The organism is Planobispora longispora, from assembly GCF_016863135.1.
In the GTDB taxonomy this organism is placed as follows: Bacteria; Actinomycetota; Actinomycetes; order Streptosporangiales; family Streptosporangiaceae; genus Planobispora; species Planobispora longispora.
In genome coordinates this window covers 112850-167687 of sequence record NZ_BOOH01000014.1, presented here as the reverse complement: position 1 = coordinate 167687, position 54838 = coordinate 112850, and the positions used below count along the sequence as shown (strand labels likewise).

Genomic DNA, 54838 nt, shown 5'->3' with positions numbered 1-54838 from the left:
CGCCGGGCAGCCCGGTCACCCCGCGGGCGGCGCCCTCCACCACCATCAGAATCCGCGGGAACCAGCAGGCCAGGGCGGGGAAACCCGTGGGGACGGCACGCAGCCCGGCGCCGATGAGGGCGCTGATCTCGGCGATCAGTTTGGCGGTGGCCCCGGCGCGGTCCTTCCACCAGCCGTGCTCGGCCCGGGCGCCGATGATGTTGGCCGCGTCCAGGACGATCACCAGGGGGCGCAGCGCCTGGCTGATCGCCGGCCAGGTCTCGGCGAAGCCGGGATGGAGCTTCCTGGCGCCGACCTCGGGCAGGGGCAGCCAGCGCAGGTCGGCGCTCTCGCGGTTGGCGGGGATCGCGTGCAGCAGTCCCTCAGCCTCGGCGATCACGGTCTCGAAGGACCAGCCGCCGTGGTCGTCCAGGTAGACGCCCTGCACCCGGAGGCCGTCCCCGAGCAGCGAGGCCTCCTCCCGCGCCTCGCGGAGCGCGCTGGTGATGGAGTCCTCGTGGCTGTCCCGGGCGCCGCCGGGCAGTCCCCAGGTGCCGCCGTGGTGGCTCCAGAAGGAACGTTTCTGCATCAGGATGTGCGGCACGCCCGCGGCGTCGTGGTGCACGGCGAGCAGCCCGGAGGCGCCGTGCACCCCCCAGTGCCGGTGCCCTCGCTCGCAGTGGGCCCAACCGTCCCCATCACCGGCCGCCATAGACCAATGATGCACCACCAGGGGGCGCGCTCCAGGAACAGCCCCGCGCCGCCACGTCGTAACGCGCCCGCGGTGCCGTCCGTAACACCGCGTTCTCCGCCCCAAGGCCCCGAGGCCCTGAGGCCCTGAGGCCCCGAGGCCATGGGGCCACGGGGCCACGGGGCCACGACGCTCCGACACCGCGACGCCGAGAGGCCCCGCGGGTCGAGCGGGTGCTCGAACCACGGGGCCGGGAGCGGGCGCGGGTCGGTGGGTCAGCTCCGGCGCAGACCCATGTACTGGAACTCGGCGAAGGCGAAGACCAGCAGCGCCTGGGCGACGACGAAGGCGACGCCCAGGGGGTTGGGGTCGACCCAGCCGGTGAACAGCAGGCCGATGCTGTCGACGGCCCAGAGCACGTTGACGGCGATCAGCGCCTGGACGGCGCGCTTGGGGGGAGCCGGGCGGGTGGCCAGGTAGGCGACGAACGCGGTGAACGGCAGCAGGGCGATCCCGGCCCAGCGGAGCAGCGGCTCGGGGAGGTCGAGCAGGCCGGCGAGCGGGGTCGCGGCGACGGCCAGGATGACCGCGAACCCTCCGGTGAGGACGGCGTCGGTCTGGAGCACGCGGGTCAGCAGGGGGGTGCGGCGGGCGGTGGCGGTGGTGGTGGCAGTCATCGATATCTCCCTTGTGAGCGAGTCTGAGAGTGCGTCGGCTTCCGACGTCCTCAGCACACCGCCTCACCCGCTGCCAACTGCAGACATGGCACTGCCATTCACTGCCAGTCTCACTGCCGGTTCTCCGTACGGAGATCGTCGGCGACGAGTTTGGCCGCCGCGTTCTGCCAGTTGTAGAGCGTACGTTCGGGAACCTCGCGGAGGATCCAGTCGAACGCCTGGCGCTCCTCGGGGGTGAGCCCGTTGCGCGTCGCCCCGCGCCGGTAGGGCCGGAGCCCCCGGACGTACGGGAAGTAGAGGACGTTGTAGAACCGCCACTCCTCGCTGGTGCCGAACTCGCCGTCGCGGGGCTTGAGCCGCTGGATGCTCTCCAGCAGCAGGTTCCTCAGCTCGGCCGCCCGCTCCAGGGGGCTGTCGCCGGTGACCCGCTTCTCGATCACCGGGAGGTTGGCGAGCGGGCTGCTGGCGAGCTTGCCCAGATCGCCGTAGCCGGCCAGGGCGCGGCGCGTCAGGCGGGCGAACTCGGCCTCGTCCATCGGGGGCGGTCCCGGCTCGCGGCGGGGCAGCGCCTCGGAGGAGTCGCGCAGCTCGGCCCGCTCGCGGCGGATCTCCGGATCCCCGGGGAAGGCGATCCGGTCCAGAGCCCGGTGCACCGGACCGGCCAGCGTCTGTACGGCGATCGCCACCGCGATCACCCCGAACAGCAGCACGGCGAGGGCGGGGGAGGGCCCGGCGAGCACGATGGCCAGGGCCACCTGCCCGCCCGACGCCAGCATCACGACCACCGCTCCCAGCAGGGAGCGCAGCATGTCGCGCCAGAGCGCCTCGCCGGCCTCGAACGCGCTGGACATCGCGATGGCCACGCCCAGCAGGGCCATGTCCAGGTCCACCGCCAGCACGGCGAGCAGGTTGTCCGGGCCGAGGAGGGGGAACAGCAGCAGCGCCGCGCCGAGCCCGAAGAACAGCGTGGCGACCGTCGCGAGGCCGCCGACCCGCGGAGGTCTGGCCCGCACCAGCAACACCAGCACCCCGGCCAGCGGGCCCAGGAGCAACACCGCGGTGACCGCCCGCGCCGCGAGGCCCACCTCGGACCCCCAGCCGGAGGCCGCCAGCCACCCGAGCCCCGCGAGTGTGACCGGGACGAGCCCTCTCGACCACACCCGGTCCAGCCGCTCGCCGCCGGGGACCAGTGTCAGCACCGCTCCGGTCCACAGGAGCGCGGGCAGGTAGACGAGCACCGTCTCCACCGCGGCCAGGGCCTCGGCCCCGGAGCCCGCCGCGGCGGTGCGCATCTGCCCGATCGCCACCGCGAGACCGTAGGCCAGCAGTCCCAGCCCGGCGCGCCGCGGCCCGCGCTCCCGGGGGTCCCTCACGATCACGTACAGCCCGAGCCACCAGGTGAGCCCGGACGCCGCGGCGACGGTGAAAAGCATCGGCAACCCCTTCCCGTCGCGAGCGTACCGATCGCCGGTCGTTATTTCACTCGCCATGCCGTACGATGTACGGTACATTGTACGGAAGTTCGATGGAGGGAGCCGCAATGCAGCAGGACAACGAGTGGAACGAGCCGTTCACGCCGAGCGCCGAGGATCTCGCCGGTGTCGACGCCTGGTTCGCCGAGTACGACGCGCTGGCCGCCAGGGGCGCCGTCGAGGAGATCGCCGATCTGGCGGTCTTCCCGCTCAACCTCGCCACCGACGTGCCCGGCGGATTCGGCGCCGTCGCCCAGTGGGACCGTGCGGAGTTCGTGCGGGTGATGACCGAGGTCATGGGCGGCGGCACGGCCGGCATGGAGATGAAGTCCGTCCGGACTCCGCGCTTTCTGACCCCCAACCTCGTGCTCGTCGAGACGGAGGCCACGGTCACCGCGGAGGGGCGGCGGCAGTCGATGCGCTATGCCGACCTGCTCGTGCGCACCGAGGGCGGATGGGCGTTCCAGACCATGGTCCAGGGCGGCTGGGGTCACGGCTGGCCGCCCGCCACCCGCGGATAGCGTGACCGTCCGCCCGTCCGCCCGTCCGCCCGTCCGCCCGGGGCTCCGGGTCCTGGGTCGCGAGCGTGGCCACGACGCCCGGCCGTCTGCCCGGGGCTCCGGGCGACGGCGGAGGCAGAGGAATCCGCGCGAACGGACCGGTCACGAACGCGGACGACCCGCGCCCTTCCGAGGGGCGCGGGTCGTCCGCGTTCGCGGGGCGGTCGCCCCGGGGCCCGGCATCAGCGGACCAGCGAGCGGATCAGGCCGCGGGTCTGCTCCCGGCGGTCCCAGGCGACCAGGGCGAACACCGCTGCGAAGCCGACCGGGAGCAGCGCCCAGGCCGGCTCCAGCACCAGGATCTGGGTCAGGGCGGCTCCGGCCATCAGGCCGATGAGCCCGGTCGCGGCGGCGCCGGCCAGCCGGGGGACCAGCAGGCCGATCCCGCCGGCCAGCTCGACCACGCCGGTCAGGTAGCGGAACCACTGGCCCCAGCCGATCAGCTCGAAGGTCGTCACCGCGTCGACCTGTCCGACGAACTTGGGCAGCGCCGAGGCGACGATCAGGAACGTCGCGATGAGGATCTGGAAGACCCACAGGACCTTGCGCAGAACACGGCGGCGGGCGGAGATCTCGGTGGCGGCAGCGGCAGCGGTGCGGGCGGTGAAGGTGTGCGTGGCGGCCATGGTGGCTGTCCTTCCGGGTGTCGGGCGTCTTCCTCTTTGACCACGCGTCGTACGGCCGGACGCGGAATCGACACGGTCCCGGATTTTTTCTTCAAGATTTTTTCCACGCCCTCATGAGGCCGGTCAACAGCGGTCCCGGAAGGCATGGCGTAATCTGCAATATCTGTGTCATTGACGCCATCTCCCCTCGCTGACCAGGATGAATGTCATGCGCAGAGTGGTGGCGGTGACCTTCGACGGGTTCCAGCTCCTCGATCTGGCCGGCCCGGCGGACGTGTTCGCGGCGGCGAGCCTGCTCGTCCCGGAGCCCGGCTACCGGGTGGAGGTCGCCTCGGTCCGCACCGGCCCCGTGGCCGCTCACGGCGGGGTCACGGTCACGGCGGGAACCGCTCTGCGCGACGTCGAAGAGCCGGTCGACACGCTGCTGGTGGTGGGAGGCCTGAGCGCCCCGGACCACGTGGGCGACCGGGACCTGGTCGAGCAGATCGGACGGCTGGCGCGCACGGCCCGCCGGATCGCGTCGGTCTGCACCGGCGCCTACCTCCTGGCCGAGGCCGGGCTGCTGGCCGGTCGGCGGGCGACCACCCACTGGCTGGCGGCCGCGGAGCTGAGCCGCCGTTATCCGGACGCGGAGGTGGACGCCGACCCGATCTACATCCGGGACGGCGACGTCTGGACCTCGGCCGGGGTGACCGCCGGGATCGACCTCGCACTCGCGCTGGTCGCCGAGGACCACGGGCACGCCCTGGCCCGGAAGGTGGCCCGCGGGCTCGTGATGTACCTGCACCGGCCGGGCGGGCAGGGCCAGTTCAGCACGCCGATGCGCGCCGCGGCGCCACGGGACGAGCCGCTGCGCGAGCTGCAGGCGTTCATCGACGCCAATCCCGCCGACGACCTGAGCGTGCCCACCCTGGCCCGGCGCACCGGGATGAGCGAGCGCCACTTCTCGCGGGTCTTCACCGAGCAGACCGGGGTGTCTCCCGGCCGGTACGTCGAGCGCAGCCGCGCCGACACCGCGCGCCGGCTGCTGGAGACCACGGCGCACCCGCTCGACCGCGTCGCGCGGGAGTCCGGGCTCGGCACGCCGGAGACCCTCTACCGCGTCTTCCGCTGGCACTGGCGGATCGCGCCCGGCGACTACCGCCGCCGGTTCCAGGCGAAGGAGAACTGACCATGCACGTCGCCATCCCCCTCTACCCCCGGTTCACCGCCCTCGACGCGGTCGGCCCCTACACGGTCCTCGCCTTCACCCCCGGCTGGTCGGTCACGTTCGTCGCCGCCGCACCCGGCCCGGTCACCGACGACCGGGGCAGTCTCGCGATGACCGCCACCGCCTCCTTCGAAGACGTCCCCCGGCCGGACGTGATCCTGGTGCCCGGCGGCCCGGGCACCCCCGCCGCCATGGCCGACGAGGCCCTGCTCTCCTGGATCCGCGCCGCGCACGAGCACACGAGGTGGACCACCTCGGTCTGCAGCGGTTCCTTCGTCCTCGGCGCGGCCGGCGTGCTGACCGGCCGGAAGGCCACGAGCCACTGGGGCTGGGCCGATCAGCTCCCCGCCGTCGGCGCCCTGCACGTCAAGGAACGCGTGGTGGTCGACGGCAAGATCGTGACAGCCGCGGGTGTCTCCGCGGGCATCGACATGGCGCTGACCCTCCTCGCGGAGGCGACGGACGAGGAGACGGCGCGGATCGTGCAGCTCGCGATCGAGTACGACCCGCTGCCGCCGTTCGGCGGGGCCGACCCGCACACCGCCCCCGCCGCCCGGCGCGAGGCCGCACTGGGCCTGGTCTCCTGAGGCTCCCCGTCCCCCGGCGACCGTGGAGGCGTGAACCGTCAGGGAATGAGAGGACGGATCAGGTCCGGGAGTCCGCGCACGAGCCGTAGGCCGGGCCGAACACGACCAGCAGCGCCAGATCCTCGGTGACGTCCGTGAAGCGGTGCTCCTCGCCCGCCGGAACGAAGATCACCGAGCCGGGCCCGACCGCCGCCTCACCGCCCGGTGTCACGATCCGGGCCCGGCCCGCGGTCACCACATAGATCTCGTCCTCGGTGTGCGGGCTCTGGTTGTCGATCCCGCCCGCCGGGATGCAGTACGTCCCGACGGACAGGTCGGGCACCTTGAGGTGCTCGACCCAGTCGTTGGCGGCCCCGGCGGCCGGCTGCGCCCACTCGCCCGCACCCTTGATGATCTCCATGAGGGCTACCTTAGCGACGGGCGGCGCCGTGCTCCCCGCCCTCCGTCTCGGCGGCGGGCGATCCCGGGCCCCGTTCCCCCGCACCCGCCGGTCCGAAGTTCAGCCGCCGCCCTTGCTGAAGTGCTGGTAGTCCTTGATGCCGGACCAGTAGCCGCCCCACTCCCAGCCGAGCCGGGCGAAGGCCTTGACCACCCGGTCACCGGGGTTGATCACGCCGGGGGCGTCCAGCGGGCGCTTGACGAACTTGCGGGCGTTGCGGTGCGCCACCGAGCCGCCGGAGGAGACGTAGGGATTCTCCCGGGGATTGATGTCGATGGCCCGGCCGTAGGCGTGCTTGGACCAGCTGCTCGACCCGGTCGCCGGGCGGCAGTTGAAGGCCGAGGTGTTGTCGGCGTCGATGGAGTCGAAGTCGTCGCCCTTGTAGACGTCGACGAGCTCCATCCGGTAGATCGGCCAGCGCCAGCCGTACAGGCGCTGGAAGACCTTGACGACGTCGTCGGCGACGTCCTCGTGCACGACCATCTCGCCGATGTGCGGCCTGTCGTCGAAGCCCCAGTAGGTCATCGTGATCAGCCGCAGGTCGCGGACCGGGACCGGGCAGCCCGAACGCCAGGAATGCTCCAGCCGCTCCCGGGCGATCCGCGAGATCTTCGCGGAGAACTCCGGAGGCCCGGCGGGGGGCGGCGTCGGGGTCGGCTCCGGAGGCGGTGACGGGGAGAAGGGTTCGGGGGACGGCGGGGGCGAGGACGGTGTGGTGGGAGAGCCTGGGGAAGGGGACGCCGAGGGCGACGGGGAGGACGGGACGGCGGACGTCCGGGACGGTGAGAACGCGCTGGGCCGTACGGAACTCCGGGCCGGCTCCTCCGTGGGCGCGGCGATGGGATCGGACGCGCCGCAGGAGGCCACCGCGAGGCAGGCCGTCACCGCCAGGGCGGCGCGGCCGCGTGTCCCGAACGCAGAACCTCTCACCCGTCACCCCTCACATCGGAGGAATTACCCAGCACCAGCGTAGTCTTCCCGATACGAGAAGTGACGGGAGTCCGGGTTTCCACCGTGTGGGCCCTTCCTCCCCGGCACGGACGAGCCTTTCTTCCATGTGGACAGACACCCTCCCGTGCGGATAGACCCTCCCGTCGCCCTCCTGTGCGGACGCATCGTGACGGAACTCGCGTCGAGGGCTGAGACGCCCGGACGCGCGTGGGCGTGGCGGGAGCCGTCCGGTGAGCCGATCGTTGACTCTGGAACTACTTCCGGCCCTCTACCGTGAACCGCGAGGCCGGGCGTCGCGGTCGGGCGGTGAGCCGCGCCTGCGCGCCGTCTCCTCGTCCGTCCCCAGGGCTCTTCCCGTCCGGAGCGGGTGAGTCCCGCCCGTCGCAAGCAGGAGATCGGCTCATGACCACGCCGGAAGATCCGAGTCCCGTGCCGGAAGGCCCGAACCCTGAGAGCCGCTCCCAGGAGGCGGTTCAGGACGGGCCCGCGGGCGGCGCCCCTGACGGCGGCCCCGGCCCGGCCTCCGGGCCGCCGGAGTCGCCGGAGCCGCCCTCCGGCGTGACGGGTGCGAGCGTGGCGATGGCCTTCGTCGGGATGCTCCTTTACGTCGCGATCAATCTCCTGGTCGCGGTCGTCGTGCTCGACTCCGTGTCGAAGACCGGCATCGCCGTGGGCGCGGCGCTCCTGCTGCTGGTCGCTTTCGGCGGCGGGGGTTTTCTCGTCAGGAACGGCACGCCCGCGGCCAAGGGGATGGGTGTCGGGATGATGATCGGCTGGGGCGTGGTCACGGTTCTCTCGTACGGAGTCGGCACCGGCGTCTATCCGGGCCTGTACTAATCCTCCCGGCCCGTTCCGGTGCATCGGCTGACCGGCCTTTGGCGGAGCTTTTCTCCGGAAGCTCTCGTCATTGTGTTCGATGCCGCGCTACAGTCTTAGGCATCGGATCGAACACCGGTTCGGGCGCCTGCGGGTGCTGTCCGCCCAGGTGAGGGGTGTGCCATGGCGATGCTCGCACCGTCCCCCGCCTCCTCCCCGCCCGCATCGCGCGTTCCCGTGCGGCGGCGTGCGACACGCCGTAGTCCTTTCTACGGAAATCTAAGACGCCCGCTATATCCCGTCATACAGTCCGAGTCTGTGGACCCCGTGCGCAACCCCTATGCCCCCGGCGCGGGGCAGCGCCCTCCGGAGCTCGCCGGGCGCGACCGCGAGCTGCAGCAGTTCGAGGTCGTCCTGGAGCGGGTGGCCCGGGGCCGCCCCGAGCGCAGCATGGTCGTCACCGGCCTGCGCGGCGTCGGGAAGACCGTCCTGCTCAACACCTTCAAGTCGATGGCCATGCAGCGGCTGTGGGGCACCGGGAAGATCGAGGCCCGGCCCGACCGGTCGATCCGCCGGCCGGTGGCCGCCGCCCTGCACATGGCGATCCGCGAGCTGGCCCCCCGGCACCGCGCGCCCGAGCGCATCGAGGAGTTCCTCGGGGTGCTGAAGGCGTTCGCGATGCGCGACACGTCCGCGGCCAAGGGCACCTCGCACTGGTCTCCCGGGATCGACGTGCCGGCCGCGCGCGGCCGGGCCGACTCCGGCGACCTGGAGATCGATCTCACCGAGCTGTTCGTCGACGCCGCCGCCGTCGCCACCGATCTCGGCGTCGGGATCGCCCTGTTCATCGACGAGATGCAGGACGTGCAGGTCCAGGACGTCTCGGCGCTCTGCGCGGCCTGCCACGAGCTCTCCCAGAACGGCGGCCCGCTGATCGTGGTCGGCGCGGGCCTGCCGCACCTGCCCAGCGTGCTGTCGGCCAGCAAGAGCTACTCCGAGCGGCTGTTCCGCTACGCCAGGATCGACCGGCTCGACCGGGAGGCGGCGGACCTGGCGCTCATCGCCCCGGCGGCGGAGGAGGGCGTGGAGTTCACCCCGGAGGCCCTCGACGCGCTCTACGAGGCGGCCGACGGCTACCCCTACTTCGTCCAGGCCTACGGCAAGGTCGCCTGGGACCTCGCGCCGCGCACCCCCATCACCGCCGAGGACGTCCGGGTCGCCGCCCCGGAGGCCGAGGAGGAGCTCGCGGTCGGTTTCTTCGGCAGCCGTTACGAGCGGGCCACCCCGGCCGAGCGCGACTACATGCACGCGATCGCCTCGATCGGCGACGAGCCGGTGGTCACCGCCGAGGTGGCCGAGCTGCTCGGCCGCAAGCCGTCCAGCCTCTCGCCGGCCCGCGACAGTCTCATCAAGAAGGGGCTGATCTACAGTGCCGAGCGCGGCCTGATCGCGTTCACGGTCCCGCACTTCGGAAAGTTTCTGCGTTCCCAGCCCATTTGAACAAATGTTCGATATACTGATGAGTGGGCCTGGCGACGGCCCTAGCCCTCTATACGGCTCTCTAGTGGGGAAGCTAGAGAGCCGTATAGAGCTGCATCGTGCTGGGTCCGTGCCTGCCTGTCCGTGACGGCGACGAGTTCGCGTCCCTCCACGTCGACCGTACGGCCGGCCGCATCCACCACGGCCGCACGCACCGCCGGGCGCCGCCCGCTCAGCCGGATCGCGAAGACCACGTCCACCGGCTCGCCGGGATAGCCCCGCCCGCTGTGGAGCCCCGGAAGCACCCCGGGATAGACGAAGAACCGCCAGCACAGCTCCCGCCAGCTGTCGATCGGCTCCGTGCCGGCCAGCAGTCCGGCGTGCGACCGCCAGACCGCGCTCGACCGGAGCCGGGCCTCGGCCTTCGCGGGGTCCGCGGGGCGGTGCTCGCACGGGGCGCGATACCGGAGCCGGGCGGCGATCTCCTCGAGCTCCGGTGAGAGCGCGGCGACGATCAGCAGCCCGGCGACGACGGCGAGGGCCTTGATCCAGGAGATCCCGGCCAGCACCGTCCACCCCGGGACCGGACCGGCCCAGACCGTGCCCGCGGCCATGGCCGTCAGCACCATCGTGCGGGCCAGCGAACGGGCGCCCACCGGGACCGCGCTGACGTCGCCGAAGCAGCCGCAGCCCGCGTCCGGACGGCGGCGCCGCAGTTCCCACAGGACGTAGGTGGAGATCGTGAAGAAGGCGATCGCGCCCCACCGGAAGAACGGGTGCCCGGTGGCCATCAGACCACCCAGCAGAACCGTCTCCGCGGCCGCGCACCCGAGCATCGCAGGCGCGTGCCACCGCTCGGCCAGCAGGACGGCAGGTCCGAGCCCGCTCATCCCCCCGGGCTGCGTCCCCTTCGAGACGGTCCGCACCTTGGCCGTGGCCCCCAGCACCAGCAGCACGCTCAGCACGGGAAGCTGGGCTGCGGCGACCGTCGTGGCGAGTTGCGCCATCTCCGTCACCTCCGCGGCCCGGGCCGAGCCCGCCGCCGCCATGGCCGCCGTACTCGCCATGTCCGTCACCTGAGTCACCTGCGTCATGGGTGTCACTCCAATCCAACCCGGGCGTTGAAGCACCCCTTGGTCAGGTCCCCACCGAGTTCCACGAAGGAGGACGGCGCCAGCTCCACGATCCGGCCGCGCGGAGAGGTGCCGCACTCCAGGCACCGGTCGCAGAACCGACCGGCGAGGCAACCGCACGCCACGATCGGCACGATCGAGGTGCGTCCGGCGCACACGTTGCGTATGTCGAGCGTCGAGCCCAGGGAGAGGTAGGGCAGCCCGACGCAGGAGACCCCGGTCTCGGCGCAGTCCGCGTCGGAGGACTCCAGCATCGGATAGGCCGCTCCCCGCTCCTCCCAGTCGAAGGCGTCCGACCAGGTCGCCGTGCCCGAGACCCGCGGCTGCGCGCCGCCGTACGCCGGGGGCGGCGTGGGCACGGCCTGCCAGCGGTAGGGCGGTTGCGAGGTGGCGGGCAGCCGGGCGTGGGCGACGCCGTCCTCGCGGACCCCGATCGCGTCGAACAGGTAGCCGGGCTCGAACTTCGGGTGGCGGACCCTCAACCGCCCCGAGGCGCGATAGGGGATGACGACGGTGCGCCGTCCCCTGTGGGGGCCGCAGTGGAGCTCCAGGGTGATGTCACCGGGGCCGCGGCCGATCTCCTCGATCACGCCTGTGATCCGGGTGATGTCCGCCCAGATCCGCTCGGCGACCTTGCCCTCCCTCAGCGCCTTGACGATCACCTGGGCGCCCACCGGCAGATCGGCCGGGGGGAGGGCGTCGCCGCGCCACGCGGTGGCCCACGGCGCGATGACGAGGCGCTCGTGCCTGCCGTCCGGTGTCTCGATGGTGACCAGATGCGGGCTGATGTCCAGGATCTCGCCGGTGACGGCGTGCAGCAGCTCCCCCTCGTCGGAGACCGGTCCGGGGTCGTCGAGACTCCGGCCGAGCGCGGCCGCGGCCAGTACGCGGCGACGGTCAACGCTCCGGTAGGGCATCGTCGTTCTCCCTGTTCTCGGCGGATCGGCCCGGTTCCCGTCCTCCGCCCCGGTCGGGTTCCGGGGCTCGGGTTCCGGTGTCCGGGTCCCGGGGCTCGGGTTCCGGGTGCTGAAGGGTGTCCGGGTGCTCCGGGCTTTTCTGTGCTGCGGTCAGCGTCACATGCTTCGCGCGGTCCTGCGGTCCACCCCCGCCAATAATTCCGGCAGCCGCCCTACCGGGTAGCAAAATTCACATCCCCGGTAGAACGCCTTATCGCCTATCTCTGGCCAAACCCTTCTCTAACGCCCCTCGGATGCTCCGCCACCCACCTGAAGCGATCTTTGCACTCGGCAGGATGAAACCTGGATCCAGGTTCATCCGGATCTGAGCCTCCGGCTGCGATTCTGACCACGAGACGCCCCTTGACCACAGGCTTGGTGATCGCGGTGACCGGCGGGATCCACGACGAGTTCCGTGAGTACGTCGTTGCTCGCGGCCCGGCGCTGCTACGCGCCGCACGCCAGGTCGCCGGCGACCCCCACGACGCCGAGGACCTGCTCCAGGCGGCGCTGGTCAAGACCTACCTCGCCTGGGAGCGCATCGAGGACAGGGCGGCGCTGGACGGGTACGTGCGCCGGGCGATGGTCAACATCAACATCTCCTGGTGGCGCCGGCGCAAGCTGGAGGAGTATCCCTCCGAGGAGCTTCCCGAACCGGTCCAGGCGCACCTCAGGGACGGCCTGCCCGGCGTCCACGGGCACCTGCCCGAGCGGGTGGAGCAGGCGCTCGAGCTCCTGCCGACGAGGATGCGGGCCGCCATCGTGCTGCGGTACTACGAGGACATGACCGAGCCGGAGATCGCCAAGGCCCTGGGCATCAGCGTCGGCACGGTCAAGAGCACGGTCTCGCGCGGGATGGCCAAGCTGCGCGGGGCTCTGGTGATCCCGGAGGTCCCGCGGCTCGAACCGCAGCACTGAGGCCCGGGGCCGTCGGCTTCAGGGCATGGAGCGGGGTCGGCCGGCTGGTTCGGGCTCGTGTCCGCGCTCGGGCTCGTGTCCGGGCTCGGGTTCGGTTTCGGAGCAGGTGGACGCGGGCTGGGCTCCGGCTGTGGCGCACGGCCGTACGGCGTCGCGGATGATCCTGAGCGCGTCGAGAAAGGCCGACAGCTGCTCGGGGGTGAGCCGCCCGGTGAGCCAGGTCTCGATGTCGACCAGGTGCTGCGGCAGCACGGTGGCGAGCCGGTCGGTGCCGGCCGTGGTGATCGCGGCGTAGGAGGCGCGGCGGTCGGTGGCGCACGCCTGCCGTACGACGAGACCCTCGCGCTCCAGGCGGTCCACGACGCGGGTCACCCCGCTGGTGGACAGGCTGGTCTGAGCGGCCAGGTCACTCATGCGCAACCGCTGCCCGGGCGAGCGCGCCAGCCGGATCAGCGTCTCGAAGTCGATCTCGGAGAGCCCCGCTTCGGCGAGGGAGGGCAGCGTCTTCGCGGAAAGGCCGGTTGCGACCTCGGCGAGGAGGCCCATCGCGGTCAGCCGCGGGTCGTCGAAGGGGATCACAGTCACACTGTATCCGACGATAGTTGACGTGCGGAATATTCCTCAGGTAGAAATGTGTTGTCGCAAACGTCCTCACGGCAAACGTCTCTTCAGGAGTCTCCATGACCACCCGTACCTGGGAAAACCTCCAGATCCCCACCGCCGGCACCTTCGCTCTCGACGTCGCCCACACCCGCATCGGCTTCGTCGTCAAGCACATGATGGTGAGCAAGGTCCGCGGCAACTTCGCCGACTTCGCCGGCACCGTCACGATCGCCGAGAACCCCCTGGAGTCCTCCGCCGAACTGACGATCAAGACCGCGAGCATCAACACCGGCGTCGCCGACCGCGACGGTCACCTCCGCAGCGACGACTTCCTCGCCGTCGAGAAGTTCCCCGAGCTGACCTTCCGCAGCACCCGCGTCGTCGGCCACTCGGGTGACGAGTTCACCCTCGTCGGCGACCTCACCGTCCGCGACGTCACCAAGGAAGTCGAGCTCACCGTCGAGTACGGCGGCGCCGGCACCAACCCCTGGGGCCAGGAGGTGTGGGGCTTCTCCATCACCACCGAGATCGACCGCGAGGAGTTCGGCCTCACCTGGAACCAGGCCCTGGAGACCGGCGGCGTCCTCGTCGGCAAGAAGGTCAAGATCGAGATCGAGGGCGAGGCCAACCGCGCCTGACCTCCGGTCCACAGCGCTCCCGGCTCCCCTCCCGTTCGGAGGGGAGCCCAGCTGTGTCCGATCTCTGAGAAGCATCATCTCGTATATCGAGAATCCACAGGCTGTTATCTTTGTCACCTGCGGGTTCGTTGATCTGTCCACAGATGTGGAGGAAGTTATCCACAGCGGTGGACAACCCGCCGACGGCCACCTGAGCGACGCGCCCGGCAATCACTTTGCCGCCTCGCCCGATGGCCGGTACTCTGTGCTGAGCCACACGGCTACCAGGAGGCTTCGCCTAGTCAGGTCTATGGCGCCGCACTGCTAATGCGGTTTGGTGGCAACACCATCCGGGGTTCAAATCCCCGAGCCTCCGCAGAACAGAGGCCCTCTCCCAGATCCGGGAGGGGGCCTTTTTCGATCTCTGAGGGCGGCTGATCTCCGTACGGGTCAGGGGTGATCGGTGGGCCGGGACTTCGTTCCTCGACTCCGGTCCACCGACGATCGGGACGGCGTGGGCGGCAAGTTTTCCGTGCCATTCGCGTGCCGGTACGGACGAGGAACGAGAGGGGATCACGGGAAGTCATGGATACGGCGGAATCGCTTCTGGGCTGGACCGCAGCAGGTCAGTGAGTCGGATGTCCGAGTCTTCCGAACTGGTGATCGCATTCCGGCCGCGCAGCCGCCGCACTGCTGAAGATCAGCACTTTGGCGGATCTCCGCCGACTGCGTGGAGCGCGTCGACGTATCCGTCACCGACATCGATGCGGGTGATGTCCGCCGTCGTCTCGCTTGTGGAGCAGGCGTGCGCCCAGTCCGCCGCCGGCCCGATCTCCTGGAGACGCAATCGTTTCCTCCGGGTGATCCCATGAGCGCGACCGATGTGGCAGACATCGGGATCGACTTTCTCGACGTAGACGGCCATGAGCGGAAACGCCCTGGTCAGGGTCTCAATCAGGCCCGCGGTGGAATCAAGGTCGACTCCGGCCAGGGGCTGGACGTGCTCCCCGCGCAGGGTGAGGGCACGATGGGTCATGGTCGAGCCCTTCCAGCCCGAGCTCGTCGCGCACTTGATGTCGCGGAGACGTACGGCCGAGTAGCCGTCGAGATGGAGCGCGTCGGAGATGCTGTGCAGCAGTACCCACTTGCGGCCGATGCCGACCACGTAGGCGTCGAGTCGATCCGCACCGTCGATTTCGCGACTGACTCTCACCGGTTTGCCGGAACGTCTCGCTCTTTTCAAGTCCTTGAGGATCGGCCCTTTAGTCATGATCCGGATCGTCCCACCACGTGTATCCGGCACTCATCTGGTTTTCGGGTCGTTCCGGCCCTGGAGTGATCATGGGGCCGAAGGGGGGACGGCGGTCCGCTACGGGCTACAGTTCGCGGCTGGTGAAGAGCTCCAAGTGGTAGCACTGCGGGCAGCGACGGGCGTCCACCACCCACTTGGGACGGCCCATCAGCTTGGCTCCGCCGAGTAGCCCCAGTTCCAGTTCGCCTTCCACCCAGATGCCGAAGCCGGGCTGTTGACGGTCGGCGAGGAAGCCCGGCTCCAGGCCCTGGTGGCCGCAGTGGGTGCACTTTCCATCAGACATTGGGTGATCATACGGACAAGCGGGTCCCCGGGCCATGGGGGACCGGGGAGAGGGACGACCGGTTCAGCACCTCACGCCGGTGAAGAGGCGGTTCCGTATCAGCGCGGGGTGAGGACGCAGAACTCGTTGCCCTCCGGGTCGGCGAGGACCGTCCACGGCACATCGTCACCCTGGCCGACGTCGGCGTCGGTGGCGCCCAGAGCCCGCAGCCGGGCCACCTCCGCCTCCTTGTCGTCGCCGGGGTACGGCCGGAGGTCGAGGTGGATGCGGTTCTTCACGGTCTTCGCACCGGGTGTGCGGAGGAACTCCAGGTACGGCCCCACCCCCTTGGCGGAGCGCAGCGTCGCGTGATCGTCGTCCACCGCGTGCAGGGTCCAGTCCATCGCCTCACCCCAGAACCGGGCCATGACCCGCGGATCCACGCAGTCGACCACCACCACGGCGATCGGCCCGGTGTCCCGGTAGATCTCCCGGGGCTCCAGCACGCAGAACTCGTTGCCCTCCGGGTCGGCCAGGACCGTCCACGGCACATCGCCCTGGCCCACGTCGGCGGGCGTCGCGCCGAGATCCTTCAGGCGCGCGACCAGCTCCGCCTGATGGGCCGCAGAAGTGGTGGCGAGGTCGAGGTGCAGGCGGTTCTTCACCGTTTTGGGTTCCGGAACGGCGACGACGTCGATGCAGACGGCGACGGGGTCCGGATAGACGAAGCCCTCGGGCTCGAGGTTGGTCACGCCGGGTCCTTCGCTGGACATGCCCCAGCCGAGCGCCTCGGCCCAGAAGCGACCCACTGCGGAGTCGTCCTGAGCATCCATCGCAATCTGCACAAGTCGCGTCGCCATGCCGCCAACCCTATCCCCGCGCGGAACGGGGACCGTCTGCCCTCGCTCCGCGCTCCCCGTTGACCTGCGGATCGACGACGGCGGGCCGGCGGCGGCATCGTTTCCTCGCGCGGTCGCGGGTCGGCGTCGAGCGGATCGGGGGCGGCGCCCACCGGAGCACACTCGATCTCACTGCGCCGTCGTCTCAGCGGCCCGGCCCGGACGCTGATACGCCTACGACGCCTTGCCGGTCTCGGCGGGCTCCGTAGGGCCGGGCTCCTCGTCTTCCCCGCCCTCGAGGACCTGCTTTCGCCGCCGGCGCTCAGTGATGACCGAGGAAAGGCAGTGGGCCGAACCGATTCCGATCGTGAGCGCGAAGACGTTCGACCAATCGAAGTCCGTGTCCAGAGGCCAGAGATCGTTGTTGTGGAGCCACAGCACGAGGACGCTCACCGGAAAGACTCCGGCGGCGCCCCGCAGAAAGCCCTGAAGGCCGAGCCGTCGTAAGGAAGTCTGCTCTCCTGCCATGCGGGCCTCCTATGATCATCGCAGGAACATCATCCTACGATGAGGCGTTGCGCCGTCCTTTCCCCTGCTGGTGCCGGGCCCGTTTCCGGGTCACCGGCCGGCCTGTTCCGCGGCTGACGCGGGCGGGCCGCCCGTGAGCCAGCGGCCCACCACGGTCAGGGCCAGGGGAAGCGGCACCGTACCCGCGCCCAGCCCCACCTCCACCAGCAGGTCGAACACCTCCCCGCGCCGGGCGGCGACGTCGATGGCGGCGTCGATGAAGCGGGGGAACTGCGCGGCCCGGGCCAGCACGTCGGTGGTGCGCAGGTGCGCCCCCAGAGTGCTTCTCAGCGCGCGGCGGTAGGCGCCGAGCGGGGCGTCGGCCGCCCGTACGGCCGCCTCACCGGCCAGGCGGCCGGACAGCAGGGCGTAGTAGATGCCCTCGCCGGTGAGCGGGTTGATGAGCCCGGCGGCGTCTCCGGCGAGCAGCACCCGGCCCGCGCCGGGCTTGGGCCGGCCCGGCGACAGCGGCAGGTGGTGGGCCTTCAGGCGGCGGGCTGGCAGGTGCGGCAACAACTCGGCGAGCCGGCCGTGCAGGACCTGGCGGCCGGGCAGCCCGGTGGCGCGCAGGCGGGGCAGCAGCATGCCGAAGCCGACGTTGGCCGTGCCGTCCCCGATCGGGAAGGACCAGGCGTAGGCGGGCCAGCCCTCCTGCTGCATGGCGATGAACTGCACGTCGTCGTCGGCGGGCACGTCGGCGTAGCCGCGCACGGCGATCGCGGTATGCCGCTCCGGGGCGGCCGGGAAGCCCGCCAGGCGCCGCACCGTCGAGTTGGCCCCGTCGGCGGCGACGAGGGTGCGGGCGGCGAGGCGGTCGTCGACGACGACGTGGTCCCTGTACGCCGCGATCGTGCGGACGCGGTGGCGCCGGACCTCCACTCCGCGGGCGCGGGCGGCGTCGACGAGACGGGCGTCGAAGACCTCGCGGGGAACGACGTAGTTGGGCCGGGCGACGCCGGCCAGGACCCGGACGCCACCCGGGGAGATCACCGACAGGCGGTTCGTGGGCCGGTAGTCGGCGATGAGATCGGGCACGTCGAGCAGGGCGAGCTCGTCGCGGCCGTGGGCGGCGATGCCGTCCCCGCAGGCCTTGTCACGGGGGAAGTCCGCCTTGTCCAGCAGCAGCACGCGTGCCCGGGGACGCAGCTGCTTGGCCCGCAGGGCCGCCGCCGAGCCCGCCGGGCCGCCCCCGACGACCACCAGATCCCATATGTCGCGCACGCCGTTGAATCTGCCACGGCGTGTCCCGGCGAAACCGCCGTGTCGGTGCCGGGAACGCCCGGCAGGCCGCGGCCTCCGTGTGCCGCCGCCCCGGGGCCGTACCGCTGCGGATCACTTCGCCCCGGCGGGAACCCGTTCGGCGCCGAGAGGCTCCTCGGACTTCTTGTTCCGGGTCAGGTAGACGTAGGCCAGCGCACCGAGGAACAGGATGATCGAGGTCCACTGGTTGAGCCGCATGCCGAGGATCTCGTTGGCCGGATCGACGCGCAGGCCCTCGATCCAGAACCGGCCCGCGGTGTAGCCCGCCACGTACAGGGCGAAGAGCCGGCCGTGCCGGAGCAGGAACCGCCGGCCGATCCAGATCAGCGCCAGCCCCAGGGCCAGGTTCCACAGCGATTCGTACAGGAACGTGGGGTGGTAGGTGGTCACACCCGGCACCGTCCCCGGACGGCCCGCCTCGATCTCCAACCCCCAGGGCAGGTCGGTCGGGCCGCCGAACAGCTCCTGGTTGAAGTAGTTGCACCACCGGCCGACGGCCTGACCGATGGCGACGGCCGGGGCCACGGCGTCGGCGACCGCGCTCAGGGCGATGCCCCGGCGGCGGCTGGCGATCCACACGCCCACCGCGCCCAGGGCGATGGCGCCCCAGACGCCCAGACCGCGCCAGCCCGGCCCGGAGTCGCTCCAGATCAGGATCGCGTCGATCGGCCGGTGCGGGGCGTCGGGCCCGAAGTACAGCTGCCAGTCGGTGATGACGTGGTACAGCCGCGCGCCCACGATGCCGAACGGGATCCCCCAGGTCACCAGGTCCAGCATGGTGCCCGGCGCTCCGCCGCGGGCCCGCCAGCGGCGCTCGGCGATGACGACGGCGACGACGATGCCGAGCAGGATGCAGACCGTGTAACCACGGATGGGTACCGGCCCCAGATACCAGACTTCCACGGGAGGACTGGGGATTGCGGCAAGCGACATGGTGGGCAAACTAGTCCGCCCCATTACGAATGCACATTCCACCAAAGTTCATATTTTCGGGCCGTACGGCTTGATGCCGGGCTTGTCACACCGGCGCGGCGCTGTTCACATCGGGGTGACGCTGTTCACACCGGCGCGACGCTGTTCACATCGGGGCGACGCTATACCGGGAGAGCCGACCCGTCACGGACCCTCACCGCCGAGCCGCCGAGCCGCCGATGTCCTGGACGTGACGGATCAGGCTCAGGTCGGCGTCACGGGACCGGCCTGATCACCGCCGGTTCGTCGCGTCAGGCCGGGAACGTCGGGTTCGGGAGCGTCGGGGCCGCTCGGAGACGTCAGCCGGCGTTTCGGCCGTGCGCCGCGGACTCGATGGCCTGCTTCATCTCCACCGCGCCGCGTTCGACGCGGATCCGGATCTCGGCGGCGAGCGCGTGCGGCAGGACGTCGGTGGTCCAGATCAGCCGGCCCGCCCGGTCGCCCTCGGCACGGACCTCGAACGAGGCGTGGTGGTGCCCGAGCGGCGGCCGCGCGCCCTCGACGACGGAGTAGGCCAGGCGGCGGGCGTCGTCGTCGATCGAGACGATCAGCTCACGGACCACGTGGCCGTCGGGGAAGGTCAGGAACCGCTGGTCGCCCTCGATCCGGGTGGCGGCGACGCGGCCGGGCAGCAGGCGCTCGTGTACGGCGCCGACGTCGCGCACCACGTCCCAGATGTGCTCGGGGGAGGCGTCGATCACGATCTCGTGGCGGATGGAGGCCATGGCGCCGGGGAGGCTCCTCTCGGGGCGGGGCGGGGCGGGGCGGGGCGGGGCGGGGCGGGGCGGGGCGCGGCAGGACAGGGCGCGGCAGGACAGAGGGCAGGACATGATCAATCTAGCTGAAGTGTCGCGGAACGGATTCTCGCGCGCCTCCCGTCCTGGCGGTCCGGGGTTTCATCATCTTCGTCCTGATTTCGTCCGGCGGAACAGAATAAAGTTCGATACAGTCCCGGTATGGCTCAAGGGGCGGACATCCTTGATGATCTCGTCGCCGAATACCGGCGGCTCGACGCCGTACTGGCGACCCTGACCCCGGAGATGTGGGCGCGGCCGTCCGCCGCGGCCGGATGGAGCGTCTCCGACGTGGTCCTGCACCTGGCCCAGACCGAGGAACTCGCCCTCGCGTCCGCCGTCGGGGACCGTGACGCCTTCGTCCGGCGGGGCGGCGACGGTTCGGTGGACGAGCTCGCGGACGGATGGGTCGCCGCCGAGCGCGGCGCGCCGCCCGGCCAGGTGCTCGACCGCTGGCGGAAGGCCACGGCGGCGACACCCGCGGCCCTGGCCGGCTGCGCGCCCGGCGCCCGGCTGCCGTGGGTCGCCGTCCCGCTGTCCCCGCGCACGCTCGCCACGACCCGGCTCGCCGAGCACTGGGCCCACGCCCTCGACATCGTCGGCCCGCTCGGCGTCGACTACCCCGACACCGCGCGGTTGCGGCACATCGCCCGGCTGGCGCACCGCACCCTGCCCTACGCGTTCGCGGTGGCCGGTGAGCAGGGCGGTCCGGTCCGGTGCGAGCTCGCCGGCCCCGACGGCGACCTGTGGCGCTTCGGCGACCCGGACGCCCCCTCGGTGATCAGCGGGTCCGCGTCCGAGTTCTGCCGGGTCGGCGCACGCAGGCTGGCGCCGGAGGACACCGGCCTCAAGGCCGAGGGTCCCCATGGGGCCGCCGCCCTGCGGGTCCTGCGCAACTACGCGGCCTGAAGGGGCTGCGCGACTCCGGTTCACCGGTACTGCGATCAGCCCGTGGAGGCGAGGCAGAGAGCGACGCCCCGGGCCTGGGGGTGATCGTCGTCCCAGTGGCCGGCCGTCGTCTCCTCCGCCTGGCAGAGCCCCTGGCTGCTTCCCGGGGATTCGAGCCTCTCGCGTGTCACGCCTTCGACCCTTCCGGTGACCTTCCACCGAGCCGCCGCGTCGGTGCAATCGACGATCTCGTAATCCGTGCCTATGTCACCCATGAGGCAGTCACCGATCGCGACCTTCGAAAAAGCGTCGGGTCGCGGGCTCTGGAGCCGCCGGTCCTCCTCGCGCGCCTGCTTCTCGGCCGCCGCGGTGTCGGGCCGGGCCAGGCAGTAGGCCTCCACCTTGGCATTGTCGCTCTCACTGGTGGAGTAGGAGGTGGTCGTCTCGCCTTCCGCGCAGATATCGCCGCCGTCGGCCATCTTGGCGTCGAAGGTCGCCCGCGTCATGGTGTCGAAGGAGCGAGTGATCTTCCATACCGCATTCGCGTCCGTACAGGCGGTGATCTCGTAACTGCCCGGCTTTCCGTCCTTCAGGCAGTCACCGGCTCTAGCGTCCGAGGGGATTCCGTGGTCGTCCAAGATCTCCTCTGGGGAAGAACCGGCGAGACGCCCCGTGGCGAGATCAAATATCAGCAGCCAGCCCGCCATGAGGGTGACGGCCAGGGTGACCGTACCGCCCGCGATGAGAACCACCAGACGAGCGCGACTTCTCCGCGGCGGCGCAGGGAGGGATGGGCCGGTGCGCATGGGGTGGAACTCGTCCTGTCCGCCGCCGGGCCGCCCAGAGACGGGATGCTCGAAGCCGTTGTCCGGGGACGGCCGGCCTTCCGGGAATTCGGACGATGGTGTCACCCGGCGGCTCCTCCGTCGATCAAGCTTGCCGATCAAGCATCTCGATCGTCGCAACGTCCGGCGCCCGGCCGGAGTTCCGGCCGGGTGGGGCCTCCAGGGACCTCGGCGGGTCAGCCGTCGAGGACGGTCAGGTCGAGACGGCGGAGGCGGTCGGGGTCGGCGAGGACGTCGATGGCGACGATCCGTCCGTCGCTGATCGTGAAGCCCATGACCGCCATCGGCTGCCCGTCGGCGATGGTGACGAGCCCGGCGGCCCCGTTGACCAGCGCCTGCCGGGCGAAGCGGCCGAGCCGGCGGAAGGTGAGCGCCTGCCGGGCCACGGCCGCCGCGCCGCGGATCGTCCTCAGCCCGCCCGCGGGTACGGCGCCGTTGTCGGCCCGCAGGACGACCTCGGGGTCGAGGACGGTGACCAGCGCGTCGAAGTCGCCGCCGCGCGCGGCGGTGAGGAAGGCGGCGACGACCTCACGCTGGCGGGTCAGGTCGGGGTCGGAGACCGGAGCCGATCCCTGCACTCTCCGGCGCGCCCGACTGGCCAGCTGCCGGGTCGCGGCGGGGGTACGCCCCACGATCGGAGCGATCTCCTCGAAGGGCAGGGCGAACATGTCGTGCAGCACGAACGCCAGCCGTTCGGCGGGGGCCAGCGTTTCGAGGACCACGAGCAGCGCGATACCGACCGCGTCCGCCACCAGCACCTCGTGCTCGGGATCGGCCCCGGAGTCGCGGCTCACGATCGGGTCGGGCAGATGCGCGCCCGTGGGCTCGTCCAGCGGAGCCTCACGTCGCGAGGCGCGTGAACGGAGCATGTCCAGGCACACCCGCCCGACGACCGTGGTCAGCCAGCCGGCCAGGTTCTCCACGGCCCCGGTGTCGGATCGGCTGAGCCGGAGCCACACCTCCTGAACGGCGTCGTCGGCCTCGCTCAGGGAGCCGAGCATCCGGTAGGCCACCGCCCGCAGGTGGGGCCGGTGGGCCTCGAACCGTTCGGCCAGAAGGTCGTCTCCGCGCATCTGTCACATCCTCTCCCCGCACTCCGTCAGAACGATGACGAACCGGACCCGGCAGATGTGACGGGACGGCCATGACGTGCAGGAAGGAAACGGCGAATGAGACTCACGATCTTCGCGGCGACCGGCGGCATCGGCAGGCGACTCCTCGATCAGGCCGTCGCCGCGGGCCACGATGTCACGGCGGCCGTACGGAATCCGCGGAAACTGCCGTCCACGCGGGCCCGCGTCGTCCCCGCCGACCTGGGGACCGCGGACCCGGAGGCGCTGCGGGCCGCGCTCGAAGGGGCCGACGCGGTCCTGTCCGGCCTCGGCCCGCGGGCGAGGTCCGAGGCAGGAGTCGCCGAGCGTGGCACCCGGGCCATCGTCTCGGCGATGCAGGCGAACGAGGTGCGCCGCATCGTCGTGGTCAGCGCCGCGCCGATCGGTACGGTGCCCTCACCCGGCCGCCCGCGACCTCCCAGGAACGACCCGGGCGACGGGTTCTTCATGAGGAATCTGGCCTCTCCGCTGATCAAAGCGGTACTGCGCGAGCACTACGCCGATCTCGCACTGATGGAGGACGTCCTCCGTGACAGCGGGCTGGACTGGACCGTCGTACGGCCGCCGCGGCTCACCGACGGACCGCTCACCGGCGCCTACCGGACGGCCTACGGACGGAACCTGCGCCGCGGCCTGCTCATCTCCCGCGCCGACGTGGCCCACTGCATGCTCCATGCCCTCGACCGGCCCGAGACGATCAAGCAGTTCATCGGCATCGCGAATTAGCGCCGCCCCGTCCCTCTCCGCCCCCGTCCCTCTCCGCATCCGACCGGCTTCTCCGCATCGACCGGCTTCTCCGCATCGACGGGCTTCTCCGCGCCGACCGGCCTCTTCACATCGACCGGCCATGTCACGGACACTCCTCGTGACGCGACCGGCCACCAGAGAGAGGCCACAGAGGAGGCCACAGAGGAGGCCACGGTGACCGTGGCCGAACCCGGGTGGACCATGTTCCTGGTCTCGCACTTCCACTACGACCCGGTCTGGTGGAACACCCAGGCCGCCTACACCTCCCCGTGGGAGCTGCTGTCCGGCGACGCCACCACCCGGCCGCTCTGGGAGCGCAACGGCTTCGCCCTCGTGGACGCCCATCTCGACCTGGCGCTGCGCGACCCGGTGTACCGGTTCGTGCTGGCCGAGCTCGACTACCTCAAGCCCTACTTCGACCTGCACCCCGAGCGCCGCGCCGACCTGCGGCTGCTGCTGGAGCGCGGCCAGGTGGAGCTGGTCGGCGGCACCTACAACGAGCCCAGCACCAACCTCACCGGCGTCGAGACCACGATCCGCAACATCGTGTACGGCGTCGGCTACCAGCGCGACATCCTCGGCGGCGACCCGCGGACCGCCTGGCAGCTCGACGTGTTCGGGCACGATCCGCAGTTCCCCGGCCACCTGGCGGCGGCCGGGCTGACCGGCAGCGCCTGGGCCCGCGGCCCGTTCCACCAGTGGGGCCCGATCCAGAAGAACTTCCGCGAGGCCAAGAACGACGCCACCGTCATGCAGTTCCCCAGTGAGTTCGAGTGGGTCTCCCCCTCGGGGCATGGCGTGCTCACCCACTTCATGCCGCACCACTACTCCGCCGGCTGGTGGATGGACTCCTCACCCGATCTGGCCGCCGCCGAGCGGGCGGTCTACGCGCTCTACCGGAAGCTCAAGCCGGTCGCGGCGACGCGGAACCTGCTGCTCCCGGTCGGCACCGACTACGCCCCGCCGAACACGTGGGTGACCGGGATCCACCGGTCGTGGAACGCCAGGTACGTCTGGCCCCGGTTCGTCTGCGGCACGCCGCGCGACTTCTTCGACGCGGTACGGGCCGAGCTCGCCGCCGCCGGACGGCGGCCCAGCCCGCAGACCCGGGACATGAATCCCGTCTACACCGGCAAGGACGTCTCCTACATCGACACCAAGCAGGCGCAGAGGGCCGTGGAGGTCGCCGCCGTCGACGCGGAGAAGCTCGCCGCCCTCGCCGTCCTCGAAGGGCTGGGCGGCTATCCCGACGCCGCGCTGGACAAGGTGTGGCGGCATCTCGCCTACGGCGCCCACCACGACGCGATCACCGGCTCGGAGTCCGATCAGGTCTACATCGACCTGCTGTCCGGCTGGCGCGAGGCCCACGACCTGGCGGCGGGGGTACGGGACACCGCGCTCGACGCGCTCGTCTCACACGTCGACACCACCGGCGAGGGGACCGCGGTCATCGTCGCCAACACGCTCTCCTTCGACCGGTCGGCGCCGGTGGCCGTACGGCTCCCCGAGGGCCTGGACGCCGTTCGGGTGATCGACGACACCGGCGCCGCGGTGCCGTACGTCGTGGACCGGGGCACCCTGCGCTTCCTCGCCGGCGGCGTGCCCGCGATGGGCTGGCGCACGTGGCGGCTGCTGCCCGGCCCGGCCGCGGACGTGTCCACGTGGACTCCGGTCGACGGCGTCACGATCGAGAACGCCCGCTACCGCGTCACCGCCGCCCCGGCCCGCGGCGGCGCGCTGCCCGACGTCGACGCCGCCGAGGCCCCTGGACCCTCGACAACCCCGCCAACACCTGGTTCGGTCTCGGATCGACCGCCCGGGCGGTGCTCACCGGCCCGGACGGGCGGCCGCTGGGGGAACGGGCGCTGGGCGTCGCCGAGGTGATCGTGCCCGTCCTGGAGCAGGCGGCCGGCGTCCGGGAGCTGGTCGTCGCGCTGGCCAGGGCCGGCGTCACCGCGACGACCGCGAGCGCGGGGTGGTCCCGGTACGGCTGGCTCGACGTGGACTCGAACCTGCCCGACTTCCGCGTCCTGATCGGCGGGCCCGAGGACAACGAGGCCACCCGGGAGCTGCTGGAGCGCGCCGGCGCCGAGTACGCCGGCACGCTGGCCCGGCACGGGCGGGTCTGGGTGCCCGCGGAGAAACCGCTGCACGAGGTCTGGCAGCCCAACGCCGACCTGCGCGACCTGCGGGTGCTGCCCGCGCTGATCGTCACCGACCCGGCGGCGCTCACCGCCGATCTCGCCGACGCCCGCGTCGACGCCGTCTGCCCCGGCGCCCTCCCGGCCTCCGAGCTGCTCACCGACCACACCGTCGCGCTGGTCACCCACGGGCTGCCGGGCTTCGCCGTGGATCCGGCCGGAGCCCTGCACCTGTCACTCATGCGGTCCTGCACCGGGTGGCCGTCGGGAGTGTGGATCGACCCGCCCCGGCGCGCCCTGCCCGACGGCGCGTCGTTCCAGCTCCAGCACTGGACCCACGAGTTCCGCTACGCCCTGGTCTCCGGTGACGGAGACTGGCGCGCGCTCACCCTTCCCGCGCGGGGGCAGGAGTTCAACCACCCGCTGTACGCGCGGCTCGCCGGCCCGCACCCCGGGCCGCTCCCGCCGGTCCACTCCTACCTGCGCGTCGAGCCCGCCCGCGAGGTGCTGCTGGGCACGCTCAAGGCGAGCGGCAACACGATCGCGCACGGTTCGATTTCGGCGCCGGACCCGGCGGCCGGGGTGACGCTGCGGCTGATGGAGGCCACCGGGTACGGCCGCGGCGCGACCCTGGGCGGGGCGCTGTCGTTCACCGCGCTCTACCAGGCTGACCTGTTGGAACGGAGAGGCGAGCGGCTGCCGGACACCGTCGGGCTGGCCGGATCGGAGATCGCCACCGTGATCGGCGTCCCCGCCACCCGGCCCCCTGCCCACCGGCCCGCCGCCGTGACCGGCGTCCCCGCCGCTTCTGAACCGGCCGCTTCCGGACCCGCCGCTTCCGAGCCCGTCGACCTCCGGCTCGGTGACGCGCCACTCGGTCCGGCCGCCGAGGTCGCGCAGCCGGTCCATGCCCGGTACTGGCTGCACAACCGGGGACCCGCGCCGATGGGCTACCTGCCGGTCACCGTCGGGGTGTCACCCGGCCTGGCCCGCACGGACGGGGAGCCGGTCGAGGTGTCGGTGGTGCTCGCCTCGCAGCTGCGCGACGCGGCGGTCGAGGGCACGGCGGTGGTGCTCGGATCCGACGGCTGGACGGCGGGCCCGGGACGCCGGCCGTACCGGCTCGCGCCCGGCGGGCATGTGCGGTTCCCGGTGACGCTCACCCCGCCGGCCGGGGCGGAGCCGGGGCTGTACTTCGCCGCCGTGCGCATCGAACACACGGGTCAGGTCATCGAGGACGTCGCCACCCTCGCGGTCGGTGATCTGCCCGCCCCGCTGCCGGTGCCGGGACGGGCGCCCGAGGACGCGGTCGCCGTCCGGGGCGCCGGCGCGGCGGCCGGGCGGGACACCGGGCTCTCGGCCGACGTGGTCACGCCGGTCCTGCGCGCGGCCCCCGGCGGACGGACGAGTCCCGGTCTCAGGCTGGTCAACCGGACCCGGGGGGAGATCCGTGGAGAGCTGCAGGCCGTGTCCCCGTGGGGCACCTGGGAGGCGATCGCCGAGCCGGTCCGCGGGTTCGGCCTCGCGGCGGGCGCCTCGGAGACGGCCGCCTTCGAGGTGGCCGTGCCCCGGGATGCCGATCCCGGGGCGTACTGGGCGCTGGTCAAGGTCATGTGGTTCGGCCGCTGCCAGTACGCGCCGACCGTCGAGCTGGTGGTGACCCCATGACCCGCCATCACGGACCTGCCCCGGTGGCTCCCGGGGCCGCCCCGGTGCTCGGCTGGCTCGACGGCCGCCCGCTGCCCCGTACCGAGCTCGACCGCCGGATCGCCGCCCTGCGCGGTGGGCCGCGCTCCGGTGCGCTGCCCGCCCCGGGCGGTGCCGAGGACCGGCAGCTCGTCCGCTGGGTCGCCCAGGTCGTGCTGACGGAGGAGTTGTGCGCCGCCGAGGCGGTGAGGCGGGGACTCGACGTGTCCGGGGCGGCGCCGGTCACGCGCGGGCGCATCGGCTCCGGCCGGCGCCGGGGCTGGAGCACCCCGGCGACCCGGCGCAGCCTGACAACCACCACCGGCACTGACAGGCCAGAGCCGGCGACCGGGTCACCCGGACCTCCGGCCCCCGGAAGGAGCCGGGAAGACCGAACGCCGGGCCGGGGATTCCCCGGCCCGGCGTCCGTCACGCCTGCCGCTGTCCGTGCTCGGGCGAGCCCGGACGCTTACTGGCCGCCCTGGTCCTGGAAGGTCTCGGTGACCTGGCGGAGCAGCGGGCCGTGGACCGGGCCCTCGCTCTCCAGGGTCCAGGCGAGGACCTGGTGGAAGTCCTGCTTGCCCTCCACGAGGGTGACCCAGTAGGCGATCGGCACGCCCTGCGCCGTGCCGTGCAGCTCGTACTGGATGGCGGGAGCCCCGTTGACGGTCAGTTCCTGGGGCGACCCGGCGCTGGGGTTGGTCAGGTTCTTCTTCATCTGCTCGATGACCAGCTGGCCGTAGGCGGCCAGGTTGGTGTTGGAGCCGAAGCTGGCCTGCGGCTCCGTGATCACCATCAGGTACTGCTCCTTGCCGGCGTTGCCCACCTGGATCTGGGCCTCGTTGTGGAGCTTGAGCGTGGCCCAGTCCTCGGGGACCGTGATCGTGCTCTTGCCGTCGGTGGCGGTGACGGTCTGGCCGGCCGGAGCGGTGGTCGGAGGCGCCGACGTCGTCGGCTCATCGGTCGCCGGGGACGTGGGCTCGGCGCTGGTGGCGGCCGGGGTCGACGTCTTCGCGACGGGGTCCTTCTTGTCGTCGCCGGAGATCAGGACGAAGACCACCACCAGGGCGACGACGACCGCGACGGCCACGCCCGCGATCCACGGCCAGACGGGCTTGCTCTTGGGCGGGCCGGGCGGGGGGTACCAGGGGCCGCCGGGGCCCTGCTGGCCCTGCGGGTACTGCTGCTGGTTCGGCTGGCCGTACGGCGGCTGCCCCTGCGGGAACTGCCGCGTCGGCTCCTGCTGGCCGTAGGGGGGCAGCTGCTGGCCGTACGGCGGCTGCTGCTGCTGACCGCCGCCGGGGTAGTTGGGTTGCTGCCAGGAACCAGGGGAAGGCTGCCCGTGCCCACCCGAGGGCTGCTGGCCTTGAGGTTCCTGAGGAGATGATGGAGGCCACATGGACGTAACCGTTCCCTTTGTCGGTCTCTGGAGCGTTCCTTGAGGATAAGTGCTCCTGGCGTCAGGACGGTCTCGTTAGTGGTACAACCGCCCCCGGACTCCACTATTTTCCGACCTATCCCCGCCGGGGAGAAATCCGGCGGGCACTTAACCGGTTCCGTGTCCGGTGGGCGCGCCTAGCGGTAGACGCGGGAGTCGGCCTGGAGGCGGTGCGACAGCCGTACGGTGATGAACTCGTTGTCGTCCGGCTCGCCGGCCGTGCGGCCCGAGGAGAACGGGAAGTTGTTGTCGTCGAGGATTCCCAGGGTCCGGTCGTCGAGGATCACGACGTCCTCGATCGTCTGGAAGGGGAAGCGGAAGGTCTCCCCGAAGCCGCCGAGGCCGCGCGGGTCGGCCAGGTCGAGCAGGTCGGCGACGAGGGTCTTGCGCAGGGCCGCCCCCCGGGTGTCCACCAGGTAGACCTTCTTGACCTTCGCGGCGTCACCCTGGAGGTTGTCCCGCTCGATGATCAGGAACCGGTGCCGGTCCACCGCGGTCATGTCGCCGATCGCATGACTGGGGTCGTCCAGCTGGTAGGTCCAGCGCTTGCCGGTGTAGGCCCGCTTGCGCAGGTCGAACTCCATCATCCGCAGGGTGCCCGCCGGATCGCCCTCCACGGTGCCCTCCAGCAGCGGGTAGAGCGTGCGCCCGTCGACCGAGCGCGCCATGCCCTCGAAGCCCTTGCTCCGGCCGAGGTTGGGCCGGCCGCCGTTGAGGTGCGGGTTCTCCGGGGCCATCACGCCGGGCAGCGGGATCGGGGTCTCCAGCAGCCTGCCGGAGGAGGAGAAGTGCAGCAGGAACGGGCCGAACTCGTCACCGATCCAGTAGGTGCCGTCCGCGGCCCGCACGATCGACTCCACGTCGAAGTCGGCGCCGGTGAGGGTGCGGTCGGTCCGGGTGAGCGGCCAGGTCACGTGGCCGTCGGGGTCGCCGAGGTTGAACCCGCCCAGCACCGCGATCGTGCCCGCGCGGAAGTCGGGCCTGATCCGGTGCAGGCGCAGCAGGAAGTCGGCGCTGTTGTTCTTCCCGCCGTAGCCGTTGTCGGACAGCACGTCGAAGGTGCCGTCGTGACGCCGCACGATGCCGCTGAAGCCCTGGACCGGCTGCCCGGTGAACGGCGGGGTGACCCCGTTGACCGGGGCCGTGCCGAGCTGGGCGCCCGAGGGCTCGCTCTTCGGGACGAACGTCTGCGCGGGCAGGACGGCGAAACCGGTCAGCGTGGCCCGGCCGAACTCCCCGTGCCCGGTGCTGCCGCCGTCTCCCCGCGCGGTCGTCGTGTCCGGGCCGGGGCCGGTGGTCGGGGCGGGGTCGGCCGCGGCCGGCGTGGCCAGGCCGAGGGCGAGTACGGCCGCGCTGATCGCGGTGGCGGTGCGGAGTTTCATGGCGCGAACGGTAGGAGTCGTGAATGAAGCGATGAATAACGTGGGATGTCCGTTCGCAAGCCGTACCCGAATCTCATGCAACAGAACGCGCCCCGGGAACGTCCCTGTATCCGTGGAGTTCGCAGAGTTCGTCGCCGCGAGGGCGAGCGCGCTGCACCGGTACGGCTACGTCCTCACCGGTAATGCCGAAGACGCGGCCGACCTGGTGCAGGAGGCGCTGATGCGCCTGGGCGACGCGTGGTCCCGGGTGCACCGGCGGGACGACCCCGAAGGGTACGTCCGCACGACCATGGCGCGCCTGCACATCAGCGCCTGGCGGCGGCTGCGCCGGGAGCGGCTGGTCGCGCAGGTGCCCGAGAAGCCCTACGTCGAGGACGGGTTCGACGGCGACGCGGGTCTGTGGCAGGAGCTGAAGGGCCTGCCGCCGAAACAGCGGGCGGTGCTGGTCCTGCGCTACTACGAGGGGCTGCCGGATCAGGAGATCGCCGAACTGCTCGGCGTCTCCCGCGGGACGGTGCGCAGCCAGGCGGCGCGGGCGCTGGACAAGCTCAGAGTGCGGGTGGCGGAGTTGGAGACGGGGCGAGTGCGATGAATCAGTCTGGGGACGGACCGGAGCCGGTGAACGGCGCTCGGGGCGGATCAGAGCCGATGAACGGGGACCGGGATGTGCCGGGACCGGCGGATGGTGCGTGGGGCGAGCCGGGGCCGGTGAACGACAGGAGCGAGGCGGATCTCGTCCGCACGCTCATGAGCGCGGCGGACGCCGCGCCCGAGCCGGTGGGGAGCCTGCTCGGCGCGGTGGAGCGGCGCCGCGCGCGGCGCGCACGCAGGCGGGTGCAGTCGGTCCTCGCGGTCGCCGCGGTGATCGCGGTGGTCGGCGGCGGCACGGCGGTGGCGAGGGGGGTCTTCCCCCACGGGGGCGGGGAGGGCCCGATCCTCGCCGACGCCACCGCGACCGCGACCGCGACACCCGAGAAGTCCGCGTCGTCCACGCGGAAGCCCACGCCGTCGCCGTCCGCGGTCAGGGCTCCGGGCGCTTCGATCCGTCCGGTGGCCGAGGTCTGGCCTGCGGCGGTGTCGAAGATCCCGGCGAAGTCGGCGGACGGCTGGAAGTACCGGCCGATCACCGCGCTGAGCGCCACGGAGCTGCTGCTGTCCGCCGAGTCGTCCTTCGAGAAGTCGGGCCGGTTGGAGATCTACGACACGGCGAGCGGGAGCCGTACCGTGCTGGCCGAGACGCCCGGCCCCGAGGGAGTGAAGGGGTACTTCACGCAGAGCGTCGACGTGGGGGCCGAGCACCTCGTGTGGTACGGCACGACCCCCAACGACGATGACAGGTGGGCCGACTTCTGGGTCGTGCCCCGGTCGGGCGGTACGGCGCGGCAGGTCGGCGAGGTCACCGGGGAGCAGGCCGAGGTGGAGGCGGTCGGGGTCACCGCGGATTCGGTCGTCTGGTCGGTGAGCGGGGGCGGGGTCTACCGCATGCCGCTGGCCGGCGGGACTCCGGAGCGGATCGAGGGCACGGACGGGCTGCACCTGCTGTCCTGGCCGTGGGCCGCCGACGTCGGTGAGCGTGATTTCGGGAAGAAGCAGACCAAGCTGGTGAATCTGGAGACGATGCAGGTCGTCGAGGTCAAGACCCCGGACGGGCTGACGACGTTCCAGTGCGGCCTGGAATGGTGCTACGGATCGGGGGACAGCGAGGACAATCAGGCCGTCGTGCAGCGGGCGGACGGCTCACGGCACAGGACCCTGCCCGGCCTGAGCGCCCTCGGCGGGAACATCGTCCTCGCCCGGGACATCGGGGTGTTCCACGTCTCCTCCGTGGTGGGCCGGGACGAGCGGGGCGAGGAGATCGAGGATCACTCCGTTCCCCTGATCGCGCTGTACGACCCGGTCACCGGCACGCTGGCCGGAGCCGGCAGGTCCGACCCGAAGGGCGGAGGCTACGGCCGCGGCACCTCCTCCTCACCCACCTCGATCATCTACTGGGACGAGGACCAGAGGACGGTGGAGAAGTGCACGATGGTCGAGGCCAGGACCGCTCTCGCCCCCTTCCCCTCGGGGTCCCCCACTCCCACGGGAAAGATCAAGAACTGCGCGACGATGCCGGAGGGCGGTGGGAGGGAATTCACCGTCGTGAACCTTCTCGCCATCCCCAGAACGGAATAAAGTTCCAGATATGAGGATCTTCGCGAACGTCCAGGAGCTCAAGGCCGCCGTCGGCGAGAGCTTCGGTCCCACCGAGTGGCGGACCGTGACCCAGGAACAGGTCAACCTGTTCGCCGACGCCACCGGCGACCACCAGTGGATCCACGTCGACGTCGAGGCCGCCGCCAAGGGCCCCTTCGGCGGGACCATCGCCCACGGCTACCTGAGCCTGTCGCTGCTGCCCTCGTTCATGATGGAGCTGGTCCGGGTGGACGGCCTGGCCATGGGCATCAACTACGGGCTCGACAAGGTCCGCTTCCCCACTCCGGTCCCGGTCGGCGCGCGGGTCCGGGCTCGGGGCGAGCTCGTGGACCTGAAGGGCACGCCCTCGGGCTACCTGTCGAAGCTGCGGATGACCGTCGAGGTCGAGGGCAAGGACAAGCCCGCCTGCGTGGCCGAGACGCTCTCCCTCTACGTCCCCGCCACCTGATCCGCCCGGTCTGCCCCGCCCCGGTCCGGCTCTCACCAGGAGCGGTCCGGATCTCACCGGGATGCGGGGCGGCCGTCGTCCCCCGCCCCGGCGGAGAGCTCCTGGGCGAGGATGGCGGCCTGGACGCGGCTGCGCAGGCCCAGCTTGTTCAGCAACCGGCTGACGTGGGTCTTCGTGGTCGCCTCCGCCATGTCCAGCTCGCGGGCGATCTGCGCGTTCGACAGGCCGCGGCCGATGCACTCCAGCACCTCGCGCTCGCGCGGGGTCAGGTTCTCGACCTCGCGCGGGCGCCGCTGCGGTACGGCCGAGCCGAAGGCCGAGATCAGCCGCCGGGTCACCGAGGGCGAGATGAGACCGTCGCCCCGGGCCACCACCCGGACGGCCTCCACCAGCGCGTCGGCGTCGGTGTTCTTGAGCAGGAACCCGGCCGCCCCGGCGCGCAGCGCCCCGAACACGTACTCGTCGAGGTCGAAAGTGGTCAGGATCAGCACGTCGGCGATCCCGCTCAGCTCGCGCGTCGCCGAGATCCCGTCCAGCTTCGGCATCCGGATGTCCATCAGCACCACGTCGGGCCGCTCGCGCACGGCCATGGCGACGGCCTCCTCGCCGTCCGCGGCCTCGCCGACGACCTCGATGTCGTCGTGGCCGCCGAGGATGAGGACGATCCCGGCCCGGACCGCGGCATGGTCGTCCGCCACGAGGACACGGATGCTCACGATGCCTCGCCGGCGCGAAGCGCGGTGGCGGGGGGAATGTCGGCAGGGGGCGCGGTGGCGGCGGGCGGGTCGTCCGGCGAGGTGTCGGCGGGGGACGTGAGGGGGGTCGGAGTGCCGGCGGGCGGGGCGTCGGCGGGGGACGTGAGGGGGGCGGGAGTGTCGGCGGGCGGGGTGCCGGTGGGAAGCGCGGAGGTGGGAAGCACGGAGGTGGGAAGCACGGCGCGCACGCGCCAGCCCTCGTCGTGCGGTCCGCTCTCGACGATCCCGCCGACGAGCGTGGCCCGCTCCCGCATCCCGATGATGCCCACACCGGCGCCGGGAAGGCCGGGCCGTACCCCGTCGACGGGGTTGCCGACGGTCAGCACGACCTCGTCCGGCCGGTAGCCGACCACCATGTCCGCCTCCTTGCCGCCGTGTTTGAGCGCGTTGGTCAGCGCCTCCTGGAGAATCCGGTATCCGGCGAGATCCACCGGGGCGGGCAGGTCCCGGGCCTCGCCGTCCACGCGGAACCGCACCTCCAGCCCCGCCTCGCGCGCCCGCTCCGCCAGCACCTCCGCCTCGGCCAGCCGCAGCCGGACCGCCTCGGCCTCCTCGCCGTCCTGCCGCAGCAACCCGATCATCGAGCGCATCTCCGTCATCCCCTGGAGGCTGTTCTCCCGGACGGACTCCAGCACCCGCCGTACGGCCGCCCCGTCCAGGTCCTTGCGTGACAGCACGGCCGTGGACTGGATGGCGATCGCGCTGAAGTGGTTGGCGATCATGTCGTGCAGCTCCCGGGCCATCCGGGTGCGCTCGGCCTGCACCGCCGTCTTCCGGTCCAGCTCGGCCAGGCGCGCCACCTGCTCGGCCCGGACCCGCTCGGCCACCGCCTGGTCCTCCAGCTGCCGCATGAACAGCGCGGTCAGGACCGGAGTGACGCCGACGAGGCCCGCCTGCACCAGCGCGACGGCGAAGGTCGCCAGATCCCTGGAGACGAACCCGGCCACCGCGCCGCCGACCACGGCGACGACCGAGGTGACGGCGAGCATCCACCGGCCCAGCGGGCGCGGGCCGTACCTGACGGCCGCGTAGCTGTTGTCAGTGATGATCAGGATGGTGCCCAGGGACGGGCCCAGCGCGAAATCGCCGATCATCGCCACGACTCCGAACACCAGGCAGAGGATCGGCCGGCTCCGCCGTACCGCGACCCCCAGGCATGTGATCAGCAGCGGGCCGATGAGCAGGTAGGCGGGCGTCGCCCGCGAGATGTAGGCGTTCGCGGCGATCAGGATGAGACCGACGGCGAAGGACGCCGTCGCCCACAACAGGTCCTTCCGCCTCATCCGGTCCACCATCGTCTCGAACGACTCCAGGGGTCCGACCCGCGCGGTCCATCCCATGTCCCCCATCCCACCACCTCTGAGCACCCTGTTTCATCCCGCCTCAGTCTGGCCTGCCGTACATACAAGGATGTACGCCGGTTCATCAGCGTGAACGTTGTCCCGGACCAGGCGTTCGATGAGCATGGTCATATGATTCTTGCGATCATCATCGGCTGCGAGATCGGGTTCTGGGTCCTCCTCGCCCTCGGCCTGGCCTTCCGCTACCTGTGGGGAAAACGACGCCTCAGCACGGCGCTGCTCCTCGCGGTGCCGCTGCTCGACCTGATCCTCCTGGCCGCCTCGGTGATCGACATGCGGAACGGCGCCGTGGCCGGCTGGCACCACGGCCTGGCCGCCGCGTATCTCGCCTACTCCATCGTGTTCGGCCACCGTACGATCCGCTGGGCCGACGCGAAGTTCGCCCACCGCTTCGCCGGAGGCCCCGCGCCATGGAAGCCCCCGGCGGGCGGCATGGCCAGGGCGCGCTACGAGTGGGGCGTGTGGGCCAGGATCGTCATCGCGTACGGCATCGCGTGCGGCCTGCTGTTCGGGCTGATCTGGCTGGTCGGCGACCCGTCCAGGACGGAGGCCCTGCCCCAGTTCATGAGGGACCTGCTGAGGGTCCCGCTGATCGCCGCCATCTGGCCGGTGAGCTACACCTTCTTCCCGAAGAAGGTCACCAGCGACTCCGGAACCTGACCTCCGTCTCGGTACGCCACCCCGCGGGCCGCCGTACGGTGCGGCCCATCCGCCCGGGGTCATGCCGAGACCAGCATCACACCGGCTCCCCTTTGCCCCGGCGGGGCCGGAGGACGCACACTCCGGGCCACGCCTGGGCGCGACCGGGGAGCCGTTATTGGCTCAAGCACCCATGTCGGGTCTGATAGAGTTCTTCCTGTCGCCGATCACCGCAGGTGTGAGCGACAGGCAAGCGGCCGTAGCTCAATGGATAGAGCATCTGACTACGGATCAGAAGGTTAGGGGTTCGAGTCCTCTCGGCCGCGCAGCAGCTCAAAGGCCCATTCCGATCATCGGGATGGGCCTTTTTGATCTCCCGTACAGCAGTGAAATACAGCAACGTGCTCTGACGAGCAGCAGTGGACCCGTGACCTAGCCTCCAGGCCCGGACGCCGGTGACTTGCTCAGGCGCCGCCGAGGTCATCCCGAAGGCGGCGAACCCAGTCTTCAGGGAAGACCTGTGCAAGCCGCTCTCTGCTGATCTCCAGCATCCCTTCCTTCGCCAAGGGGAGAAGCGCGCCGTCCTGGACCGCCTTGTGATTCTCCGGTGCCGGGCAGATCAGGACGGCGAGGATCCGGCACGTCCGTTGAAGCTCTTCGATCCCAGTAGTGCGGATCATGCTCTTGATGGGTTCCCACGCTGTCCGTACGGCTAAAGTCACCAGCCCTTCGAGGAGGGCGCTGCGACGCTCGGCCTTTCTGGACTGCATGATGGCTGTCGTTACGTGCTCTGGTATTTGGTCCATGGCTTTCGAGAACTTCCCGATGGCTTCGGCCAGAGCCGCGAGGAGGTCGCACCAGAAGTGATTGGTGAGGCGTCTTCTGGTCTCTCGTGGCGTACTGCCGCCGAATCTCTTGTCTAGCTCTTCGATTACAGGCCCAGAAAGGATATCCCCGACTTCCTGGATGTGTTTGATGGTGCTCGGGTTTTTAGATAGCCAGTCAACGAGGTCAATGGTGGCGCTATCGGTGGCGATCTCCTTTCTGCGCTTGGACGGCCCTCGTCTCCCTATCGGAGGTGGGGTTTTAGCCCAGTCAGAATCGTTGCGGTCTCTCGCCTCTTGGCGGGCAACGGGAGAGGGGTCGCGAGCAAGCATGAGGCCATAGGTCCAGCCATGCTGCGCCCCACCGCAGATGGAACATGCGCAGTGATGTCCCTTGGCGCGCTCGCAGCTCCCTGGGTGCGTCATTCGTCCTCCGTTACGTCCGGTACGTAAATTAACTGAACGGCTCACCCGAGACCTCATTCCTTTAAATCACAAAAAATGAATGGCAAAATTCTCTCAACCGCCAGGTGGGTGTATCTTCTCGGTTACAAGAAAGATGCTTGTACGTGCTATAAGGCCCTTTGGGGCAATCCCAAAGGGCCTTATAGGAAGGGGTGGTGAGTTAGGATTCGCTCGGATCGCCGAGGCTCCGATTAAGCCGGTCGAGCGCCTTGCGCGTCTCCGGTGATGGAATCTGCGTGTAGACGTCCATGGTCATCGAGATCTGCGAATGCCGCAGGATGCGCATCGCGACGCGAGGGTGGACATCGAGCGCAGCCAGGAGTGAGGCGCAGGTGTGCCGGGTGTCGTGGACGCGGATGACGGGCAGACCCGCCTTCCGGCAGTGAGCCTCAAAGGCCCGGTTGAAGTTGCGCGGTTCAACCGGCGTGCCGTTCCGTGTGGTGAAGACGAGATCGGAATCCTTCCACTTCTCCTCGGCCGCCTTACGGGCGTCCTCCTGCGTCCGTTGGCGGTGCTTGAGCGCGGTCACACACAGACCGGGGAGCGGAAGTGAGTTCGTGGAATCGTCGGTCTTGGTCGTCTCCCGGTGGAGGAGCCGGCCGCCGACCCGGTTGAGCTGATGGGAGATCCACAGTTGCTCCCCACCGAGGTCGACGCCGTCCCAGACAAGCCCAAGCACCTCGCCCCGCCGCAGGCCGATCACGAGGATCAGTGCATAGGCGGCATAGAGCGGATCGTCTACCGCCCGCAGATGCTCAAGGAACTTTCGCGCCTCATCGACGCCCCACACCGAGCGCTTCCGCTTCTTCTTGGTCTTGCTCGCACTGGGCAGGGTCGCCAGCGCAGCGACGTTCTTGGAGATCAGCTCTTCCCGTACGGCGTTGCCGAGCGCCGAGCGCAGGACGCGACGGATGCCCGCAATCGTGCTCCGGGACGGGTAGCTCTTGCAGCACTTCCCGAGGGCGCAGCACTTCCGCTTGCCCTCCGGCCGCCTATGATCCTTTTTCTGATCACAGCAGGTACAGAGCGTGACCAGCTTGTTCAGCCACGTCTGAACGTCGCGAACCGTCAGCTTGTCGAGCCGCTTCTTGCCCAAGCCAGGGATGATGTAGAGCCGGACGAGAGGCTCATAGGCGACGTATGTCGTCGGCTCTCGGTTGGGTTCGATCACCTCGGCGAGCCAGCGCGTCAGGTAGGCGGCGACCATAGGGTGCTTGGTCGGCACCGGTCCCTTGCTGGCCTGCTCGTGGAGCTTGAGCCACTTTTCGTGGGTCTCCTCCCGAGTCTTGCCGTAGACCCACTTGCGGGTCTTCGTGCCCTCCGGCGTGGTGACCCAGACATAGCCCGCCCAGCTGTCCTTGTAGGGGAAGACTGAGCCCTCTCCGTTTGCGCGCCTGCCCATCAGGCCACCTCCTCGTAGAGCCGGGTCACGTAGTCGCTGAGCGCGGATTCCGGAATACGGCGGCATCGTTCGCTGACCAGGACGGAGCCGAGTTCACCGGAACGGATGAGCTGGTAGAGGGTCCACCGGCTGACCTGGAGGGCGGCCATGGCTTGGGGGACGGTGAGCAGCTTGGGACTACTCATAGCCACCTCCCGAGTCCAGAAGACGGCTACCGGTCAGCGCGGCGGCGAGGATCGCGTCACCGGCTGAGTAGCCCTTGCCCGCGTACTCCCATTCGGAGATCACGAGGACGGTGTCCTCCTCGAAGAGCGGAAGCCGCCCGGTGCTGACCGCTCCGGCGCGCATGTGATCGGCCCGCGCCTCCCGCAGCGCGCCGAGCGTGGTGGAGTAGCGGCGCGACTTGGTGGAGAAGTGGCCGCGGAAGCCGAGCATGTGCGCCCACGGGATCAGCCGGAGATCGGCCATCTCCTCCAGGCCCCCGAGCCGCAGGCACTCGGCGATCAGCCGCCGGGCGTGCTCGCGCAGCGGAAGCGCGTCCAGGTCATCCAACGGGCTCACGCGCCGGTCCAGGGTGCCGACGCATTCGGCGGCCTTGGTGGCGTACTTGGCGATGTAGCCGGCCACCGCCTGATCGGTGAGCTCCCCGTCCAGGGTGATGGGCCGGATGTCGAGCTGAGTGCCCCAGCGCAGCACCCGGGCGGGTTCCTCACCGGCCGCCGGGGAGGTGACCGCCACGGCGGAGGCGGCATGCCGTACGGCGTCCGCCAGCGCCTCAGCACTCGCCCAGGCCGGAGGCGGGGAGGCCGGTCTGTCGGGGCCGTCGAGGCGGATGACGGCGTGGAAGTGGACGACGCCGCGCCGCTGGTACTCGGCGACCTTGGCGAAGGAGACCACGGCCTGTTCCCGCAGCTCTCGCAGCGTCAGACCGGCCAGCTTGGCCAGGCGTCGGCGCAGGGCCTCGGTGAAGCGCCGCCACAGCTCCGGGGCCAGGGCGTTGAACAGCACCGAGCCCGCGTAGTCGTAGCAGTCCGGACACAGCGGCTCACCGAGACACATCTCGTCGGCCCCGTGCCGAGCCGTACAGGACATGACCCGCCCGTGCGGGCAGGTGGCCGCATCGCGTCGGGGGTGGCAGGGCAGGACCGTGCCGTTCTTCTCCCGCCGGGCGTGGACGGTGCCGAAGGACGGCGCGGTCAGGGTGACGAACAGGCACGGGTGGGCGGTCACCGTCTCCGGGACGCCCTTGCCCCCGACCAGGCCCGCGCGGATGAGCTGGTAGGTGTCGGCCCGGTAGATCTCGGCGCAGGCCGGGCAGCGCGAGGCCCGGCGGGTCTTGCACGGCACCCGCAGGACGCCGTCCGGCTCGGTGCGGGTGCTGTAGCGGTGCAGCAGCGCGCCCGTGGCCGGGTCGATGTGCTCGACGTGGCCGCGCAGGTGGATGGGCTGTCGGCAGCCGCCGGTCCGGCGGATCTGAGAAGCCCAGCGGGCGTAGTGGGGATCGTTGAGCCGAGAGATTATCTCGGCTGCTGCGTGTGGGCTTGGCATGATGGGGCAGTCCCTTCCGGGCTGATGGGTTCGGCATGGGATGGCCCCCGGCGTGACGAACGTCTTGGCGGATGTGTGGTCACGCCGGGGGCGCTGAGCGCCTCAGCAGAAGCCGAGGCCCCCGCAGTGCGGGCAGGTCTCCGCGTAGCTGTCGACGCCGGTCCCGCCGCAGTGGCAGCACTGCCAGCGCTGGGGAGCCAGGTCGACGAGCGGGGCGCGGTCGTCCGGGTGCTCGGTCATGTGATCCACCCCCCTCCGTCCCTCTTGGGCGCGGTATCGAGGTACACGCGCCAGGTGTATGGCCGATGTGGCAGCGGCCGGACGGGCGAGACCGAGCCGATCGGCAGGATTCTCCGGATCTTGTTGACGGCGTGGACGACTTCGGCGCGGGTGCCGTCGATGCGGATCTTCATGGCGGTTCCCTTTCTCTTCAGGCGGGTTCGGGACTGTCGCGCAGGGCGCGCAACAGGTCGGAGGCGAGTTGGGCCGAGACCCCGAGCCGGGTGCGCAGGGCGTCCGGGGTGATCGGGCGGCCGTGCTTGGCGTGATGTTCGTCGGCGACGCGCCGGGCGAAGTCGACCAGCGCGGCGGCCGGGCCGGTCTCGGTTCTGCCGGGTACGGCCACGCCGGACGGCGGAGCCAGTTCGGCGGGCGCGGCCGGGGCAGGGTGTACGGCCTGCGCCACGGGCACGGGTGCGGAGGCCGGGGACGGTTCAGCGGGAGGAGCAGCCGAGGCACGGCGTTCCAGCATGGAGACCGCGATCAGGAACGCCCCCGCGGGTGTCGCCGCGCAGATCCACCCCCAGGCGGACGGCTCGGCCTGGGCCAGGTTCGCCGCCAGGGACAGGACGATCCCGCCGACCAGGACGAGCGTGGGCCAGGAGACCCATCCGGCCCGCCGGCGGCCGGTCTTGCGGTCGCGCTGGCGCTCCCGCGCGGCCATGACGCACGTCAGATCGACGCAGACCGCCACCGCCCACGCCATCCAGCCGCCCTGTCCGTGCTCGGTGGCGGTGTCGCGGATGTGGGTGAAACTGCCCGCCCCGGCGATCAGGGCGAGGATCACCACGGGAGCGGAGTCGGCGAGCCGTACGGCCAGGCCGGGCGCGTTCGCGGTCATCGCGGGTTCCTCCCTTCCATCGGTCAGCGATCAGGCGGCGAGTTCGGGGGTGTCGGTGCCGGGCAGCTCGTGGCCCAGGCCGGAGGCGGCGACCTGAGCCCACGAGGGGGTCACGTCGGCGTAGGCTTCGGCGGCCCGCTTGGCGGCGTCGGTGGAGACGTAGCCGGAGCGCGCCCGCGACCATCGGCCATCGGAGCCGGTGACCACGGCCACGCCGGGCAGTTCCGGCGCGATGGAGCGTGCGGCGACCAGCGCTTCGGGGTCGAGGTCGCCCAGGGTCATCACCGCGGTCTCGGGATCGTTGACCCGGTGGCAGACCCGTCCGCCGATCTGGGCGCGCAGCGCGGTCACGCCGGGGCCGAGGTCGGAGCCGATGCGCTGACCCGACAGCACCAGGTGGATGCCGAGGGCACGGCCGAGCTGGGCGATGCGCAGCAGCGCGGTAGCCGTACGGGTGACCTGGTCCTTTTCGGCCTTGTCGGCGGTCAGGAACAGCTCGGCCAGCTCGTCGACCAGGATCACCACCGGGATGGGGCGCAGGGTGTCCGGCAGTTGCCAGATGTCGCGCACCCCGTAGCGGCGACAGGCGAGCATGCGCGCGCCCATGACGGCGATCAGGTCGCTGAGCAGCTCGACGCATTCGGCGCGGGTGGTGGCCAGCGCCGACAGCCGGGCTTCGTAGGCCGACAGCTCCATGCCGCCCTTGAGGTCGAAGCCGACCAGGGCGACCGGTTGCGGGGCCAGGCCGACGAGGAGCGCGTTGATCAGGTTGGACTTGCCCGACTGGGTGGCGCCCGCGTTCATCCAGTGCGGGATGAGCCGGAAGTCCATCCGCCAGGGCGCACCGGTCTCCAGCACCCCAACGACCGGCCGGAGCAGATCGTCGGCCCGCCAGCCGCCGGGCGGCTCAACCGGAGCGACGGCGGGCGCGACGTGGGTGAGCGGGTCGGCGGTGATGCCCTGGAGGGTGACGCGGCCGGGCCGGGAGCCCACCACGCGCACCGCCTCGATCCGCCAGGCGTGCGCCAGCCGCTCGCACACCTTGACGTAGTCCTCGGGGATCTGCCCGTCCAACAGGTGGAAGGTGATGCGGAAGCCGTTGGGGGTGGGCCGGGGCAGGCCCATCCAGGGCTTGGTGTCGACCTCGACCCGCTGGAAACGGCGCTTGACGCGGACGACGCCGGTCGAGGCGACCAGGCCGGGGACGGTGGTGAACCACCAGCGCTGCCGCTTCTTGGTCAGTCCGCAGCCGGAGGCCACGTGCCGCCAGGTCCAGCGCAGCCAGAGCACTTTGCGCGGGAAGACGAACAGGTACCAGTACGAGACCGGTGCCCAGCGTCGCCAGATGATCAGCAGGAGCAGGACGGCCAGGACCTTGACCAGGGGGTGACTGACGTCGATCATCGCTCCGCCCCCGTTCTGGCCGCGGCGGCCGGGGCGAAGGACTGGGCGCGGTAGGAGATGCCCCACCGGCCGTTCTGCTCCCAGACGTAGCCGACGAGGCCGATCGGGACGACCTCCTCCCCGGCGATCACGGACGGTTCGGGCGAGGTGCTGACCTTGACGAGCTCCATGCGGTTGAACTCGTCCTCGATCAACAGGGTCAGCTCGTACATGACGTTGCCGTCCCTGTCGCGCTTGACCTCGCCGGTCTCCTTGTTGGCCAGGCGCGGCTTGGGCGGCTTGACGCAGGTGATGTTGAGCTTGGTGACGTCTACGGGGATGGGGATGGTACGCATGATCGTTTCCTTTGTTCGTCGGAACTCTTGGAACTCATAGAACACATGGAATTCTAAGCTGTCAATGAGTACCTCGACTTCTTGGTTGGTTTCTTCGCGGGGGTGTGCTGAACTGGAGGGGAAACGAGCGCAGACGAGTACGAACGAGTGCGGACGAGGCGAGTCCCGATGGTGGAGAAGAGCGGCCGACCGGCCTACTTACAGATCGTCGACGAACTGAGCGAGCAGATCCGCACCGGCTCACTCGCGCCCGGCACCGCACTGCCCTCCATCGCGCAGCTCTGCGAGCGCTTCGATGTCTCCGCCAGCGTGGTCAAGGCCGCCATCAGCGTCCTCCGGACCCAGGGCCTGGTCATCGGCCAGCAGGGCAAGGGCGTGTTCGTCAGCCAGGCCCCCGCCGCTCCCGCCGAGCCGTCGCCGTCCGGCGAGGCCGGCCAGATCCTGGAACAGCTCGCCCAGATGCGCCAGAGCATCAAGGATCTCGGGGATCGGCTTGCCGTTCTGGAGTCGGCAGTGTTTCCAGAGCGGAACTGATCTCCCCGATCCGGCACGCCAACTCGTCCAGCTCTGCCCGGATCGCAGCCAGTTCCCATGCGATTCGCTGAATGTCCGGCTTCATGGTCATCTCCTGTGCTCTTGCGGTTCGTTTCGCCTGTCGAGATGGCTCAAGTTCACCGTGAGCTGGAGGTTTCCGGTATCACGCGAATCTAGTTAAGCTTCTTCAGTCTGGCTCAACGAGCTTTTACACAAGCGTTTTCACATGCACGACCCCACCGCGCACGATCCCCGAAGCGTGAAGGCGAAGGTATGCAATGAAGACGACCCAGCGCCCCGGCTGGACCCCTTCCCGCCTGCGGGAACACCGCGAAGCCCACGGCCTGACCCTGGAGGCCGCAGGGGAACGGCTCCGCCAGGCGGCCATCCGCCACGGCCTGAGCGTCCCGGCGGCCAACTTCCAGACCCTGTGGGGCCACGAACAGGGAACGGTCTATCCGGGTCCGCACTATCGCCGCGCTTACTGTCTGCTTTACCAGGCCACTGAGCCCGAACTTGGCTTTCGTCCTCCTTTGCCCAGTGAAACGCAGAAAGCGGAAATTATGATTTCCGATTTACCCCCTCCCGCCGACCCCGCAGCCGACAACGCCGCCGCCCAGGTCATCGAGGAGGCGTTCACCAAGGTCTCCATCGGCGGCATCGAACCCGGCAACTCCCCGCAGGCCCTGCTGCGCAACCGGGTCGTCGACGCCTGGAGGCGACGCCACGGAGGAGGCAGCCCCAAGCCCATCCTCGTCCTGGTCGGCGGGTACGCCGGATCGGGCAAGACCGAGTTCTCCCGCTTCCTGTCCGACATCACCGGCTGGGCGTTCCTGGACAAGGACTCCCTCACCCGGTGCATCGTCGAACGGCTGCTCGTCTCCCTGGGAGGCGATCCCAACGACCGGCACACCGACCTGTACCTCAAAGAGGTCCGCCCGCTGGAGTACCGGTGCCTGATGGAGGCCGCGTGGGACAACCTCAACGTCGGCACCTCGACCATCCTGTCCGCGCCGTTCATCGCCGAGCTGAAGGACCCGGCGTGGTTCACCCGCCTGGAGAACCGGTGCACGGCCAAGGGCATCGACGTGGCCGCCATCTGGGTCCGCTGCGATCCGGAGTCCATGCGCGAGTACATCGAGTTCCGGGGCGCCGCGCGGGATGTGTGGAAGCTGGACAACTGGGACCGGTACGTCGACGGGCTGGCCGTCGACGTCAGCCCGCCCACCGCACACATCACGGTCGACAACCGGCTCGGCGCGGCCATCAGCCTCGCCGACCAGACCCGCGAAGCCCTCAAGCGGATTCTGTCGTGACGGTGCAAGGAATCGTCCTGTACGGCCCGCCCGCCAGCGGCAAGGACACCATCACCACCGCTCTTGCCCGGCTGGACGCGCGGTTCACGCTGCTGCCCAAGCTCAAGGTCGGCACCGGCCGTACGGACGGCTATGAGTTCGTCTCGGCCGAGCACCTCGACCGGTTGCGCCGTGCGGGCCGCCTGATCGTCGAGACCCACCGGTACGGCAACGTCTATGCCGTCGACCGCCAGACGGTCGAGGACCGGCAGGCCGCCGGCTACGTGCCCGTCGTGCACATGGGCAACGTCGGCGATCTGCGCCAGCTCGTCGGCCGCGATCCGGACGGGTGGCTGCGCGTGCTGCTGTGGGTGCCGCGCGAGATCACCGAGCAGCGATCGACCGCCCGGGGAGACGTCGACACAGCCAAGCGCCTGATCGCGTGGGATGAGACGCTCGCCGACCTGGAGGCGGGCGCTGACGCCGGGTTCTTTCACCTGCGCCTCCACACCGACCGCTTGACCCCGGAGGCGGCGGCACGCGAGATCATGACGGCCTACGATCGCCTGCGCACGGCCGGGCAACCTCACGCGGAGCAGTGCCCCCACTGAGCCGGGCCGCCACCGGATGCGGGATCAGATCGAGCCGCCACCAGGTCCCGCAACCGCGGCAGCGGGCTCCGTCCGGCAACGGGCGCTGATAGGTCCACTCGACATCGGCATGCCCGCACTCCTCCGGAGCGCCGACGGGGCCGGGGCGGTCGGTCACCGTGCCTGCCCCAGCAGGATCCGTGTCCACAGCCGCTCGGCTTCCGGAGCACGTAGCCAGGTGGTCTGGTGCTCGATCACGCCGTCCGAGCGGTAGATGCGCCGGACGAACGACAGGCCGCCGGCCTGGCACAGCTCATAGACGACGTTCTGACACTCGCAGGTGTGGTTGCGCACCCGGACCCGATCGGCCCGAGGAGCGCACTCGCGCCAGAGCAACCGTTCATATCCGGCTTGCGGGGAGGCCGGGTGGATGCCGTGGTAGTTCTCGGCGAGGTGGCCCAGGTCCACGACCTCACCTCTCATCCTCGATGAGGCCGCAAGCGATCTCGCATTGCCGCTGGAGTCCGGCCCCCAGTGCGGCGGCGTTGTCCCCGCTGACCGTCTGTGCCATCCCGGCGTTGAACTGCGCGGTACTCAAGGAGGTCCCGCGCCGGGTGGCGTACCAGCTTCCCGGGCCGTTCTCGGTGGCACCGCGCCAGATCACCCAGTCCGGGTAGCGGGCGGCCAGTTCCTGAAGCGTCATAAGCCCAGCCGATCAAGAGGAAGTCACTTCTATACGAATGTAGCTACATACGTATGCACGCGCAATCGAGGGTGCGTACAGTGCTACATAGCCTCATCGACATGGCCAATGACCGCCGTGCCGCCATCGACCCCAGCGCCGACCGCCCGGTCTACAAGCAGCTTGCCGACCTCATCCGGGCCGACATCGAGGCAGGGAAGCTCACCCCCGGGCAGCGACTTCCCGCCGAAGGCGACTACGTGGAAGAGTTCGGCATCTCCCGCGATTCGGTACGTCGCGCCATGGCCGTCCTCAGGGGAGAAGGACTGATCGTGACCGAGCTGCGCGGCTCCCGAGTCCGCGACGCAGCCGAGGCCGACGTCATCCAGGTCACCCCCGGCACCCAGGTGACCGCCCGCATGCCCACCGAACCGGAGCGCAAGCGCCTCGGCGTCGCCGAAGGCGTGCCCATCCTGGTCATCACCGAGCCGGACGGACAGACCCGCCTGCTCCCCGCCGATCAGACCATCATCGAGACGTCGGGCACGAGCGATCAGAACGGTTGAGGCCTCACGATCGCCTGAGAGTGGTTGATGTAAGGCTGCGGCTGGGGGCGATCGGCGCCGTAGGACCTCCTTCGTCGGCCCCACGGCATCGGAGTATCTCCGCGGCTCATCGAGACGGAACGACGTTGACTGACCTGATCTCCAGGAACGCAACCCGCCATCTCACAGCGAAGCACAGTCTCTACTCGCCCAAGTCGTAGAGCCGGGCCGACCCCAACCGGATGAGAACTTTCTCTACGTCTTCAAGGCGGTCCGCCTCCGGCGTCCCGCGGCGCGCCGGTCGGCCAGCGTGCCCGGCTGCGGCTCTTCGGCCGGTCCGGGCACGCGCCGCCCGCGCGCTGAGGAGCCTAGGAGATGTCACCAATAAAGGCCGTGACGATCGCTCACTTCGGTTCTCGTCATAGGCGGTCGGGGCGATCGGCTGCCGCGCCGCTTCCGTTGCTCGGGCCTGGCGGCCCTGCGCTCCGGGTCGGCTTGCCATCGAATAGCTCGGAAATCTCGCCGTAAGACATACCAGGACATAGCCCGACGAGGCGACAAGGAAGCTTAAGAGATCTTGTGGGTTCTGGGCTCAACATGATCGAAGATGCAATGGCGGGGAACTCTGGAGCCGTGGCCAGTGCCGTGTTGGACACCGTAGAGTTCCATACTCCTGTGTGATTTTCCCGGCGCGCGGGATCGGGCGCCGTTGACTTTGATGGGAACGGGGCGCAGTGGCCACAACTACGACGGTGCACGACGTCATCGAGGCGATCCGTGACAGCTCTGATGTGAACCGTGACCGTGGCACGCGCTTTGAGGAGCTGATGGTTCAGTACCTCAGTGCCGACCCACAGTGGACCGAGCAGTTCAGTCGGGTCTGGATGTGGTCCGACTGGCCAGGGACTGCCCATGACAAGCGAGACACCGGCATTGACTTAGTCGCCCAAGACCGCGAGACCGGCGGGTTCTGCGCCATCCAGTGCAAGTTCTATGAGCCTCATCACACCGTCCGCAAGGAGGACATCGACTCCTTCTTCACCGCTTCAGGCAAGGGCGGTTTCACCCGGCGCCTGATCATTTCGACAACGGACAAGTGGAGCGTCCACGCCGAAGAGGCGTTGGACGATCAGCAGATCCCGGTCACCCGTATCGGCCTGGCCGACATTGCCAACAGTCCAGTGGAATGGCGACTGCTCAAGACCCTTGAGCAGTTCGAAGCAGAGCTGACGCTGCGGGCGAAGAAGACACCGCGTAAGCACCAGCGTGAGGCCATCGACGACGTCTTCAGGGGCTTTGCCGAGCACGACCGCGGTAAGTTGATCATGGCTTGTGGTACCGGTAAGACATTCACCGCCCTGAAGATCGCAGAGCGGTTGCAGCGGGAACGCGCCCAGGTCGGAGCGGGAGAGCGGACTACCGTCCTATTCCTTGTCCCCTCCATCGCGCTGCTCTCACAGGCTCTGCGTGAGTGGTCATATGAAGCTGAGGTGACCTTGCGTGCCTTCGCGGTGTGCTCGGACACGAAGGCTGGCAAGCAGCACGCCATCGGCGACGACAAGGACATGTCTACCCATGACCTGGCCCTGCCCGCTACCACCGACCCGGACCGCCTGATTCAGCAGATGGCCAGCGTGGAGACAACGGCCGGGCTGACCGTGGTCTTCTCTACTTACCAGTCCATCGCAACGGTTGCGGCAGCGCAGAAGAAGGGCCTACCCCGCTTCGACCTGATTCTCTGTGACGAGGCCCATCGAACCACCGGTGTCACCCTGGCCGGCCACGACGAGTCGGCGTTCAAGCGGGTCCATGACGATGGCTACCTTGGTGCGGACCGCCGTCTGTATATGACAGCGACTCCGCGTGTCTACAGTGAGGAGACCAAGACGGAGGCACGGAACGCGAAGGCGGACGTGGCCTCAATGGACAGCGAAGAAGCCTATGGTCCGGAGTTCCATCGTCTGGGGTTTGGCAAGGCGGTAGAGCACGGTCTGCTCACTGACTACAAGGTGCTCATCCTCACGATCGATGAAGGTGTTGTCGCCAAGACCCTTCAGACGGGCTTGGCCGGTGGCGAGGCGGAACTGAACCTGGACGACGCGGCGAAGATCATCGGCTGCTGGAACGCGCTGGCCAAACGCACCGGCACCTTTGCCGATGGTTCCGGGTTTGCCCAGGACGAAGCGCCCATGAAGCGTGCGGTAGCCTTCGCCCGCTCCATCGCCGACTCAAAAACGATCACAGCCCGCTTCAACGCGGTCGTCGAGGCGTATGACGACGCAGACGATGAGATCCTGCGTTGCGAGGTCGACCACGTCGACGGCACCTTCAACGCCCTGGAACGTAACCGGCTGCTGGACTGGCTAAAGCAGGACCCTGGTCCCGCCCATGCTCGAATCCTCTCCAACGCCCGCTGCCTCTCCGAAGGCGTCGACGTCCCGAGCCTGGACGCCGTACTTTTCCTTCATCCCCGAAACTCCGTGGTCGACGTCGTCCAGTCTGTCGGCCGAGTGATGCGCCTGGCCCCTAGCAAAAACTACGGTTACATCATTCTGCCCGTCGCTGTCCCCGCGGGAATGTCACCGGAAAGGGCACTTGCCGACAACCAGCGCTTCAAGACGGTCTGGCAGGTTCTCCAGGCCCTACGCGCTCACGACGATCGCTTCAACGCGACCGTCAACCAGATCGACCTGAACAAGAAGAAACCCGACAACAAGATCGGTATCGGTCATGTCGGCCCTAAGGATGAAGCGATCGGGGATAAGGACGGCTCCAGCACCGACGACAGCGCCGAGAAGGCCAAGGATAAGGAAGCTCAGAGCGCCCAACATATTCAGGAAGCGCTGTTCTCCATCAGCGATTGGCGAGAAGCGATCTATGCTCGCATCGTCGACAAGGTTGGTGAGCGCCACTACTGGGAGGACTGGGCTAAGGACATCGCCCAAATCGCCGAGCGCCATGTCACCCGCATCAAGGCCGCACTGGCGATCTCTGAAAAGAGGTCCGCCTTTGAAGAGTTCGTCGGTGAGCTACGCGCGAACCTGAACCCTCAGGTCAGCGAGGCCGCCGCCGTTGACATGCTCGCGCAGCACATCGTTACCAAGCCTGTCTTTGACGCCTTGTTCAAGGATTATGACTTCGCTGCGCACAATCCGGTCTCCAGAGCCATGCAGCGGATGCTTGACATCCTCGACGACCAGGGCTTGGACGCTGAGGCAAGGACCCTGGAGGCGTTCTACCACTCAGTACGGGTCCGCGCCGAGGGCATTGATAACCATGAGGGCCGGCAGCGCGTCATCATCGAGCTGTACGACAAGTTCTTCAAGACCGCCCTGCCCAAGACTGCTAATTCGCTTGGTATCGTCTACACCCCTGTCGAGGTAGTCGACTTCATCATCCGCTCCGCAGAGCAGGCCCTCGTCAGGCACTTCGGGCGTTCCCTGTCCGATGAAGGTGTCCAGATCATCGACCCCTTCGTCGGGACCGGAACCTTTCCCGTCCGTCTTCTTCAGTCCGGGCTTATCAATTCCGAAGACATGCTGCGAAAGTACACGAAGGAACTGCACGCCAACGAGATTGTGCTCCTCGCGTACTACATCGCTGCCATCAACATCGAGGCTGCCTTCCACGATCTCGCCGGCGGCGACTACCAGCCTTTTGAGGGCATCGTCCTCACCGACACCTTCCAACTCGCCGAGGGAACCGCCAAGCTTGACGGAATGGACGTCCTGGAGGGCAACAGTGAGCGTGCGAAGAAGCAGCAGAAGCAGGGCATCACCGTCGTCATCGGCAACCCGCCGTATTCGGTGGGGCAGGACAGTCAAAACGATGACAACCAGAACCTCAAGTACGAAGTTCTGGATGAGCGCATCTCCGCTACATACGCTGCGCAGTCGACGGCAACGCTGAAGCGGAATCTGTACGACTCCTATATTCGTGCCATTCGCTGGGCCTCTGACCGGATCAAGAACGAGGGAATCGTCGCGTACGTCTCCAATGGCGGCTACATCGACGGCAACACCTATGACGGACTGCGCAAATCCCTGGTCAACGAGTTCGATGCGATCTACTGCTACAACCTGCGGGGCAACCAACGCACGGCCGGTGAGCAATCCCGCAAGGAAGGCGGCAAGATCTTCGATTCTGGCAGCCGAAACACCGTTGCCGTCCTGATTCTCGTCAAGAGCGGTAAGGACTCTAGTACTGGTGCGGGGTGCACGCTGAGCTACCGTGACATTGGCGACTACCTCAGCCGCGAGGACAAGCTCCGTATCATTGGCTCACAGAGTCTCGACACGGTGGACTGGCAGCAGATTACGCCGAACATGGACGGGGACTGGGTCAATCAACGGGACGAGCGTTTTGCGACCTTCGAAGCCATTGCGGAGAAGGACGGCACGGAGCGGGGAAGAACTGTCTTCGCCGTGCACTCGAACGGGCTCAGTTCCTCGCGCGATGCCTGGGTCTATAACTTCTCTGCGGAAGTGGTGCAGACTAATATGAAGTCGATGATCGACTTCTATAACGAGCAGGTCGTTGGCTTCGCGAAATATTGCCAGGTTAACGGTGTAACGAGTCCCACAGCCAAGGACGCTGAACAGTGGATCGACAAGGACTCGCGAAAGATTAGCTGGTCGTCCACTCTCATCCCTAAGGTTGCGCGTGGTAAGAGAGTTGGTTTCGACTCTGATCACGTGGTCACTGCGGTCTATCGGCCATTTAATCGTCAGGCACTCTATTTCGATCGGGATCTGAATGAGCGGCCAGGCAAAATGCTTCAGATTTTCCCGACACCGGAGCATGAAAATTTCGGCTTCTATATCACCGGCACAGGTGCCGACGAACCATTCTCCGTCCTGATGACCGATGCCATCCCCGACCTGCATGCGGTCGGTACCAAGAGCGTCGGCCCTCTTTTTGCCCGCTACACCTACCGTGAGCTCGGCAAGGGCGACGATCTCTTCGCTGCCTTTGAGGAAGAGGGCGGACATGAGAAGGTCGATAACATTACCGATGCTGCTCTTGCGGCCTACCGCAAGACCTACGCCGACTCCGGGATCACCAAGGATGACATCTTCTATTACACGTACGGCCTGCTCCACTCGCCCGAGTATCGCGACCGCTTCGCCTCCAATCTCAAAAAGTCCCTCCCTCGCATTCCCAAGGCACGTAACTTCCGCGGCTACGCCGATGCTGGTCGGAAGCTCGCCGACCTACACCTCCACTACGAACGGGTCGAGCCGTACAGGGGAATCAAGGAGGATGTCGCCGGAAACGCAGTCAGTACTTCTCCGCGAGAACTGTACCGCGTCGCGAAGATGAAGATTCCCAAGGTGAAGGGAAAGCCGGACCGCACGACGATCATCTACAACAACTGGGTCACCCTCACTAACATCCCGGAGGAGGCGTACCGTTATCAGCTCGGCGCGCGCTCCGCGATCGAATGGATCATCGACCGTTATCAAGTGAAGGTCGACAAGGCATCCGGCATCACCAACGACCCCAACGACTGGTCTGACGATCCGCGCTACATCATCAACCTTCTCAAACGGATCGTGACGGTCAGCTTGGAGACGATGAAGATCGTTGACCAGCTTCCGCCACTGGACATCGTGGAATAGGCGCTCACTCGTAGGGCGACGTATGCAACGGCTTGTGCTCTTCGACTTGGACAACACGCTCGTGAACCTGGACGAGGCGTTCCGGGAGTGGGTCGCGGAGTTTGTCGAGGAGCACGGCCTCGGTTCCGAGGCGGTTGACTGGCTGTTCGCTCTCGACCGGGAGGGCTATCCGCATCGTGAGGTCTTCTTCGGGGTGGTTCGCGAGCACTTCACCCTGTCCGAGTCGGCCGAAGAACTGTGGGGTCGTTATCGACGGCGTATGCCGTACCTGGTGCGCTGTCGGCCCGAGGTGATGGACGGGTTGTTACGGCTCCGCGCGGCAGGGTGGAAGGTGGGCATTGTCACCAACGGGACGGCGGACAACCAGCTCGGGAAGATCCAGCGGACGGGGCTGGCCGAGGCTGTCGACGCCTACGCGCTCTCGGGACTCGAAGGCATCCGTAAGCCGGATGTCGGGCTGTTCGAGATCGCCGCCCGGCGGTGTGGCATGAGTCTGGGCGCCGGGGGATGGATGGTCGGTGACCACCTGGTCGCCGACATCGGCGGAGGACGGGCCGCCGGCCTTCGTACGGTCTGGATCGACCGGGGGACGTGGCCGGGGCAGGAGCACGAAGCGGACCACGTTGTCACGGACGTGCTCCAGGCGATGGAGATCCTGCACGGCGAGCGCTGACCGAGGGATTGTGTCGCAGTTCACCGGGAGTGCTGTACAGCAGCGCCGTACAGCAACACCGCCTTACACGATCACACGACACCATCCCCTATCTACTGCTTCACCAGGGCGGGACGCCGCTGACTAGGTGTCTGCCCTTCCCTACGGATCAGAAGGTTAGGGGTTCGAGTCCTCTCGGCCGCGCCACACCAAGAAGGCCCTTGAACAGGCATTACGCCATCAAGGGCCTTTCTGCTTTCTCGATCGTTTCGACTTCTCTGTCAACACCCTCGCTAACAGGGTGGCTCCCATGGTTGTTGGGCTTCCATCCATGAAGCGACAGTGACTCTGGCGTCAGAGGTCTACCGGGGCACAGGCGCCGTTAGGTCTTGTGCCGCCCGGTGAGCCGGTACCCAAGGTGTGGTCTCCGTTCTGCGGGTCTGGATTTCGATCTTGTCGTATATGTCGCAAGACGATATATATCAGGTATGGCACTACGTGAGCAGAGTTACCTCGCGCTCCTGGCGCTCTCCGATGGTCCCCTGCACGGCTATGGTGTGATCAAAGCCGTCCAGGAACTATCGGAGGGCCGCATCCGGCTGGGCGCGGGCACCTTGTACGGCGCGCTGGACCGCCTGACCACAGAAGGTATGGTCACCGTGGTCAAGGAAGAAGTCGTCGACGGCCGCCACCGCCGCTACTACGGCCTGACCGGACAAGGCCGGGAAGTCCTGGCCGAGGAGACCGTCCGGCTGACCCGCCTGGCCGCCACCGCCCAGCGCCGCCTGCGCCTGCAGCCCGGCATGGGGGCATGATGGACGTCTACGAGCGGCGCTGCCGCCGGCTGATGCGCGCTTACCCGCCACGCTTTCGCGAGCACCGGGGCGAGGAACTGCTGGGCACCCTGCTCGACATCGCCGTCCCCGGACAACTGCGGCCCAGCCTGCGCGACAGCCTCGACATCGTCCGCGGCGGACTGCGGGCCCGGCTCCGGGGCCGTCCTCCCGTCGTTCAGTGGCTCTTGTACCGGCTGTTCGGCAGGCTCGTATCCGATCGGTACCGGATGTGGGTTCGCGACGACCTCCGCGGCAGACTGTACATCGTCTACGCTCTCATTCCCCGCGTCATGTTGATCGCTTTAATGCTCAAGGCCGTCGATGACCTCGCCCTCATCCCTTCAGGCGTGGAACTGTTGTCGCGGTGGATATTCCCTCTGTCTTATTCGCTCGGTATATGGAGCATCATGGCGACCAGGCGCAAGGCATGCGGTCGGTATGATCTTGAAGATGTCGACGCGTCATGAGCTGAGGTGGTCGCGTGCGACTGTTCGCCTGATCAACCTGGGACAGTGCTCCGATCATCGTCGGCAGGCGCACCTGCGACGGCTTCTCGCGCTCCTGTGCCGTAGGTGAAGAGGCGGTTCTGCGTCAGCCCTTGCCGAGGACGCAGAACTCGTTGCCCTCCGGGTCGGCGAGGACCGTCCACGGCACATCGCCCTGCCCGAGGTCGACGTCGGTGGCGCCCAGAGTCCGCAGCCGGGCCACCTCCGTCTCCTTGTCGTCAATGGGGTACGGCAGCAGGTCGAAGTGAACGCGGCTCCGCATGGTCTTCGTGTCGGGCGTGCGGCGGAACTCGAGATACGGTCCGACACCTTCGGCGGAGCGCAGCGTCGCGTGGTCGTCGTCCACCTCGTGCAGGGTCCAGTCCATCGCCTCGTCCCAGAACCGGGCCATGGCCCGCGGGTCGGCGCAGTCGACCACCACTGCGGCGATCGGTCCGGTGTCCCGGTAGATCTCCCGGGGCTCCAGCACGCGGAACTCGTTGCCCTCCGGATCGGCCAGGACCGTCCACGGCACATCGTCCTGGTTCGCGTCGGCGTCCTGGCTCGCGTCGGCGGGCGTCGCGCCGAGATCCTTCAGGCGTGCGACCAACTCCGTCTGGTGGGCCGCGGAGGTGGTGGCGAGTTCGAGGTGCACGCGGTAGTTCACCGTTTCGGGATCCGGGACGGTGACGATATCGATGTAGAAACCGGCGGGGTCCGGCCAGACGAAGCCCTCGGGCTCGAGGTTGGTCACACCGGGTCCTTCGCTGGACACGCCCCAGCTGAGTGCCTCCGCCCAGAACCGGCCGAGCGCCGCGTCATCCCGAGCCTTGAAATTCACCTGAACGAGTCGCAGTGCCATGCCGCCGATCATAGGCCCGGGTGGATGAGGAACCGTGTCCCCATTCGCCCGCTACGGGCAGGTTCGTTACCTGGCTGAGCGGGAGATCGCCGTGCCGGCCTCAGCCGGTCCACAGCTCGGGATCCGGCCACTTGCTCCTGCGGTCGGCGTCGGTCAGCGGCCGGTAGTGCGTGACGGCGATCAGGGCGCCCGAGGTGTCGAAGCCCCGGAACTCGGCGCTGTCGTCGACGTGGCGGATCGCGTGGGGCACGGTGACCAGGCCGCCGGCTGGAACGGGGACGTC

Annotated in this window: 58 protein-coding genes, 2 tRNA genes and 1 pseudogene (2 of these 61 cut by a window edge); 26 read left to right on the top strand and 35 right to left on the bottom strand. The window is 69.3% G+C overall.

Features of this window, described 5'->3' with window-relative positions; genetic code table 11:
- The 3 genes from Plo01_RS08005 to Plo01_RS07995 form a co-directional block, all read right to left on the bottom strand.
- Positions 1-691: the 5' portion of an NUDIX hydrolase gene (locus Plo01_RS08005; protein ID WP_203889877.1), read on the bottom strand. It extends 173 nt beyond the left edge of the window; only the first 691 of its 864 coding nucleotides appear in the window; the start codon lies at positions 689-691; its stop codon lies off the left edge, out of view.
- Between the two features lie 254 nt (positions 692-945).
- A complete protein-coding gene (locus Plo01_RS08000; RefSeq protein ID WP_203889876.1) occupies positions 946-1347 on the bottom strand; it encodes a hypothetical protein in 402 nt (133 codons plus the stop codon).
- A gap of 110 nt (positions 1348-1457) precedes the next feature.
- Positions 1458-2780, bottom strand: a complete 1323-nt coding sequence (locus Plo01_RS07995; RefSeq protein WP_203889875.1) for a hypothetical protein — start codon at positions 2778-2780, stop codon at positions 1458-1460.
- A 107-nt stretch (positions 2781-2887) separates the two neighbouring features.
- On the opposite strand from Plo01_RS07995, the gene Plo01_RS07990 reads away from it, so the two are divergent.
- Positions 2888-3340, top strand: a complete 453-nt coding sequence (locus Plo01_RS07990; RefSeq protein ID WP_203889874.1) for a nuclear transport factor 2 family protein — start codon at positions 2888-2890, stop codon at positions 3338-3340.
- A gap of 221 nt (positions 3341-3561) precedes the next feature.
- On the opposite strand, the gene Plo01_RS07985 is transcribed toward Plo01_RS07990, so the two are convergent.
- The gene (locus Plo01_RS07985) at positions 3562-4005 is read right to left on the bottom strand and encodes a DoxX family protein (protein WP_203889873.1); all 444 of its coding nucleotides are present in this window, start codon (positions 4003-4005) and stop codon (positions 3562-3564) included.
- Between the two features lie 208 nt (positions 4006-4213).
- Between Plo01_RS07985 and Plo01_RS07980 the strand changes: the two genes are divergently transcribed.
- Both Plo01_RS07980 and Plo01_RS07975 read left to right on the top strand, forming a co-directional pair.
- Positions 4214-5176 carry a GlxA family transcriptional regulator gene (locus Plo01_RS07980; protein WP_239316012.1) on the top strand — a complete coding sequence of 321 codons (963 nt, stop codon included), beginning with the start codon at positions 4214-4216 and terminating at the stop codon, positions 5174-5176.
- Positions 5177-5178: 2 nt separating this feature from the next.
- A complete protein-coding gene (locus Plo01_RS07975) occupies positions 5179-5802 on the top strand; it encodes a DJ-1/PfpI family protein (RefSeq protein WP_203889871.1) in 624 nt (207 codons plus the stop codon).
- 58 nt (positions 5803-5860) lie between these two features.
- On the opposite strand, the gene Plo01_RS07970 is transcribed toward Plo01_RS07975, so the two are convergent.
- Both Plo01_RS07970 and Plo01_RS07965 read right to left on the bottom strand, forming a co-directional pair.
- Positions 5861-6202 carry a cupin domain-containing protein gene (locus Plo01_RS07970; protein WP_203889870.1) on the bottom strand — a complete coding sequence of 114 codons (342 nt, stop codon included), beginning with the start codon at positions 6200-6202 and terminating at the stop codon, positions 5861-5863.
- A gap of 99 nt (positions 6203-6301) precedes the next feature.
- Entirely contained in the window at positions 6302-7171 is an 870-nt protein-coding gene (locus Plo01_RS07965; protein ID WP_239316011.1) for a M15 family metallopeptidase, read from the bottom strand.
- A 423-nt stretch (positions 7172-7594) separates the two neighbouring features.
- Between Plo01_RS07965 and Plo01_RS07960 the strand changes: the two genes are divergently transcribed.
- Positions 7595-8029: a hypothetical protein gene (locus Plo01_RS07960; RefSeq protein WP_203889869.1), complete on the top strand. Its 435-nt coding sequence runs from the start codon at positions 7595-7597 to the stop codon at positions 8027-8029.
- Between the two features lie 297 nt (positions 8030-8326).
- Entirely contained in the window at positions 8327-9508 is a 1182-nt protein-coding gene (locus tag Plo01_RS07955) for an ATP-binding protein (protein WP_203889868.1), read from the top strand.
- Between the two features lie 41 nt (positions 9509-9549).
- On the opposite strand, the gene Plo01_RS07950 is transcribed toward Plo01_RS07955, so the two are convergent.
- Positions 9550-10581 carry a MauE/DoxX family redox-associated membrane protein gene (locus tag Plo01_RS07950; protein ID WP_203889867.1) on the bottom strand — a complete coding sequence of 344 codons (1032 nt, stop codon included), beginning with the start codon at positions 10579-10581 and terminating at the stop codon, positions 9550-9552.
- A 5-nt stretch (positions 10582-10586) separates the two neighbouring features.
- Complete coding sequence (locus Plo01_RS07945) at positions 10587-11537, bottom strand: hypothetical protein (RefSeq protein WP_203889866.1); 951 nt, start codon at positions 11535-11537, stop codon at positions 10587-10589.
- A gap of 402 nt (positions 11538-11939) precedes the next feature.
- Between Plo01_RS07945 and Plo01_RS07940 the strand changes: the two genes are divergently transcribed.
- Positions 11940-12494, top strand: coding sequence for a SigE family RNA polymerase sigma factor (locus Plo01_RS07940; RefSeq protein ID WP_239316010.1), 555 nt, complete (start codon positions 11940-11942; stop codon positions 12492-12494).
- Positions 12495-12512: 18 nt separating this feature from the next.
- On the opposite strand, the gene Plo01_RS07935 is transcribed toward Plo01_RS07940, so the two are convergent.
- The gene (locus tag Plo01_RS07935; protein WP_203889865.1) at positions 12513-13079 is read right to left on the bottom strand and encodes a MarR family winged helix-turn-helix transcriptional regulator; all 567 of its coding nucleotides are present in this window, start codon (positions 13077-13079) and stop codon (positions 12513-12515) included.
- Between the two features lie 95 nt (positions 13080-13174).
- Between Plo01_RS07935 and Plo01_RS07930 the strand changes: the two genes are divergently transcribed.
- Together Plo01_RS07930 and Plo01_RS07925 are read left to right on the top strand one after the other, a co-directional pair.
- Positions 13175-13735, top strand: a complete 561-nt coding sequence (locus Plo01_RS07930) for a YceI family protein (protein WP_203889864.1) — start codon at positions 13175-13177, stop codon at positions 13733-13735.
- 266 nt (positions 13736-14001) lie between these two features.
- A tRNA-Ser gene (locus tag Plo01_RS07925) sits at positions 14002-14090 on the top strand.
- Between the two features lie 324 nt (positions 14091-14414).
- On the opposite strand, the gene Plo01_RS07920 is transcribed toward Plo01_RS07925, so the two are convergent.
- The 7 genes from Plo01_RS07920 to Plo01_RS07890 form a co-directional block, all read right to left on the bottom strand.
- Complete coding sequence (locus Plo01_RS07920; protein ID WP_203889863.1) at positions 14415-14984, bottom strand: hypothetical protein; 570 nt, start codon at positions 14982-14984, stop codon at positions 14415-14417.
- 106 nt (positions 14985-15090) lie between these two features.
- Positions 15091-15309: a hypothetical protein gene (locus Plo01_RS07915; protein WP_203889862.1), complete on the bottom strand. Its 219-nt coding sequence runs from the start codon at positions 15307-15309 to the stop codon at positions 15091-15093.
- Between the two features lie 98 nt (positions 15310-15407).
- Positions 15408-16148 carry a VOC family protein gene (locus Plo01_RS07910; RefSeq protein WP_203889861.1) on the bottom strand — a complete coding sequence of 247 codons (741 nt, stop codon included), beginning with the start codon at positions 16146-16148 and terminating at the stop codon, positions 15408-15410.
- A 213-nt stretch (positions 16149-16361) separates the two neighbouring features.
- On the bottom strand, positions 16362-16655 hold the full coding sequence (locus Plo01_RS07905; protein ID WP_203889860.1) for a hypothetical protein: 294 nt from the start codon (positions 16653-16655) through the stop codon (positions 16362-16364).
- A 90-nt stretch (positions 16656-16745) separates the two neighbouring features.
- Complete coding sequence (locus Plo01_RS07900; RefSeq protein WP_203889859.1) at positions 16746-17915, bottom strand: NAD(P)/FAD-dependent oxidoreductase; 1170 nt, start codon at positions 17913-17915, stop codon at positions 16746-16748.
- Positions 17916-18026: 111 nt separating this feature from the next.
- Positions 18027-18857 (bottom strand): prolipoprotein diacylglyceryl transferase, encoded by an 831-nt coding sequence (lgt, locus tag Plo01_RS07895; protein ID WP_239316009.1) that lies wholly within the window; start codon positions 18855-18857, stop codon positions 18027-18029.
- A 368-nt stretch (positions 18858-19225) separates the two neighbouring features.
- Positions 19226-19651, bottom strand: coding sequence for an SRPBCC family protein (locus Plo01_RS07890; RefSeq protein ID WP_203889857.1), 426 nt, complete (start codon positions 19649-19651; stop codon positions 19226-19228).
- A gap of 231 nt (positions 19652-19882) precedes the next feature.
- Between Plo01_RS07890 and Plo01_RS07885 the strand changes: the two genes are divergently transcribed.
- Positions 19883-20629, top strand: coding sequence for a maleylpyruvate isomerase family mycothiol-dependent enzyme (locus Plo01_RS07885; RefSeq protein WP_203889856.1), 747 nt, complete (start codon positions 19883-19885; stop codon positions 20627-20629).
- A gap of 35 nt (positions 20630-20664) precedes the next feature.
- Here the strand turns inward: Plo01_RS07885 and Plo01_RS07880 are convergent, their stop codons facing one another.
- Both Plo01_RS07880 and sigJ read right to left on the bottom strand, forming a co-directional pair.
- Positions 20665-21519, bottom strand: coding sequence for an LppU/SCO3897 family protein (locus Plo01_RS07880; protein ID WP_203889855.1), 855 nt, complete (start codon positions 21517-21519; stop codon positions 20665-20667).
- Positions 21520-21629: 110 nt separating this feature from the next.
- Positions 21630-22526: an RNA polymerase sigma factor SigJ gene (sigJ, locus tag Plo01_RS07875; RefSeq protein ID WP_203889854.1), complete on the bottom strand. Its 897-nt coding sequence runs from the start codon at positions 22524-22526 to the stop codon at positions 21630-21632.
- Positions 22527-22622: 96 nt separating this feature from the next.
- Between sigJ and Plo01_RS07870 the strand changes: the two genes are divergently transcribed.
- The 4 genes and pseudogenes from Plo01_RS07870 to Plo01_RS41485 form a co-directional block, all read left to right on the top strand.
- A complete protein-coding gene (locus tag Plo01_RS07870) occupies positions 22623-23291 on the top strand; it encodes an NAD(P)-dependent oxidoreductase (RefSeq protein WP_203889853.1) in 669 nt (222 codons plus the stop codon).
- A gap of 195 nt (positions 23292-23486) precedes the next feature.
- Positions 23487-25196 carry a glycoside hydrolase family 38 N-terminal domain-containing protein gene (locus Plo01_RS40095; RefSeq protein ID WP_239316008.1) on the top strand — a complete coding sequence of 570 codons (1710 nt, stop codon included), beginning with the start codon at positions 23487-23489 and terminating at the stop codon, positions 25194-25196.
- Complete coding sequence (locus Plo01_RS40090) at positions 25136-27121, top strand: COG1470 family protein (RefSeq protein ID WP_239316007.1); 1986 nt, start codon at positions 25136-25138, stop codon at positions 27119-27121. Before Plo01_RS40095 ends, Plo01_RS40090 begins: the two co-directional genes overlap by 61 nt.
- Positions 27118-27225: pseudogene (locus Plo01_RS41485) on the top strand (hypothetical protein); the annotation flags it as partial. The gene Plo01_RS40090 and the pseudogene Plo01_RS41485, both read left to right, overlap by 4 nt.
- Before the next feature lie 383 nt (positions 27226-27608).
- Here the strand turns inward: Plo01_RS41485 and Plo01_RS07860 are convergent.
- Together Plo01_RS07860 and Plo01_RS07855 are read right to left on the bottom strand one after the other, a co-directional pair.
- A complete protein-coding gene (locus Plo01_RS07860) occupies positions 27609-28538 on the bottom strand; it encodes a hypothetical protein (RefSeq protein WP_203889852.1) in 930 nt (309 codons plus the stop codon).
- A 176-nt stretch (positions 28539-28714) separates the two neighbouring features.
- On the bottom strand, positions 28715-29959 hold the full coding sequence (locus Plo01_RS07855; RefSeq protein ID WP_203889851.1) for an esterase-like activity of phytase family protein: 1245 nt from the start codon (positions 29957-29959) through the stop codon (positions 28715-28717).
- A gap of 112 nt (positions 29960-30071) precedes the next feature.
- Here Plo01_RS07855 and Plo01_RS07850 point away from each other — a divergent pair, with 112 nt between their 5' ends.
- From Plo01_RS07850 to Plo01_RS07840, 3 genes are all read left to right on the top strand, one after another.
- Positions 30072-30551, top strand: a complete 480-nt coding sequence (locus Plo01_RS07850) for a SigE family RNA polymerase sigma factor (protein ID WP_239316006.1) — start codon at positions 30072-30074, stop codon at positions 30549-30551.
- A 116-nt stretch (positions 30552-30667) separates the two neighbouring features.
- Positions 30668-32131 (top strand): TolB-like translocation protein, encoded by a 1464-nt coding sequence (locus Plo01_RS07845; RefSeq protein ID WP_203889849.1) that lies wholly within the window; start codon positions 30668-30670, stop codon positions 32129-32131.
- A gap of 10 nt (positions 32132-32141) precedes the next feature.
- On the top strand, positions 32142-32600 hold the full coding sequence (locus tag Plo01_RS07840; RefSeq protein WP_203889848.1) for a MaoC family dehydratase: 459 nt from the start codon (positions 32142-32144) through the stop codon (positions 32598-32600).
- A gap of 53 nt (positions 32601-32653) precedes the next feature.
- On the opposite strand, the gene Plo01_RS07835 is transcribed toward Plo01_RS07840, so the two are convergent.
- Positions 32654-33316: a response regulator gene (locus tag Plo01_RS07835; RefSeq protein WP_203889847.1), complete on the bottom strand. Its 663-nt coding sequence runs from the start codon at positions 33314-33316 to the stop codon at positions 32654-32656.
- Positions 33313-34704 (bottom strand): sensor histidine kinase, encoded by a 1392-nt coding sequence (locus Plo01_RS07830; RefSeq protein WP_239316005.1) that lies wholly within the window; start codon positions 34702-34704, stop codon positions 33313-33315. Before Plo01_RS07830 ends, Plo01_RS07835 begins: the two co-directional genes overlap by 4 nt.
- 123 nt (positions 34705-34827) lie before the next feature.
- Between Plo01_RS07830 and Plo01_RS07825 the strand changes: the two genes are divergently transcribed.
- Together Plo01_RS07825 and Plo01_RS07820 are read left to right on the top strand one after the other, a co-directional pair.
- Positions 34828-35376: a hypothetical protein gene (locus Plo01_RS07825; RefSeq protein WP_203889846.1), complete on the top strand. Its 549-nt coding sequence runs from the start codon at positions 34828-34830 to the stop codon at positions 35374-35376.
- Positions 35377-35608: 232 nt separating this feature from the next.
- Positions 35609-35681 (top strand) — tRNA-Arg (locus Plo01_RS07820).
- Between the two features lie 138 nt (positions 35682-35819).
- On the opposite strand, the gene Plo01_RS07815 is transcribed toward Plo01_RS07820, so the two are convergent.
- The 9 genes from Plo01_RS07815 to Plo01_RS07775 all read right to left on the bottom strand — a co-directional run bounded on the left by Plo01_RS07815 (position 35820) and on the right by Plo01_RS07775 (position 42453).
- Positions 35820-36512: a hypothetical protein gene (locus Plo01_RS07815; RefSeq protein WP_203889845.1), complete on the bottom strand. Its 693-nt coding sequence runs from the start codon at positions 36510-36512 to the stop codon at positions 35820-35822.
- Between the two features lie 292 nt (positions 36513-36804).
- Positions 36805-38046 carry a site-specific integrase gene (locus Plo01_RS07810; RefSeq protein ID WP_203889844.1) on the bottom strand — a complete coding sequence of 414 codons (1242 nt, stop codon included), beginning with the start codon at positions 38044-38046 and terminating at the stop codon, positions 36805-36807.
- Positions 38046-38231: a helix-turn-helix domain-containing protein gene (locus Plo01_RS07805; RefSeq protein WP_203889843.1), complete on the bottom strand. Its 186-nt coding sequence runs from the start codon at positions 38229-38231 to the stop codon at positions 38046-38048. The genes Plo01_RS07810 and Plo01_RS07805 overlap by 1 nt, the downstream gene beginning before the upstream one ends.
- Positions 38224-39594 carry a replication initiator gene (locus tag Plo01_RS07800; protein ID WP_203889842.1) on the bottom strand — a complete coding sequence of 457 codons (1371 nt, stop codon included), beginning with the start codon at positions 39592-39594 and terminating at the stop codon, positions 38224-38226. Before Plo01_RS07800 ends, Plo01_RS07805 begins: the two co-directional genes overlap by 8 nt.
- Before the next feature lie 102 nt (positions 39595-39696).
- Complete coding sequence (locus Plo01_RS07795; protein ID WP_203889841.1) at positions 39697-39834, bottom strand: hypothetical protein; 138 nt, start codon at positions 39832-39834, stop codon at positions 39697-39699.
- Positions 39831-40007, bottom strand: a complete 177-nt coding sequence (locus Plo01_RS07790) for a hypothetical protein (protein WP_203889840.1) — start codon at positions 40005-40007, stop codon at positions 39831-39833. Before Plo01_RS07790 ends, Plo01_RS07795 begins: the two co-directional genes overlap by 4 nt.
- A gap of 17 nt (positions 40008-40024) precedes the next feature.
- Positions 40025-40714, bottom strand: coding sequence for a DUF2637 domain-containing protein (locus Plo01_RS07785; protein WP_203889839.1), 690 nt, complete (start codon positions 40712-40714; stop codon positions 40025-40027).
- A gap of 30 nt (positions 40715-40744) precedes the next feature.
- Positions 40745-42118, bottom strand: coding sequence for an FtsK/SpoIIIE domain-containing protein (locus Plo01_RS07780; protein ID WP_203889838.1), 1374 nt, complete (start codon positions 42116-42118; stop codon positions 40745-40747).
- The gene (locus Plo01_RS07775) at positions 42115-42453 is read right to left on the bottom strand and encodes an SCO3933 family regulatory protein (RefSeq protein ID WP_203889837.1); all 339 of its coding nucleotides are present in this window, start codon (positions 42451-42453) and stop codon (positions 42115-42117) included. The genes Plo01_RS07780 and Plo01_RS07775 overlap by 4 nt, the downstream gene beginning before the upstream one ends.
- Before the next feature lie 168 nt (positions 42454-42621).
- Here Plo01_RS07775 and Plo01_RS07770 point away from each other — a divergent pair, with 168 nt between their 5' ends.
- The 3 genes from Plo01_RS07770 (at position 42622) to Plo01_RS07760 (ending at position 44893) form a co-directional block, all read left to right on the top strand.
- Complete coding sequence (locus Plo01_RS07770) at positions 42622-42987, top strand: winged helix-turn-helix domain-containing protein (RefSeq protein ID WP_203889836.1); 366 nt, start codon at positions 42622-42624, stop codon at positions 42985-42987.
- Positions 42988-43550: 563 nt separating this feature from the next.
- The gene (locus Plo01_RS07765) at positions 43551-44303 is read left to right on the top strand and encodes a P-loop nucleotide/nucleoside kinase family protein (protein WP_239316004.1); all 753 of its coding nucleotides are present in this window, start codon (positions 43551-43553) and stop codon (positions 44301-44303) included.
- The gene (locus Plo01_RS07760) at positions 44300-44893 is read left to right on the top strand and encodes an ATP-binding protein (RefSeq protein ID WP_203889834.1); all 594 of its coding nucleotides are present in this window, start codon (positions 44300-44302) and stop codon (positions 44891-44893) included. The genes Plo01_RS07765 and Plo01_RS07760 overlap by 4 nt, the downstream gene beginning before the upstream one ends.
- A 153-nt stretch (positions 44894-45046) precedes the next feature.
- On the opposite strand, the gene Plo01_RS07755 is transcribed toward Plo01_RS07760, so the two are convergent.
- Positions 45047-45340 carry a hypothetical protein gene (locus Plo01_RS07755; RefSeq protein WP_239316003.1) on the bottom strand — a complete coding sequence of 98 codons (294 nt, stop codon included), beginning with the start codon at positions 45338-45340 and terminating at the stop codon, positions 45047-45049.
- 4 nt (positions 45341-45344) lie between these two features.
- Positions 45345-45575 (bottom strand): hypothetical protein, encoded by a 231-nt coding sequence (locus Plo01_RS07750; protein WP_203889832.1) that lies wholly within the window; start codon positions 45573-45575, stop codon positions 45345-45347.
- Positions 45576-45676: 101 nt separating this feature from the next.
- On the opposite strand from Plo01_RS07750, the gene Plo01_RS07745 reads away from it, so the two are divergent.
- From Plo01_RS07745 to Plo01_RS07725, 5 genes are all read left to right on the top strand, one after another.
- Complete coding sequence (locus tag Plo01_RS07745) at positions 45677-46120, top strand: GntR family transcriptional regulator (RefSeq protein ID WP_203889831.1); 444 nt, start codon at positions 45677-45679, stop codon at positions 46118-46120.
- 731 nt (positions 46121-46851) lie between these two features.
- A complete protein-coding gene (locus tag Plo01_RS07740; RefSeq protein WP_203889830.1) occupies positions 46852-51720 on the top strand; it encodes a DEAD/DEAH box helicase in 4869 nt (1622 codons plus the stop codon).
- A gap of 34 nt (positions 51721-51754) precedes the next feature.
- Positions 51755-52393 (top strand): HAD family hydrolase, encoded by a 639-nt coding sequence (locus Plo01_RS07735; RefSeq protein WP_239316002.1) that lies wholly within the window; start codon positions 51755-51757, stop codon positions 52391-52393.
- Between the two features lie 467 nt (positions 52394-52860).
- Positions 52861-53187 carry a PadR family transcriptional regulator gene (locus tag Plo01_RS07730; protein WP_203889828.1) on the top strand — a complete coding sequence of 109 codons (327 nt, stop codon included), beginning with the start codon at positions 52861-52863 and terminating at the stop codon, positions 53185-53187.
- On the top strand, positions 53184-53675 hold the full coding sequence (locus Plo01_RS07725) for a hypothetical protein (RefSeq protein ID WP_203889827.1): 492 nt from the start codon (positions 53184-53186) through the stop codon (positions 53673-53675). Before Plo01_RS07730 ends, Plo01_RS07725 begins: the two co-directional genes overlap by 4 nt.
- A 124-nt stretch (positions 53676-53799) precedes the next feature.
- Here Plo01_RS07725 and Plo01_RS07720 read toward each other — a convergent pair whose 3' ends face one another.
- Together Plo01_RS07720 and Plo01_RS07715 are read right to left on the bottom strand one after the other, a co-directional pair.
- Entirely contained in the window at positions 53800-54555 is a 756-nt protein-coding gene (locus Plo01_RS07720; protein ID WP_203889826.1) for a VOC family protein, read from the bottom strand.
- Positions 54556-54655: 100 nt separating this feature from the next.
- Positions 54656-54838: the final stretch of a hypothetical protein gene (locus tag Plo01_RS07715; protein WP_203889825.1), read on the bottom strand. 456 nt of this gene lie beyond the right edge of the window; 183 of the gene's 639 nt are visible here — the last part of the coding sequence; its start codon lies off the right edge, out of view; the stop codon is at positions 54656-54658.

Coding starts and splice junctions, on each gene's coding strand:
- Plo01_RS07800 (WP_203889842.1), bottom strand. CDS start 39,594: ATGCCAAGCCCACACGCAGCAGCCGAGATAATCTCTCGGCTCAACGAT.
- Plo01_RS07780 (WP_203889838.1), bottom strand. CDS start 42,118: ATGATCGACGTCAGTCACCCCCTGGTCAAGGTCCTGGCCGTCCTGCTC.
- Plo01_RS07825 (WP_203889846.1), top strand. CDS start 34,828: ATGATTCTTGCGATCATCATCGGCTGCGAGATCGGGTTCTGGGTCCTC.
- Plo01_RS07920 (WP_203889863.1), bottom strand. CDS start 14,984: ATGACTAAAGGGCCGATCCTCAAGGACTTGAAAAGAGCGAGACGTTCC.
- Plo01_RS07905 (WP_203889860.1), bottom strand. CDS start 16,655: ATGGCAGGAGAGCAGACTTCCTTACGACGGCTCGGCCTTCAGGGCTTT.
- Plo01_RS07725 (WP_203889827.1), top strand. CDS start 53,184: ATGATGGACGTCTACGAGCGGCGCTGCCGCCGGCTGATGCGCGCTTAC.
- Plo01_RS07945 (WP_203889866.1), bottom strand. CDS start 11,537: ATGCCCTACCGGAGCGTTGACCGTCGCCGCGTACTGGCCGCGGCCGCG.
- Plo01_RS07730 (WP_203889828.1), top strand. CDS start 52,861: ATGGCACTACGTGAGCAGAGTTACCTCGCGCTCCTGGCGCTCTCCGAT.
- Plo01_RS07855 (WP_203889851.1), bottom strand. CDS start 29,959: ATGAAACTCCGCACCGCCACCGCGATCAGCGCGGCCGTACTCGCCCTC.
- Plo01_RS07765 (WP_239316004.1), top strand. CDS start 43,551: ATGATTTCCGATTTACCCCCTCCCGCCGACCCCGCAGCCGACAACGCC.
- Plo01_RS07870 (WP_203889853.1), top strand. CDS start 22,623: ATGAGACTCACGATCTTCGCGGCGACCGGCGGCATCGGCAGGCGACTC.
- Plo01_RS07815 (WP_203889845.1), bottom strand. CDS start 36,512: ATGCTTGCTCGCGACCCCTCTCCCGTTGCCCGCCAAGAGGCGAGAGAC.
- Plo01_RS07910 (WP_203889861.1), bottom strand. CDS start 16,148: ATGGCGACGCGACTTGTGCAGATTGCGATGGATGCTCAGGACGACTCC.
- Plo01_RS07890 (WP_203889857.1), bottom strand. CDS start 19,651: ATGGCCTCCATCCGCCACGAGATCGTGATCGACGCCTCCCCCGAGCAC.
- Plo01_RS07750 (WP_203889832.1), bottom strand. CDS start 45,575: ATGACGCTTCAGGAACTGGCCGCCCGCTACCCGGACTGGGTGATCTGG.
- Plo01_RS07860 (WP_203889852.1), bottom strand. CDS start 28,538: ATGTGGCCTCCATCATCTCCTCAGGAACCTCAAGGCCAGCAGCCCTCG.
- Plo01_RS07885 (WP_203889856.1), top strand. CDS start 19,883: ATGGCTCAAGGGGCGGACATCCTTGATGATCTCGTCGCCGAATACCGG.
- Plo01_RS07785 (WP_203889839.1), bottom strand. CDS start 40,714: ATGACCGCGAACGCGCCCGGCCTGGCCGTACGGCTCGCCGACTCCGCT.
- Plo01_RS07805 (WP_203889843.1), bottom strand. CDS start 38,231: ATGAGTAGTCCCAAGCTGCTCACCGTCCCCCAAGCCATGGCCGCCCTC.
- Plo01_RS07840 (WP_203889848.1), top strand. CDS start 32,142: ATGAGGATCTTCGCGAACGTCCAGGAGCTCAAGGCCGCCGTCGGCGAG.
- Plo01_RS07915 (WP_203889862.1), bottom strand. CDS start 15,309: ATGTCTGATGGAAAGTGCACCCACTGCGGCCACCAGGGCCTGGAGCCG.
- Plo01_RS07795 (WP_203889841.1), bottom strand. CDS start 39,834: ATGACCGAGCACCCGGACGACCGCGCCCCGCTCGTCGACCTGGCTCCC.
- Plo01_RS07810 (WP_203889844.1), bottom strand. CDS start 38,046: ATGGGCAGGCGCGCAAACGGAGAGGGCTCAGTCTTCCCCTACAAGGAC.
- Plo01_RS07720 (WP_203889826.1), bottom strand. CDS start 54,555: ATGGCACTGCGACTCGTTCAGGTGAATTTCAAGGCTCGGGATGACGCG.
- Plo01_RS07930 (WP_203889864.1), top strand. CDS start 13,175: ATGACCACCCGTACCTGGGAAAACCTCCAGATCCCCACCGCCGGCACC.
- Plo01_RS08000 (WP_203889876.1), bottom strand. CDS start 1,347: ATGACTGCCACCACCACCGCCACCGCCCGCCGCACCCCCCTGCTGACC.
- Plo01_RS07995 (WP_203889875.1), bottom strand. CDS start 2,780: ATGCTTTTCACCGTCGCCGCGGCGTCCGGGCTCACCTGGTGGCTCGGG.
- Plo01_RS07830 (WP_239316005.1), bottom strand. CDS start 34,704: ATGGGGGACATGGGATGGACCGCGCGGGTCGGACCCCTGGAGTCGTTC.
- Plo01_RS07990 (WP_203889874.1), top strand. CDS start 2,888: ATGCAGCAGGACAACGAGTGGAACGAGCCGTTCACGCCGAGCGCCGAG.
- Plo01_RS07985 (WP_203889873.1), bottom strand. CDS start 4,005: ATGGCCGCCACGCACACCTTCACCGCCCGCACCGCTGCCGCTGCCGCC.
- Plo01_RS07775 (WP_203889837.1), bottom strand. CDS start 42,453: ATGCGTACCATCCCCATCCCCGTAGACGTCACCAAGCTCAACATCACC.
- Plo01_RS07790 (WP_203889840.1), bottom strand. CDS start 40,007: ATGAAGATCCGCATCGACGGCACCCGCGCCGAAGTCGTCCACGCCGTC.
- Plo01_RS07975 (WP_203889871.1), top strand. CDS start 5,179: ATGCACGTCGCCATCCCCCTCTACCCCCGGTTCACCGCCCTCGACGCG.
- Plo01_RS07960 (WP_203889869.1), top strand. CDS start 7,595: ATGACCACGCCGGAAGATCCGAGTCCCGTGCCGGAAGGCCCGAACCCT.
- Plo01_RS07745 (WP_203889831.1), top strand. CDS start 45,677: ATGGCCAATGACCGCCGTGCCGCCATCGACCCCAGCGCCGACCGCCCG.
- Plo01_RS07950 (WP_203889867.1), bottom strand. CDS start 10,581: ATGACGCAGGTGACTCAGGTGACGGACATGGCGAGTACGGCGGCCATG.
- sigJ (WP_203889854.1), bottom strand. CDS start 22,526: ATGCGCGGAGACGACCTTCTGGCCGAACGGTTCGAGGCCCACCGGCCC.
- Plo01_RS07980 (WP_239316012.1), top strand. CDS start 4,214: ATGCGCAGAGTGGTGGCGGTGACCTTCGACGGGTTCCAGCTCCTCGAT.
- Plo01_RS07970 (WP_203889870.1), bottom strand. CDS start 6,202: ATGGAGATCATCAAGGGTGCGGGCGAGTGGGCGCAGCCGGCCGCCGGG.
- Plo01_RS07770 (WP_203889836.1), top strand. CDS start 42,622: ATGGTGGAGAAGAGCGGCCGACCGGCCTACTTACAGATCGTCGACGAA.